Source organism: Curtobacterium sp. SGAir0471 (assembly GCF_005490985.1).
Classification (GTDB): Bacteria; Actinomycetota; Actinomycetes; order Actinomycetales; family Microbacteriaceae; genus Curtobacterium.
The window spans coordinates 3,254,098-3,309,250 of the sequence record NZ_CP027869.1; the positions used below are offsets into that span (position 1 = coordinate 3,254,098).

The 55,153-nt window shown below is 70.8% G+C and carries 64 protein-coding genes (2 of these 64 running past the window's edge); 14 read left to right on the forward strand and 50 right to left on the reverse strand.

Annotation, left to right across the window (positions count from 1 at the left end; genetic code table 11):
* From C1N91_RS15085 to C1N91_RS15105, 5 genes are all read right to left on the reverse strand, one after another.
* Nucleotides 1-181, reverse strand: the 5' portion of a protein-coding gene (locus tag C1N91_RS15085; protein WP_137768380.1) for a hypothetical protein. 5 nt of this gene lie to the left of the window's left edge; the window shows 181 of its 186 coding nt (coding positions 1-181); its start codon is at nt 179-181; its stop codon lies beyond the left edge, outside the window.
* A 374-nt stretch (nt 182-555) separates the two neighbouring features.
* Complete coding sequence (locus C1N91_RS15090; protein ID WP_137768381.1) at nt 556-1,380, reverse strand: ABC transporter ATP-binding protein; 825 nt, start codon at nt 1,378-1,380, stop codon at nt 556-558.
* Nucleotides 1,377-2,309 (reverse strand): ABC transporter ATP-binding protein, encoded by a 933-nt coding sequence (locus C1N91_RS15095; protein ID WP_058727583.1) that lies wholly within the window; start codon nt 2,307-2,309, stop codon nt 1,377-1,379. The genes C1N91_RS15090 and C1N91_RS15095 overlap by 4 nt, the downstream gene beginning before the upstream one ends.
* Nucleotides 2,302-3,288, reverse strand: coding sequence for a branched-chain amino acid ABC transporter permease (locus C1N91_RS15100; RefSeq protein ID WP_137768382.1), 987 nt, complete (start codon nt 3,286-3,288; stop codon nt 2,302-2,304). The genes C1N91_RS15095 and C1N91_RS15100 overlap by 8 nt, the downstream gene beginning before the upstream one ends.
* A 12-nt stretch (nt 3,289-3,300) precedes the next feature.
* Nucleotides 3,301-4,737 carry a branched-chain amino acid ABC transporter permease gene (locus tag C1N91_RS15105; protein WP_254678272.1) on the reverse strand — a complete coding sequence of 479 codons (1,437 nt, stop codon included), beginning with the start codon at nt 4,735-4,737 and terminating at the stop codon, nt 3,301-3,303.
* A 307-nt stretch (nt 4,738-5,044) separates the two neighbouring features.
* Between C1N91_RS15105 and guaB the strand changes: the two genes are divergently transcribed.
* Together guaB and C1N91_RS15115 are read left to right on the forward strand one after the other, a co-directional pair.
* Complete coding sequence (guaB, locus tag C1N91_RS15110; RefSeq protein ID WP_137768383.1) at nt 5,045-6,547, forward strand: IMP dehydrogenase; 1,503 nt, start codon at nt 5,045-5,047, stop codon at nt 6,545-6,547.
* A gap of 202 nt (nt 6,548-6,749) precedes the next feature.
* Nucleotides 6,750-7,631, forward strand: a complete 882-nt coding sequence (locus tag C1N91_RS15115; protein WP_137768384.1) for a hypothetical protein — start codon at nt 6,750-6,752, stop codon at nt 7,629-7,631.
* A 195-nt stretch (nt 7,632-7,826) separates the two neighbouring features.
* On the opposite strand, the gene C1N91_RS15120 is transcribed toward C1N91_RS15115, so the two are convergent.
* Entirely contained in the window at nt 7,827-8,645 is an 819-nt protein-coding gene (locus tag C1N91_RS15120) for an SDR family oxidoreductase (RefSeq protein WP_137768385.1), read from the reverse strand.
* 260 nt (nt 8,646-8,905) lie between these two features.
* Between C1N91_RS15120 and C1N91_RS15125 the strand changes: the two genes are divergently transcribed.
* On the forward strand, nt 8,906-10,240 hold the full coding sequence (locus C1N91_RS15125; RefSeq protein ID WP_137768386.1) for an ABC transporter substrate-binding protein: 1,335 nt from the start codon (nt 8,906-8,908) through the stop codon (nt 10,238-10,240).
* A 145-nt stretch (nt 10,241-10,385) separates the two neighbouring features.
* On the opposite strand, the gene rarD is transcribed toward C1N91_RS15125, so the two are convergent.
* Entirely contained in the window at nt 10,386-11,348 is a 963-nt protein-coding gene (gene rarD / locus C1N91_RS15130; RefSeq protein ID WP_137768387.1) for an EamA family transporter RarD, read from the reverse strand.
* Between the two features lie 202 nt (nt 11,349-11,550).
* Entirely contained in the window at nt 11,551-11,847 is a 297-nt protein-coding gene (gene groES, locus C1N91_RS15135; RefSeq protein WP_056121496.1) for a co-chaperone GroES, read from the reverse strand.
* Nucleotides 11,848-12,005: 158 nt separating this feature from the next.
* Between groES and C1N91_RS15140 the strand changes: the two genes are divergently transcribed.
* Entirely contained in the window at nt 12,006-13,208 is a 1,203-nt protein-coding gene (locus tag C1N91_RS15140) for a class I SAM-dependent methyltransferase (RefSeq protein WP_137768388.1), read from the forward strand.
* A 121-nt stretch (nt 13,209-13,329) separates the two neighbouring features.
* On the opposite strand, the gene C1N91_RS15145 is transcribed toward C1N91_RS15140, so the two are convergent.
* The 4 genes from C1N91_RS15145 to tsaB all read right to left on the reverse strand — a co-directional run bounded on the left by C1N91_RS15145 (nt 13,330) and on the right by tsaB (nt 16,517).
* Nucleotides 13,330-14,145: a DUF4190 domain-containing protein gene (locus C1N91_RS15145; protein ID WP_175416053.1), complete on the reverse strand. Its 816-nt coding sequence runs from the start codon at nt 14,143-14,145 to the stop codon at nt 13,330-13,332.
* A 164-nt stretch (nt 14,146-14,309) separates the two neighbouring features.
* Nucleotides 14,310-15,365: a tRNA (adenosine(37)-N6)-threonylcarbamoyltransferase complex transferase subunit TsaD gene (gene tsaD / locus C1N91_RS15150; protein ID WP_137768390.1), complete on the reverse strand. Its 1,056-nt coding sequence runs from the start codon at nt 15,363-15,365 to the stop codon at nt 14,310-14,312.
* A complete protein-coding gene (gene rimI, locus C1N91_RS15155) occupies nt 15,352-15,894 on the reverse strand; it encodes a ribosomal protein S18-alanine N-acetyltransferase (RefSeq protein ID WP_254678273.1) in 543 nt (180 codons plus the stop codon). The genes tsaD and rimI overlap by 14 nt, the downstream gene beginning before the upstream one ends.
* Nucleotides 15,891-16,517 (reverse strand): tRNA (adenosine(37)-N6)-threonylcarbamoyltransferase complex dimerization subunit type 1 TsaB, encoded by a 627-nt coding sequence (tsaB, locus tag C1N91_RS15160; RefSeq protein ID WP_137768391.1) that lies wholly within the window; start codon nt 16,515-16,517, stop codon nt 15,891-15,893. The genes rimI and tsaB overlap by 4 nt, the downstream gene beginning before the upstream one ends.
* Before the next feature lie 103 nt (nt 16,518-16,620).
* On the opposite strand from tsaB, the gene C1N91_RS15165 reads away from it, so the two are divergent.
* From C1N91_RS15165 to C1N91_RS15185, 5 genes are read left to right on the forward strand one after another with little or no spacing between them, the layout of a single operon-like run.
* Complete coding sequence (locus C1N91_RS15165; RefSeq protein WP_137768392.1) at nt 16,621-16,944, forward strand: hypothetical protein; 324 nt, start codon at nt 16,621-16,623, stop codon at nt 16,942-16,944.
* A gap of 45 nt (nt 16,945-16,989) precedes the next feature.
* Complete coding sequence (locus C1N91_RS15170; protein ID WP_137768393.1) at nt 16,990-17,586, forward strand: DUF5819 family protein; 597 nt, start codon at nt 16,990-16,992, stop codon at nt 17,584-17,586.
* Nucleotides 17,571-18,542: an HTTM domain-containing protein gene (locus C1N91_RS15175; RefSeq protein WP_175416054.1), complete on the forward strand. Its 972-nt coding sequence runs from the start codon at nt 17,571-17,573 to the stop codon at nt 18,540-18,542. The genes C1N91_RS15170 and C1N91_RS15175 overlap by 16 nt, the downstream gene beginning before the upstream one ends.
* Nucleotides 18,520-19,386, forward strand: coding sequence for a serine hydrolase domain-containing protein (locus C1N91_RS15180; RefSeq protein WP_137768395.1), 867 nt, complete (start codon nt 18,520-18,522; stop codon nt 19,384-19,386). Before C1N91_RS15175 ends, C1N91_RS15180 begins: the two co-directional genes overlap by 23 nt.
* Nucleotides 19,387-19,428: 42 nt before the next feature.
* Nucleotides 19,429-19,608: a hypothetical protein gene (locus C1N91_RS15185; RefSeq protein WP_137768396.1), complete on the forward strand. Its 180-nt coding sequence runs from the start codon at nt 19,429-19,431 to the stop codon at nt 19,606-19,608.
* A gap of 10 nt (nt 19,609-19,618) precedes the next feature.
* Here C1N91_RS15185 and tsaE read toward each other — a convergent pair whose 3' ends face one another.
* The 5 genes from tsaE to glmS are packed head-to-tail and all read right to left on the reverse strand — an operon-like array spanning nt 19,619 to nt 24,616.
* Nucleotides 19,619-20,131 carry a tRNA (adenosine(37)-N6)-threonylcarbamoyltransferase complex ATPase subunit type 1 TsaE gene (tsaE, locus tag C1N91_RS15190; protein WP_137768397.1) on the reverse strand — a complete coding sequence of 171 codons (513 nt, stop codon included), beginning with the start codon at nt 20,129-20,131 and terminating at the stop codon, nt 19,619-19,621.
* Complete coding sequence (alr, locus tag C1N91_RS15195) at nt 20,128-21,288, reverse strand: alanine racemase (protein WP_217496444.1); 1,161 nt, start codon at nt 21,286-21,288, stop codon at nt 20,128-20,130. Before alr (C1N91_RS15195) ends, tsaE begins: the two co-directional genes overlap by 4 nt.
* Entirely contained in the window at nt 21,285-22,388 is a 1,104-nt protein-coding gene (alr, locus tag C1N91_RS15200) for an alanine racemase (RefSeq protein WP_137768398.1), read from the reverse strand. The genes alr (C1N91_RS15195) and alr (C1N91_RS15200) overlap by 4 nt, the downstream gene beginning before the upstream one ends.
* The gene (locus C1N91_RS15205; protein ID WP_058749468.1) at nt 22,385-22,759 is read right to left on the reverse strand and encodes a holo-ACP synthase; all 375 of its coding nucleotides are present in this window, start codon (nt 22,757-22,759) and stop codon (nt 22,385-22,387) included. The genes alr (C1N91_RS15200) and C1N91_RS15205 overlap by 4 nt, the downstream gene beginning before the upstream one ends.
* Nucleotides 22,760-22,768: 9 nt before the next feature.
* Nucleotides 22,769-24,616, reverse strand: coding sequence for a glutamine--fructose-6-phosphate transaminase (isomerizing) (glmS, locus tag C1N91_RS15210; RefSeq protein ID WP_137768399.1), 1,848 nt, complete (start codon nt 24,614-24,616; stop codon nt 22,769-22,771).
* A 70-nt stretch (nt 24,617-24,686) separates the two neighbouring features.
* On the opposite strand from glmS, the gene C1N91_RS15215 reads away from it, so the two are divergent.
* Together C1N91_RS15215 and coaA are read left to right on the forward strand one after the other, a co-directional pair.
* Nucleotides 24,687-25,172, forward strand: a complete 486-nt coding sequence (locus C1N91_RS15215) for a glutathione peroxidase (protein WP_175416055.1) — start codon at nt 24,687-24,689, stop codon at nt 25,170-25,172.
* A 155-nt stretch (nt 25,173-25,327) separates the two neighbouring features.
* Nucleotides 25,328-26,272, forward strand: a complete 945-nt coding sequence (coaA, locus tag C1N91_RS15220; protein WP_137768401.1) for a type I pantothenate kinase — start codon at nt 25,328-25,330, stop codon at nt 26,270-26,272.
* Nucleotides 26,273-26,373: 101 nt separating this feature from the next.
* On the opposite strand, the gene glmM is transcribed toward coaA, so the two are convergent.
* From glmM to truA, 6 genes are all read right to left on the reverse strand, one after another.
* On the reverse strand, nt 26,374-27,750 hold the full coding sequence (glmM, locus tag C1N91_RS15225; RefSeq protein WP_137768402.1) for a phosphoglucosamine mutase: 1,377 nt from the start codon (nt 27,748-27,750) through the stop codon (nt 26,374-26,376).
* 22 nt (nt 27,751-27,772) lie between these two features.
* A complete protein-coding gene (gene rpsI / locus C1N91_RS15230) occupies nt 27,773-28,258 on the reverse strand; it encodes a 30S ribosomal protein S9 (RefSeq protein ID WP_058749472.1) in 486 nt (161 codons plus the stop codon).
* Nucleotides 28,259-28,294: 36 nt separating this feature from the next.
* Nucleotides 28,295-28,741 (reverse strand): 50S ribosomal protein L13, encoded by a 447-nt coding sequence (gene rplM / locus C1N91_RS15235; RefSeq protein WP_022904636.1) that lies wholly within the window; start codon nt 28,739-28,741, stop codon nt 28,295-28,297.
* Nucleotides 28,742-29,052: 311 nt separating this feature from the next.
* The gene (locus C1N91_RS15240; protein WP_137768403.1) at nt 29,053-31,851 is read right to left on the reverse strand and encodes an ExeM/NucH family extracellular endonuclease; all 2,799 of its coding nucleotides are present in this window, start codon (nt 31,849-31,851) and stop codon (nt 29,053-29,055) included.
* A 138-nt stretch (nt 31,852-31,989) separates the two neighbouring features.
* Nucleotides 31,990-32,736 (reverse strand): MBL fold metallo-hydrolase, encoded by a 747-nt coding sequence (locus C1N91_RS15245; RefSeq protein WP_137768404.1) that lies wholly within the window; start codon nt 32,734-32,736, stop codon nt 31,990-31,992.
* Nucleotides 32,733-33,665 carry a tRNA pseudouridine(38-40) synthase TruA gene (gene truA, locus C1N91_RS15250; protein ID WP_137768405.1) on the reverse strand — a complete coding sequence of 311 codons (933 nt, stop codon included), beginning with the start codon at nt 33,663-33,665 and terminating at the stop codon, nt 32,733-32,735. The genes C1N91_RS15245 and truA overlap by 4 nt, the downstream gene beginning before the upstream one ends.
* Before the next feature lie 156 nt (nt 33,666-33,821).
* Between truA and C1N91_RS15255 the strand changes: the two genes are divergently transcribed.
* Complete coding sequence (locus C1N91_RS15255; RefSeq protein WP_137768406.1) at nt 33,822-34,820, forward strand: ATP-binding cassette domain-containing protein; 999 nt, start codon at nt 33,822-33,824, stop codon at nt 34,818-34,820.
* Entirely contained in the window at nt 34,817-35,659 is an 843-nt protein-coding gene (locus tag C1N91_RS15260; RefSeq protein WP_137768407.1) for an ABC transporter permease, read from the forward strand. The genes C1N91_RS15255 and C1N91_RS15260 overlap by 4 nt, the downstream gene beginning before the upstream one ends.
* A gap of 35 nt (nt 35,660-35,694) precedes the next feature.
* Here the strand turns inward: C1N91_RS15260 and C1N91_RS15265 are convergent, their stop codons facing one another.
* The 8 genes from C1N91_RS15265 to infA all read right to left on the reverse strand — a co-directional run bounded on the left by C1N91_RS15265 (nt 35,695) and on the right by infA (nt 43,483).
* Nucleotides 35,695-38,946, reverse strand: a complete 3,252-nt coding sequence (locus C1N91_RS15265) for a BTAD domain-containing putative transcriptional regulator (protein WP_137768408.1) — start codon at nt 38,944-38,946, stop codon at nt 35,695-35,697.
* Between the two features lie 92 nt (nt 38,947-39,038).
* On the reverse strand, nt 39,039-40,151 hold the full coding sequence (locus C1N91_RS15270) for an FUSC family protein (RefSeq protein WP_137768409.1): 1,113 nt from the start codon (nt 40,149-40,151) through the stop codon (nt 39,039-39,041).
* A gap of 167 nt (nt 40,152-40,318) precedes the next feature.
* Nucleotides 40,319-40,876 carry a 50S ribosomal protein L17 gene (gene rplQ, locus C1N91_RS15275; protein ID WP_058728276.1) on the reverse strand — a complete coding sequence of 186 codons (558 nt, stop codon included), beginning with the start codon at nt 40,874-40,876 and terminating at the stop codon, nt 40,319-40,321.
* A gap of 66 nt (nt 40,877-40,942) precedes the next feature.
* Complete coding sequence (locus tag C1N91_RS15280) at nt 40,943-41,938, reverse strand: DNA-directed RNA polymerase subunit alpha (protein ID WP_137768410.1); 996 nt, start codon at nt 41,936-41,938, stop codon at nt 40,943-40,945.
* A gap of 205 nt (nt 41,939-42,143) precedes the next feature.
* Entirely contained in the window at nt 42,144-42,542 is a 399-nt protein-coding gene (rpsK, locus tag C1N91_RS15285; protein WP_017885507.1) for a 30S ribosomal protein S11, read from the reverse strand.
* A 9-nt stretch (nt 42,543-42,551) separates the two neighbouring features.
* Complete coding sequence (gene rpsM, locus C1N91_RS15290; RefSeq protein WP_058728274.1) at nt 42,552-42,926, reverse strand: 30S ribosomal protein S13; 375 nt, start codon at nt 42,924-42,926, stop codon at nt 42,552-42,554.
* Between the two features lie 148 nt (nt 42,927-43,074).
* Nucleotides 43,075-43,191 carry a 50S ribosomal protein L36 gene (gene rpmJ / locus C1N91_RS15295; RefSeq protein ID WP_022903266.1) on the reverse strand — a complete coding sequence of 39 codons (117 nt, stop codon included), beginning with the start codon at nt 43,189-43,191 and terminating at the stop codon, nt 43,075-43,077.
* 70 nt (nt 43,192-43,261) lie between these two features.
* Nucleotides 43,262-43,483, reverse strand: coding sequence for a translation initiation factor IF-1 (infA, locus tag C1N91_RS15300; protein ID WP_017885509.1), 222 nt, complete (start codon nt 43,481-43,483; stop codon nt 43,262-43,264).
* A 297-nt stretch (nt 43,484-43,780) separates the two neighbouring features.
* On the opposite strand from infA, the gene C1N91_RS15305 reads away from it, so the two are divergent.
* The gene (locus C1N91_RS15305; protein ID WP_137768411.1) at nt 43,781-45,058 is read left to right on the forward strand and encodes an LCP family protein; all 1,278 of its coding nucleotides are present in this window, start codon (nt 43,781-43,783) and stop codon (nt 45,056-45,058) included.
* Nucleotides 45,059-45,409: 351 nt separating this feature from the next.
* Here C1N91_RS15305 and map read toward each other — a convergent pair whose 3' ends face one another.
* The 19 genes from map to rplB all read right to left on the reverse strand — a co-directional run.
* A complete protein-coding gene (gene map / locus C1N91_RS15310; protein ID WP_302641179.1) occupies nt 45,410-46,240 on the reverse strand; it encodes a type I methionyl aminopeptidase in 831 nt (276 codons plus the stop codon).
* 8 nt (nt 46,241-46,248) lie between these two features.
* The gene (locus C1N91_RS15315; protein WP_137768412.1) at nt 46,249-46,839 is read right to left on the reverse strand and encodes an adenylate kinase; all 591 of its coding nucleotides are present in this window, start codon (nt 46,837-46,839) and stop codon (nt 46,249-46,251) included.
* On the reverse strand, nt 46,836-48,158 hold the full coding sequence (secY, locus tag C1N91_RS15320; RefSeq protein ID WP_111227404.1) for a preprotein translocase subunit SecY: 1,323 nt from the start codon (nt 48,156-48,158) through the stop codon (nt 46,836-46,838). The genes C1N91_RS15315 and secY overlap by 4 nt, the downstream gene beginning before the upstream one ends.
* Nucleotides 48,159-48,304: 146 nt before the next feature.
* A complete protein-coding gene (gene rplO, locus C1N91_RS15325) occupies nt 48,305-48,769 on the reverse strand; it encodes a 50S ribosomal protein L15 (protein ID WP_058728270.1) in 465 nt (154 codons plus the stop codon).
* Entirely contained in the window at nt 48,766-48,951 is a 186-nt protein-coding gene (gene rpmD / locus C1N91_RS15330; RefSeq protein ID WP_031273241.1) for a 50S ribosomal protein L30, read from the reverse strand. Before rpmD ends, rplO begins: the two co-directional genes overlap by 4 nt.
* Nucleotides 48,951-49,679 carry a 30S ribosomal protein S5 gene (gene rpsE, locus C1N91_RS15335; RefSeq protein WP_137768413.1) on the reverse strand — a complete coding sequence of 243 codons (729 nt, stop codon included), beginning with the start codon at nt 49,677-49,679 and terminating at the stop codon, nt 48,951-48,953. The genes rpmD and rpsE overlap by 1 nt, the downstream gene beginning before the upstream one ends.
* Complete coding sequence (rplR, locus tag C1N91_RS15340) at nt 49,676-50,047, reverse strand: 50S ribosomal protein L18 (protein ID WP_058725386.1); 372 nt, start codon at nt 50,045-50,047, stop codon at nt 49,676-49,678. The genes rpsE and rplR overlap by 4 nt, the downstream gene beginning before the upstream one ends.
* Before the next feature lie 2 nt (nt 50,048-50,049).
* Nucleotides 50,050-50,586, reverse strand: coding sequence for a 50S ribosomal protein L6 (gene rplF, locus C1N91_RS15345; RefSeq protein ID WP_058728269.1), 537 nt, complete (start codon nt 50,584-50,586; stop codon nt 50,050-50,052).
* A 6-nt stretch (nt 50,587-50,592) separates the two neighbouring features.
* Nucleotides 50,593-50,991: a 30S ribosomal protein S8 gene (rpsH, locus tag C1N91_RS15350; RefSeq protein ID WP_058725384.1), complete on the reverse strand. Its 399-nt coding sequence runs from the start codon at nt 50,989-50,991 to the stop codon at nt 50,593-50,595.
* A gap of 180 nt (nt 50,992-51,171) precedes the next feature.
* Nucleotides 51,172-51,762, reverse strand: coding sequence for a 50S ribosomal protein L5 (gene rplE / locus C1N91_RS15355; protein ID WP_058728268.1), 591 nt, complete (start codon nt 51,760-51,762; stop codon nt 51,172-51,174).
* Nucleotides 51,762-52,121: a 50S ribosomal protein L24 gene (gene rplX, locus C1N91_RS15360; RefSeq protein WP_058728267.1), complete on the reverse strand. Its 360-nt coding sequence runs from the start codon at nt 52,119-52,121 to the stop codon at nt 51,762-51,764. Before rplX ends, rplE begins: the two co-directional genes overlap by 1 nt.
* 3 nt (nt 52,122-52,124) lie before the next feature.
* Entirely contained in the window at nt 52,125-52,493 is a 369-nt protein-coding gene (rplN, locus tag C1N91_RS15365) for a 50S ribosomal protein L14 (protein WP_017885523.1), read from the reverse strand.
* 31 nt (nt 52,494-52,524) lie between these two features.
* On the reverse strand, nt 52,525-52,809 hold the full coding sequence (gene rpsQ, locus C1N91_RS15370; RefSeq protein WP_058728266.1) for a 30S ribosomal protein S17: 285 nt from the start codon (nt 52,807-52,809) through the stop codon (nt 52,525-52,527).
* Entirely contained in the window at nt 52,809-53,126 is a 318-nt protein-coding gene (rpmC, locus tag C1N91_RS17145) for a 50S ribosomal protein L29 (protein WP_058728265.1), read from the reverse strand. Before rpmC ends, rpsQ begins: the two co-directional genes overlap by 1 nt.
* Nucleotides 53,126-53,545, reverse strand: a complete 420-nt coding sequence (gene rplP, locus C1N91_RS15380; protein ID WP_022906346.1) for a 50S ribosomal protein L16 — start codon at nt 53,543-53,545, stop codon at nt 53,126-53,128. The genes rpmC and rplP overlap by 1 nt, the downstream gene beginning before the upstream one ends.
* A 2-nt stretch (nt 53,546-53,547) precedes the next feature.
* Complete coding sequence (gene rpsC, locus C1N91_RS15385) at nt 53,548-54,345, reverse strand: 30S ribosomal protein S3 (protein WP_022903280.1); 798 nt, start codon at nt 54,343-54,345, stop codon at nt 53,548-53,550.
* Nucleotides 54,345-54,737, reverse strand: coding sequence for a 50S ribosomal protein L22 (gene rplV, locus C1N91_RS15390; RefSeq protein ID WP_035809257.1), 393 nt, complete (start codon nt 54,735-54,737; stop codon nt 54,345-54,347). The genes rpsC and rplV overlap by 1 nt, the downstream gene beginning before the upstream one ends.
* A gap of 25 nt (nt 54,738-54,762) precedes the next feature.
* Complete coding sequence (gene rpsS, locus C1N91_RS15395) at nt 54,763-55,044, reverse strand: 30S ribosomal protein S19 (protein ID WP_017885529.1); 282 nt, start codon at nt 55,042-55,044, stop codon at nt 54,763-54,765.
* 12 nt (nt 55,045-55,056) lie between these two features.
* A protein-coding gene (gene rplB, locus C1N91_RS15400; protein ID WP_058728264.1) for a 50S ribosomal protein L2 crosses the window boundary here: on the reverse strand, nt 55,057-55,153 show its final stretch. 743 nt of this gene lie beyond the right edge of the window; the window shows 97 of its 840 coding nt (coding positions 744-840); its start codon lies off the right edge, out of view; it ends in the stop codon at nt 55,057-55,059.

The following is a 55,153-nucleotide window of genomic DNA, read 5'->3' on the forward strand; positions in this document are numbered from 1 at the left end:
GCCGGGGTCGCGCCCGTCGCTTCCGGAGCGCCCGCAGCACCAGGCCGAGCAGGAGCGCGAGCACGACGAGGACCCCGAGCAGAGCTGCCGCGACCTTCACCAGCAGTGCGGCACCGACGAAGAGCACGGCGAAGACGACCCAGACGAGGGCGTCGAGCACGAGGCGGCCGGGGGTGCGCACGTGCGTCACGCTAGCCGACGGGTGGTCAGCCGGGGTGCCGGGGGCGGGCGCGGCGGGGCGGGGGTGGGTCGCGCCTCCAGGCCGGGTGCGGGTGGGGCGCGGCGGGCGCGAGACGCCGGCGTCGCCGCGAGACGCACCGGACGACGCGAGACGCACCCGGATCCGGCGGTGTCCCGGGGTGATCACGGCGTCTCGGGCGGACGCCGGCGCCTCGGGCGGACGCCGGCGTCTCGGGGCGGCGACCAACGGCGCCCAACGGCTGCCCGCAGACCACCCGGCGTGAGGACGGGGCCGCGCGGCGCGTCCAGCAGCCTGCGCGGCCCCGTCGGGGTGCGGGTACCACCCCCACAGCAGTACCCGCGGGTCGGCCCCGCTCAGCGAGCGGAGTCGACGTCCTTGGCGAGCGTCCCCAGGTAGAGCTCGATGACCTTCGGGTCGTCGGCGAGCTCGCGCCCGGTGCCCGAGTACGCGTTCCTCCCCTGGTCGAGCACGTACCCACGATCGCAGATCTGCAGACAGCGTCGCGCGTTCTGCTCGACCATGATGATCGACACCCCGGCCTTGTTGATCCGGCGGGTGCGGATGAAGGTCTCGTCCTGGCGCACCGGCGACAGGCCCGCGGAGGGCTCGTCGAGCAGCAGCACCTTCGGGTCCATCATCAGCGCGCGGGCCATCGCGACCGACTGCCGCTCACCACCGGACAGGGAGCCCGCCCGCTGGGTGCGCCGCTGGCCGAGGACCGGGAACAGGTCGTAGATGACCTCGAGCCGCTCCGCGAACTTCTTCGGGCGCAGGTACAGGCCCATCTGCAGGTTCTCCTCGATCGAGAGCGAGGGGAACACGTTGTTCGTCTGCGGCACGAAGCCGACGCCGGCCTGCACGAGCTTGTTCGCCTTGAGGTTGGTGATGTCCTCGCCCTGCAGGGACACCGAGCCCTCGCGGATCGAGACGAGGCCGAACAGGGCCTTGAGGAGCGTCGACTTGCCGGCACCGTTCGGGCCGATGATGCCGATGAGCTCGCCCGGGTAGCAGTCGAGGTCGCAGCCGTTGAGGATGTTGACGCCCGGCAGGTACCCGGCGACGAGGTTCTTCGCGGTGAGGACGGGCTCGCCGCGGTCGACCGTCGCGGTCGCGCCGGTCGCGCCGGTCGCCGGACTGGAGGCGCGGCTCGCGTCCGCTGCGTTCGGTGCGTCGGTCATCGGGTCGCCTCCTGCTCGTCCTGCTTGCGGTGGTCGTCCGCCTTGTGGTGGTCGTCCGCCGCTTCTTCTTCCGCCACCTCTTCGGCCAGCTCCTCGTAGGTCTCCTCGGTGAGGAGCGAGTCGTCGCCCAGGTCGGTGTCGTGGTGCGCACCGAGGTACGCGTCGATGACGGCGCGGTCGTCCATCACCGTGTCCGCCGGCCCCTCGGCGACGACCTTGCCCTCGGCCATCACCACGACCCAGTCCGAGATGTGCCGGACCATGTGCATGTCGTGCTCGACGAAGAGGACGGTCATGCCGTCGTCGCGCAGGGACTGGATGTGCCCGAGCAGCGACTGGGTGAGCGCGGGGTTCACGCCGGCCATCGGCTCGTCGAGCATGATCATCGTCGGGTCGGACATGAGCGCTCGGGCCATCTCGAGGAGCTTGCGCTGACCGCCGGACAGCGAGCCGGCGTAGTCGTCCTTCTTCTCGAGGAGCTTGAAGCGCGCGAGCAGGTCCTCGGCCTTCGCGGTGATCTCGCGCTCGCGCTTCCGCCAGAGCGCCGGGACCAGGCCGACGAAGAAGTTCTCGCCCGGCTGGTCGCGGGCGCCGAGCAGCATGTTCTGCATCACGGTGAGGCGGCTCAGCGCCTTCGTGAGCTGGAACGTGCGCACCATGCCCTTGTTCGCGATGTGCGTCGCGCTCGTCTTCTGCAGCGTGTCGCCGTTGAAGCGGGTCGTCGCACCGGGGCTCGGCTTGTCGAACCCGGTGAGCAGGTTGAAGAACGTCGTCTTGCCGGCGCCGTTCGGGCCGATGAGCGCGGTGATGGTGCCGCGCTGCACCTCGAGGTGGTCGACGTCGACCGCGGTCATGCCGCCGAAGTGCCGGGTGACGCCGTCGACCGTCAGGATCGGGTCGGACTTCGTGTGGGTGTAGGTCTCAGACACTGAACGACAGCTCCTTCTTGTTGCCCAGGAGTCCCTGTGGCCGGAACACGATGAGGAGCATGAGCGCGACACCGACGAGCACGTAGGAGAACTGCTCCGCCTGCTGCGCGTTCATGATCGAGTCGGGGATGAAGTCCCCGGCCAGGGTGCGGACGAACAGCCGCACGACGAAGAACAGGATCGCCCCGAGCACCGGACCGAAGACGGTCGCAGCACCGCCGAGGATGAGCGCGGTCCAGATGAAGAAGGTCATCGAGCGGCCCATGGCGTCCGGCTGCACCGAACTCGGCAGCACGTAGATGACCCCGGCGAGCGCCCCGAGGGCACCACCGAACACGAGCGCCTGCATCTTGTACGAGTAGACGTTCTTGCCGAGGGAGCGGACGGCGTCCTCGTCCTCGCGGATCGCCTTCACGACGCGGCCCCACGGGCTGCGCATGAGCAGGAAGAGCACGAGGGTGAAGAGCGCCACGAGGCCCCACGCGGCGATGCGGATCCACCAGCCGTTGACCCCGTTGTTCGAGTACGTGAACCACAGGATGCTCGTGGTGCCGTCGGGCAGCGGGCTCAGCGCGTTGAACGGGTCGCGGTAGGCCGAGCCGGCGATGCCGTTCGAACCACCGGTGGTGTTCGTCAGCAGGCTGGAGCGTCCGACCATGCGGATGATCTCGGCACCGGAGATCGTCACGATCGCCAGGTAGTCCCCGCGCAACCGCAGGGTCGGGATGCCGAGGATGACGGCGAAGACGATGGCCACCGCCAGCGCGACGAGGACCGCCATGACGAAGGGCAGGCCGTTCGTGATCGAGATCGCGAAGCCGTAGGCACCGAGCAGCAGGAACGCCGCCTGGCCCATGTTGATCAGGCCGGTCAGACCGAAGTGCACGTTCAGGCCGATCGCGGCCAGGGCGAACGCCGCTGTGGTGGGGGCGAGCGCCTCCTGCGTCAGCGAGGACAGCAGGTTCAGGATGTAGTCCATGTCGGTGCTCCCTTAGCCGATGCGCTCGGCGCGACCGAAGATGCCCTGCGGCCGGAACAGCAGGATGAGGATGAGGATCACGAGGGCCGTGGCGTACTTGAAGTCACCCGGCAGCACGAGGTTCGTGAGCTCGACGACGATGCCGATGATCATCGAGCCGACGAGGGCGCCGTACGCGGTGCCGAGACCGCCGAGCGTGACGGACGCGAACATGAGCAGCAGCAGCTGGAGACCGGTCTGCCAGTTCACACCGTTGAGGACCAGGCCGAGCATCACGCCGGACAGGCCCGCGAGGCCGGCGGCGAGCGTCCACACGAACCGGATCACCCGGTCGACGTCGATGCCGGACGCCGCGGCGAGCGCCGGGTTGTCCGACACGGCGCGGGTGGCGCGGCCGAAGCGGGTCTTCGCGAGGAACAGGCCCGTGCCGACGAGCACCACGAGCGCGATGCCCATCGCGACGTAGGACTGCACGGTCAGCGTCAGGCCGGCGAAGGTCACCGTCTCGGGGTTGCCCTGCTGGATGCGGACGGTCGAGGCACCGAAGAAGTACTGGAAGGCGTACTGCGCGGCGATCGACAGGCCGATCGTGACGATCATCAGCTGGGTGAGGCTGATCCGGCGACGGCGGAGTGGCCGCCAGATCGCCGCGTCCTGCAGGTAGCCGGTGGCCGCGCAGAGCAGCGTGACGACGATGCCGGTGACCCAGATGTTCCAGCCGAGCTGGTTCGCGAACACGTAGGCGAGGAGACCACCGAGCGTCACCTGCTCGCCGTGCGAGAAGCTCGACAGGCCGGTGGTGCCGTAGATGAGCGAGAGGCCGACCGACGCCAGGGCGATGAGGAGCCCGAGCCGGATGCCCGAGGCGAGCTGCTGCCAGGCACGTGCGGCACTGACGCTGCTCGTGTCGTCGCTGGTCGTGGCGCCCTGCTGGTCGGACAGCTGGAAGATCTGGCCGACGTTGGCGTTGAGCGTGGCGTTCACCTTGCGGTCCGCATCGGCGGCGTTCGTCAGGTACTGCCCCTTCGGCAGCGAGTCCTGGTCGACGCTCACCGTGTACTGCCCGGCGGTCGTGACCGAGACGGACCAGCGGCCGGAGTCGTCGGTCGTCGCGGTCTGGGCGAAGCCGCCGGCGCCGACGACGTCGACGTCGACACCGCTGGCGGGCTTCCGCTCGGAGTCGAGGATGGTGCCCCGGATGCAGCCGTTCGTCGGGCTGACGACGCAGGGGCCGTCGGCGGTGGACGCGCTGCCGGTGCTCGGGCTGCTGCTGGCGGAGGGACTGCTCGTCGCCGCGTCGGCCGCGGGCGACACTGCCCAGTCGACCGCGAAGGTGGCGAGGAAAGCGAGGAAGAGTACTGCGGCGAGGACCAGGCGCTTGCGGCGGTCTGGTGCCCCACGGCGGAGCCGGCGCATGAGCGCTGACCCCGGCGGAGTGATGGAACCCACGGATGAGCCTCTCGTTCGGATAGTCGAGGACCATAGGGATTTTTTGTGTCCCCCGTGTTTCCAGCACGTCTCCTGCACAAATCGTGCTGCATTCGTGACCGACACCCCCTCGATCCGCATGGATCCGCCCGTCCGGCCGGTACAGGATTCTCAGGAAGCAGCTGCGACGTCGCGCACAGCTGCTTGTCAGGTCCGTCCGTCGGGGGAAGCAGGAATGCTCCGCGTGTCGCGCGCGTTACCATGGCCCATCGGGAACCCGACGACGCGCCCCGGTGCCACCACTTCACCTCGCCCACGAAGGGGACCCATGGACCAGCCGGATCCGTTCGGATTCATCGGACTCACGTACGACGACGTCATGCTCCTGCCCGGGCACACCGACGTCATCCCGAGCGAGGCGTCCACGACGTCCCGGCTCACCAAGCGCATCGACGTGCACGTCCCGCTGCTGTCGGCGGCGATGGACACCGTGACCGAGGCCCGCATGGCGATCGCCATGGCCCGTCAGGGCGGCATCGGCATCCTGCACCGCAACATGTCGATCGAGGACCAGGCCGCGTACGTCGACAAGGTCAAGCGGTCCGAGTCGGGCATGATCACGAACCCAGTCACGACGAGCCCGGATGCCACCGTGGCCGAGGTCGACGCCGTCTGCGGGCAGTTCCGCGTCTCCGGCCTGCCGGTCGTCGAGGCGGACGGCACGCTGGTCGGCATCATCACCAACCGAGACATGCGCTTCGTCGCCCCGTTCGAGATGGGTACGACGCTCGTCCGCGACGTCATGACGAAGGCGCCGCTCATCACCGCGGCCGAGGGCATCGACCCCGAGGACGCCGTCGCGATCTTCGCGCAGCACAAGATCGAGAAGCTCCCGCTGGTCGACGCCGCCGGCAAGCTCCGCGGCCTCATCACCGTCAAGGACTTCGACAAGAGCGAGAAGTACCCGGACGCCACGAAGGACGACGAGGGCCGCCTGCGGGTCGGTGCTGCGATCGGCTTCTTCGGCGACGCCTGGCAGCGCGCCGAGGCGCTGCGCGACGCGGGCGTGGACGTGCTCGTCGTCGACACCGCGAACGGCGAGAGCGAGGGTGTGCTCGACATGGTCCGCCGTCTCAAGGCCGACCCGTCCTTCGCCGGCATCGACGTCATCGGCGGCAACGTCGCGACCCGACAGGGTGCGCAGGCCCTCATCGACGCGGGCGTGGACGCGGTCAAGGTCGGCGTCGGCCCGGGCTCGATCTGCACCACCCGCGTGGTCGCCGGCGTCGGCGTCCCGCAGGTCACCGCCGTGTACGAGGCGTCGCTCGCCGCGCGCGAGGCCGGCGTGCCGGTCATCGCCGACGGCGGGCTGCAGTACTCGGGCGACATCGCGAAGGCCCTGGTCGCCGGTGCCGACACCGTCATGCTCGGCTCGCTCCTCGCGGGCACCGACGAGAGCCCGGGCGAGCTCGTCTTCGTCGGCGGGAAGCAGTACAAGGCGTACCGCGGGATGGGCTCCCTCGGCGCGCTGCAGACCCGCGGCGAGAAGACCTCGTACTCGAAGGACCGCTACTTCCAGGCGGACGTCCCCTCGGACGAGAAGCTCATCCCCGAGGGCATCGAGGGTCAGGTCCCCTACCGCGGCTCGGTCGCGAACGCCGTCTACCAGCTCGTCGGCGGTCTGCGGCAGTCGATGTTCTACGTCGGTGGTCGCACGGTGCCGGAGCTCAAGGCCCGCGGCAAGTTCGTCCGCATCACCGCGGCCGGGCTCAAGGAGTCGCACCCGCACGACATCAAGATGGTCGTCGAGGCCCCGAACTACCGCGGCTGACCCCGCCTCGTTCCCACCCCCGCGAGACGCCCCCGTCACATCGAGACGCCGCCGAATCCGGCGGCGTCTCGGTGCTCCGGGGGCGTTTCCCGTTGACGGGGGCGTCTCGCGACGCCCTCCACACCTGATGTCGGCCGGGAGGCGCTCCACAGCTCGGGCGGTCATCTCCCGTCCGCGGCGTGGTCGCGCGAGACTGCCGCGCATGTCAGCCACGCCGACTCCCGTCCTCGCCGCTCGTCCGGCGGACCTCCGCGATCCGGTCCGCCTGTTCCACGGGGTGGGGGTCGAGCGCGAGGCGTGGGACGCACTCGACGGGCCCGGGCGCCGTCGACTCGTGGTGCGCGCCCGCGTTGCAGCACTGCACCGTCCAGCGGTCGTCTCGCACCGGTCGGCCGGGGCACTGTGGGGCCTCCCCGAACTCGGGCGCTGGGACTGGCGCCTGCACGTGACCGATCCGGTCCTGTCGAAGACGCACGTCGGCCGAGGCGTCGTCCGGCACACCGGTGCACTGGCCGAGCGTGACGTCGCCGTCCTCGACACCGTTCCTGTCACATCGCTGCTCCGCACGGTGACCGACATCGCACACGTCGTGCCGCTGCCCCACGTCGTCATGGTGCTCGATCACGTGCTGCACAGCCACACCGTTGCGCTCCCCGAGCTCGAGCGTGCCTTCGCACCGCGCTCCGGTGGGCGGGGCTCGGGCGTCGCACGGCAGGCGCTCGAGATCGCCGACGGAGCTGCAGAGTCCGCGGGCGAGTCGCTCAGCAGGGTGACGATGCGGGACCTCAGGGTCGCCTCGCCTGTGCTGCAGCGGGAGTTCGTGACCGATGCCGGGCGCTTCCGGGTCGACTTCTGGTGGCCGTCCGAAGGCATCGTCGGGGAGTTCGACGGCCGGGTGAAGTACGACGATCCTTCGGCGCTCTGGTCCGAGAAGCGCCGCGAGGACGCACTGCGACGGGCGCCCGAGGTCAGGGGGTTCGCTCGGTGGGGCATGCGCGAAGCACTCGACCCGGCGCTCCTGGCACCCGTGCTGCTCGAAGCGGGCCTCCCGCTCGGACGAGGCTGGGACGGGCGGGCGCGATGACCGGGTGCCTGCCCCACCGGTTCATCGAGACGCCGGCGTCTCGAGGGGATCGCTGCACCTCGAGGCGCCGGCGTCTGCCCGATGCACCGCCGAACTGCCGAGACGCCGTTGGATTCGAGGGCGTCTCCACGCTTCCAGGGTGTCTGGACCCGACGCCGGCGTCTCGACCCAGTGTGGGCGGACGGGACGAGCGACCTACGCGCTGCGCCAGTCGTCGGACGTGATGTGGCTGCCGCCGTGGGGGCCCATCTGCAGCATGCCGCCGTCGACGGGGAGGGACACCCCGGTGATGTACGACGATGCCGGCGACGCGAGGAAGGCCACCGCGGCGGCGATCTCCCACGCGTTGCCCGGCCGCCCGAGCGGGACCCCGGGACGGGAGATCGTGTGCGGATCCTCGTCCTCGGCGCCCGTCATCCGGGTCGCGATCTCGCCCGGCGCGACCGCGTTCGCGGTGATGCCGTGCTCTGCGAGCTCGATCGCGATGGTCTTGAGGAGTCCGCCGAGCCCGTGCTTCGCGGCGTCGTACGCGCTCGATCCGTACCGGGGCTGGTGCTCGTGCACGCTCGTGATGCCGATGACCCGCCCGCCGGTCCCCTGTCGCACCATGTGCCGTGCGGCCGCCTGGATCGTGACGAACGCCCCGTCGAGGTCCGTTGCGACCGTGTGCCGCCACTGGTCGAGCGTGAGGTCGAGGAACGGCGCGTTGTCGCCCGTCCCGGCGTCGGCCACGATGACGTCGACGCCGCCGAGCCGTGTCACGAGCCGGTCGATCACTGCCGCGGCCTGGTCGAGCTGCGTCACGTCGATCTGCTCGACGAAGGCCCGCTGCCCGGCCTGCCTGACCTCGGCGGCGGTCTCCTCGGCGCGTTCCGGCTCGGACAGGTAGGTGATGCCGACGTCCATGCCGGCGGCGGCGAGCGCCACCGCGGTGGCCTTCCCGATGCCGGACTCGGCACCGGTGACGATCGAGCGGGTGGGACGGAAAGTGGTCGTGGAAGCAGCGTCGCTCATGGCCCGGACCGTACGCGCGAGGCCCGCATCGGCCGCCCGGAACCGCGCCTCCTGTACAGCGCACCGTCCGGACGGACTCCTCATCAGGGGTTCCCGTGCGCCTCCTCAGTTTCGTCACGGGTGTGTAACGAAACGTCCAGGTGTCGATCTCGGACACACACGCGAAACACTTCGGCCCTAGTTTTCTCGGCAACCCACGCGGAGGAGACCGCGCTCGACCCGATGCGGTTGGGCCTCCGCGCAGAGAAAGGGCTCCACGGATGACCAGAACCACCCGTGCCACCACGGCACTGGCAGTGGCGGGAGCGGCAGCGCTCCTCCTCGCCGCGTGTTCCACCAGCGGCAGCGCCGAATCCACCTCGTCCGCCTCCGCCGGCGGTGCGAAGAAGGACCCGGCGGCGAGCTGCAAGGCCCCCGACACCCCGGGTACCGACGCGCTGAAGATCGGCACGATCCTCCCGCTGACGGGCACCCTGTCGTACCTCAACCCGCCCGCCGAGGCCGGTGTCGGCCTCGCGGTCGAGGACATCAACTCGGCCGGCGGCGTGCTCGACAAGGACGTCAGCATCGACCCCGCGACCGACTCGGGTGACAGCAACGACATGACCGTGTCGAGCTCGGCCGCGACGAAGCTCGTCAACGCCAAGGTGCCGGTCGTCATCGGTGCGGAGTCGTCCAGCGTCACGCTGAACGTCATCGACCAGCTGACGAGCAACTGCATCGTGCAGATCTCGCCGGCGAACACCGCGACCGACCTGTCCGGGTACTCGTCGCACTACTTCCGGACCGCTCCGCCGGACTCGGTGCAGGGTTCGGCGCTCGGCCAGCTCATCACCGGTGACGGCAACGCCAAGGTCGCGTTCCTGGTCTTCAACGACACCTACGGCACGGGCCTCCGCGACACCGTGCAGAAGGCGGTCGAGGACTCGGGCGGCCAGGTCGTCTACGGGGGCAAGGGCAAGGGCCAGGAGTTCCCGCCCGGCCAGACGACGTTCTCGTCCGAGGTCACCGCTGCGCTCGCCGCGAAGCCGGACGCCATCGTGGTGCTCGCCTTCGACGAGACGAAGTCGATCATCCCGGAGCTCAAGTCGCAGAACGCCGACATGTCGAAGATCTACATGTCCGACGGCAACACGGCGGACTACTCGAAGGACTTCGACCCGGGCACCCTCGAGGGCGCGCAGGGCACGATCCCGGGCGCCAGCCCGAAGGACGAGCTGAAGCAGCGTCTGTCGGACTACTACCAGAAGACCGCGGGCAAGGGGCTCACCGACTACTCGTACGCCGCTGAGTCGTACGACGCCACGACCCTGGCCGCACTGGCTGCGGTGAAGGGCAAGGGCACCGACTCGGGCACCATCCAGGCCAACATGGCTGCGGTGTCCGGCGCGGACGGCGGCACCAAGTGCGAGACGTTCAAGGCGTGCAAGGACCTGCTCGACAAGGGTGAGTCCATCCAGTACACCGGCCCGTCCGGCATCGGTCCGTTCGACAGCAAGAACGACCCGTCGAGCGCCTACATCGGCATCTACAAGTTCGACGGCGACAACAAGCCCGTGTACCAGAGCGCCATCCAGGGCTCGGTCTCGAAGTAACACCACCGCGAAAGCGACAGTCCTCCGCCGATCTTCGGCGGGGGACTGTCGCTTTCGGCTTCCACTCCGCGGGCTGGACACACGAGCGGACTCATGCGGTGCCCGGCGCGAGCGGCAGCCGGACGGGAGGCGCGGCTCCCCTCCGTCACACCGGCTCGGCTGCCGTGGGCGCGAGCGTCCGGCGGCGCGCGGCCCGGGCCGCCACGAAACTGTCGACCGTCAGGACCACGAGCGCTGCCCAGACGATCCCGAAGCCGATCCACCGCGCGGGCGGCATCGCCTCGTGCTGCACGACCACCCCGACCAGCAGCTGCATCACCGGAGCCAGGTACTGCGTCAGTCCGAGCGTCGACAGCGACACCCGCCGCGCCGACGACGCGAAGAGCAGCAGCGGCACCGCGGTCGCCGGCCCGGTGAGCACGGTGACGAGGACGTGCGGCCAGCCCTCGCTCGTGAACGTCACCCCGCCGCCGAGACCGGTGACGCCGAGCACGACGAGCGCCCCGACCGCGATCGGCAGCAGCCAGACGGTCTCGATCGTCAGCCCGCTGAGCGCGTCGACGGTGCCGCCGACCCGCTTCTTCACCAGGCCGTAGAGGCCGAACGAGAACGCCAGTGCGAGCGAGATCCACGGCACCTGTCCGTAGCCGACCGCGATGACGACGACGGCGACGACGCTGATGCCGACGGCCGCCCACTGCGCCGCACGGAGGCGCTCGCGGAGCACGACGACGCCGAGTGCGATCGTCACGAGCGGGTTGATGAAGTAGCCGAGCGCGGCCTCGACCGTGTGGCTCGTCGTCGTCGCGGCGACGTACACGGTCCAGTTCACCAGGATGAGGACGGCCGCGAGCCCCATCACGAGCATCACCCGACGCTGGGCGAGCAGGGAGCGGGTGCGGAGCCACGACCGGGTGACGGCGATCGCCACGGCGCAGAAGACCAGCCCGAAGACGATCCGCCAGGCGACGATCTCGAACGCGCCGGCGGGCGCCATCGCCGCGAAGAGCAGGGGCATGAGCCCCCACAGGCCGTACGCGACGATCGCCTGCACGACACCGACGGAGGCCTCGCTGCGTGCCGGACGTGCCGCTGTCGGTTCACTCACGGAACCATCCTAGGAAGGGGCGCAGACGCTGCGGGCGGACAGCGCGCCTCCAGGCCGACCGACCAATGGGCCGACCGACCGATGGGGCGACTGACCGACGGGCCGCCCGACCGACCGACGGGCCGACCGACCGACGGGCCGACGCACGAACGCCCCGCCGGCTGCGAGCCGGACGGGGCGTTCGTGACGAGAGCTGCTGGTCTCAGTGCTCGATGACCGCGAGGACGTCGCGCGCCGAGAGGACGAGCAGGTCCTCACCGGAGTACTTGACCTCGGTGCCGCCGTACTTCGAGTAGATGACCTTGTCGCCGACGGCGACGTCGAGCGGCACGCGGTTGCCGTTGTCGTCGATGCGACCCGGGCCCACGGCGACGACCTCGCCCTCCTGGGGCTTCTCCTTCGCGGTGTCCGGGATGACGAGACCGGAAGCGGTGGTCTGCTCCGCCTCGACCTGGCGGATGACGATGCGATCCTCGAGCGGCTTGATGGTGACGGCCACGGTGACCTCTTCTTTCTCGGTACTGACTCGGTACAGATGGGAACCGGTTGGCACTACGCACAGGAGAGTGCCAACGCGAGTCTAGGGACAGTCTGGCACTCGGTCAATCCGAGTGCCAGCACGGTTCGGACTCCCCGGCGACCTGGGAGGATCGTCGGGTGGAAGCCGCCGACCTCGCCCAGCTGTTGACCCCCGAGGGGATGGCCCTGCTCGACCGTACCCCCGGCGTCTCGGACGGGGGCGAGATCGTCCGGGTGGTGTCCCGGCTGCGGGGCGAGGGGCACGATCCCGGCCTCGTCGCCGCCGTGCTCACCCAGGCGAAGCTCCGGCAGAAGGCACGTGCGAAGTTCGGGGACTTCGCCGCGCGCATGCTCTTCACCGAGGCCGGTCTCGAGCAGGCCACGCGGCTGCAGGTCGCCGCGCAGCACGCCGGCCGGTTCGCCGCGGCCGGCCTCACCCGGGTCGCCGACCTCGGCTCCGGCATCGGCGGCGACGCCATGGCGATGGCGGCGCTCGACCTCGACGTCACCGCGGTCGACCGCGACGAGGTGACCGCAGCGGTCGCGACGCACAACCTCGCGCTGTGGCAGAACGCGCGGGTCGAGCTCGGCGACGCAGCAGCGTTCGACCTGTCGCGCGTCGACGGCGTGTGGATGGACCCCGCGCGACGGACCGCCGGGCACGCGAACACGAAGCGCCTGGCCGACCCGGACGACTGGTCGCCGTCGCTCGACACCGTGTTCGCCGCGGCCACGACCACCCCGACCGGCGTCAAGCTCGGGCCGGGGATCGACCGCGACCTGATCCCGGACACGCTCGAGGCGCAGTGGGTCTCCGTCGACCGCGAGGTCGTCGAGCTCGTCCTCTGGTCCGGCCCCCTCGCGCGCGCTGGTGTGCGGCGCGCGGCGACGGTGATCGGCGCGCACGGCATCGCCGAGCTGAGCGGTCCCGCCGACGCCGAGGACGTCGAGGTCGGCCCCGTCCGCGCCTACCTGTACGAGCCGGACGGCGCGGTCATCCGCGCCCGGCTGATCGGCGACCTGGCCCGCTCGATCGACGGGCGCATGCTCTCCGAGGGCATCGCGTACGTCACCTCGGACCGGGCCGTGACGACGCCGTTCGCGCAGGGGTTCCGCGTGCTCGACACGATGCCGCTCGACGTGAAGCAGCTTGCCGCGCGCCTGGCCGCGGAGGACGTCGGCACGGTCGAGATCAAGAAGCGCGGGGTCGACGTGGACCCGGCGCAGTTCCGGAAGCGGTTGCGACTGCGGGGGCGGCGGTCGGTCACGCTCGTGCTCACCCGCCTGGAGGGACGGCACACCGCGCTCCTGTGCGAGCGGCTCACCGACGTGGCCGGGTAGGCCGCGGGGCGGCGCCCGCGGCCGGTTCCACGGGTGCGCGTCCGTCCGGTCTCGTCCGCGGAAGCGACAGGACCCCGCCGATGTCCGGCGGGGTCCTGTCGCTCTCGTGGAGCAGAGCGGGTCAGCGGATGAAGGCGCCCGAGTCGTAGTCGTACGGGTCGGAGTACCCGCCGCCGGAGTTGGCGATCAGCACGAAGAACACGATGATCCCGATCAGGGCGATGCCCGTCGCGACCCACCCGACGATGATGCCGGCGAGTGCCAGGCCGCGACCGGACTCCCCCGTCGCCTTCGTCTTGCCGAGCGCCAGGTGTCCGAGGATCGCCCCCGCCGGACCGGCGAGCACCGCGAAGAACGCGAAGACGAAGGTCAGCAGCGAGAGGCCGGCGACGCCGCTGAACACGATCGACAGGATCGCCATGGTGTTCGTCTTCGGGCGCTGGGCGTACGGCTGGTAGCCGGCGGTGGCGTACGGGGACGCGTACGGGTTGCTCCCCTGCTGCGGCGCGTAGGGGTTGTGCTGGGGGCCCGAGGCTGCGTACGGGTTCCCCGGCCGCGACTGCTGCTGCTGTGCGTACGGGTTGCCCGGCTGCTGCTGCGCGTACGGGTTCCCCTGCTGCGACTGCTGCGCGTAGGGATTGTGCTGCTGCTGGCCGTACGGGTTGCCCGGCTGCTGCTGCTGCGCGTACGGGTTGCCCGACGACTGCTGGGGCTGCGTGTACGGGTTCGCGGACTGCTGCCCCTGGCCGTACGGGGAGTCCTGCGACGGCTGCGCGTACGGGTTCCCGTTCGACGACCGCGCGGACGGCGAGCCCTGCTGGCTGTCCGACTGCGGCGTGCCCGACTGCTGGCCGTCCGGCTGCCGGTCCTGCTGCGGCCGACCGTCGTCGCCCCCGCTCGACTCGCCCGGCTTCGGCCACTGGTTCTGATCGGACACCGTCCACCCCTCCCGGCACCCGGTCGGTCGGTGCCTGCTGAGCATCCTCCCACACGGGCCGCGAACGGGTTCAGGCGCAGCCGTGCACGAGCCCGACCAGCGCCCGCACCGGCAGACCCGGGCCTGCACCGGCCCGACCGACGCCCGCGACCGGGACCCGCGGCTCAGACCTGGACGGTCGTCACCGGCAGTGTGGAGTCCGCCGCGATGCCGAGGTCGCTCGGCGCGTGCCCCTCGGCCACCAGACGCGCCCCGACCGCCGCGATCATGGCGCCGTTGTCGGTGCACAGGTCGAACGGCGGGATCCGCAGCGCGACCCCGGCGGCCGCGCAGCGTTCCTCGGCCACGGCACGCAGCCGGGCGTTCGCCACGACCCCGCCGCCGAGCAGCAGCCGGTCGACACCGGTGTCGCGGCAGGCGGCGAGCGCCTTCGTCAGGAGCACGTCGACGACGGCCTCGCGGAACGACGCCGCGACGTCGGCGACCGGGACCTCACGCCCTTCGTCGCGGCACTTCTCGACCCACCGCGCGACGGCGGTCTTCAGCCCCGAGAACGAGAAGTCGTACCGGTGCTGCGCCATGTCCTTCGGCAGCGTCAGACCCCGCGGGAACCGGATCGCGGTGGGGTCGCCGTCCGCCGCCGCCCGGTCGATCTGCGGCCCGCCCGGGTACGGCAGGCCGAGCAGCCGTGCGACCTTGTCGAACGCCTCGCCCGCGGCGTCGTCGATCGTCTCGCCGAGCAGTTCGACGTCGCCGACGAGGTCCCGCACGAGCAGCAGCGACGTGTGCCCACCGGAGACGAGCAGCGCCACGGTCGGCAGCTCGATCGCGCTGCCGTCGGCGCGCAGGACGTCGGCACCGACGTGCCCGACCAGGTGGTTCACGCCGTACAGGGGCTTGCCCGTCGCGACGGCGAGGGCCTTGGCCGCGCCGACGCCGACCATCAGGGCACCCGCGAGCCCCGGGCCGGCCGTGACGGCGACGGCGTCGAGCTCGTCGAGGGTGACGCCGGCACGGTCGAGCGCCTCGTGCAGGGTCGGCGTCATCGCCTCGAGGTGCGCCCGCGCGGCGACCTCGGGCACGACGCCGCCGTAGCGGGCGTGCTCGTCCATGCTCGACGCGATGACGTTCGCCAGCAGGGTGGTCCCACGGACGATCCCCACCCCGGTCTCGTCGCAGCTCGTCTCGATCCCGAGCACCAGGGGTTCAGTCGCGCTCACCGAGGGTCTCCTGTCCGATCGGCCCGACGGCGGAGGACGCACCGGGCGAGACGGGGAGCTCCGCCCGCATCACCCACGCGTCGACACCGTCGGGCTGGTAGTAGCGGGGGCGGACGGCGATCCGCTCGAACCCTGCCGCGGTGTACATCGCCTGCGCCACCGGGTTGTCCGCCCGGACCTCGAGGAACACCTCGTGCACGCCGCGCCGTCCGGTCTCGTCGAGGAGCTCGGTGAAGAGCACCTTCCCGATGCCCCTGCCCCGCTGCTCCGCGGCGACCGCGATGGTCTGCACGTCGGCGACGGGGTTGCCCGCGAGCGACGACAGTCCGGCGTACCCGACGACCGTCGGCGCCCCGCCCTCCGTCGTCTCCACGACCACGTAGTACCCGTGCGGGGACCACAGCTCCCCCGCCATCTGCGACGAGGACCACGCGTCGGTCGGGAAGGACGCCTGCTCGAGGAACATGACGTCGTCGAGGTCCTGCGGCACCGCGCGGCGCAGCCGCAGCCCCGACGGCAGTCCGGTCACCGGACGACCCGCTTGGGCGCGCCGGGCACGGTCACGTCGGGGTCGCGCAGGTAGAGGGGGGTGTCGTCGGCGAAGGGCGCGCCGGAGGCGAGCCGGTCCGCGGCGAGCGCCCCGAGCCTCCCGGCCGGGACCGTCGCGACGGTCGCGCGGGGCCAGTCGACGGCGTCCGGCCGGGAGGCACGGATCGCCTCGTCCAGGTCGGCCGGCTTCGCGAGTCCCGGACCCGCGACACGCGTGCGGGTCTGGTCGTACGCGCTCCAGTAGACCTCGCGACGGCGCGCGTCCGTCAGGACGACGAACGGTCCGTCCTGGGCCTGGTTGGCAGCGATGGCGTCGTGGCTGACGAGCGGCAGGAACGGGACGCCGCGGGCGGCGGCGAAGGTGCGGGCGGCGGCGATGCCGACGCGCAGGCCGGTGAACGGACCGGGCCCCATGCCGGCCACGACACCGGTGACGTCGGTGCCGGTGATGCCGGCCTCGGCGAGGACGTCGGCCAGGAACGGTCCGATCACCTCGGCGTGGCGGCGGGAGTCGTCGGTGCTGCGCTCGGCGACGGCACGGCCGGTGGCCGGGTCGACGACGGCGACGGAGGTACCGGCGGACGTGTCGATGGCGAGGAGCACCCGTCCATCGTAGGTCCGACCGCCCCGTCCGCGTCCCGACACCCCTTGCGTGCGGCCATTGATACTCGATACGTTGCGTGCCACCTATCTCCGAAGGAGGACCATGACCAACATGAAGGTGCTCAACGCGACGGCTACCGCCGCTCTGGTGACGGGTGCGGTGCTCGTCCCTGCGGTCAGCGCTGCTGCTCAGCCCGCTCCGACGACGCCGGCGATGGAGCGAGCCTCGACGACGACGACCGACTCAGCCCCGCACGATGAGCCTCGGGCGGCTGCGGGCGTCGCCAAGGCCCTGTACGCCGGCTTCAAGGCAGCGACTTCCCCTCGGGACGCCGCCAAGGTCCTCTCCTGGGCCAGCGTGCTCGGGCGGTCATCGGTACCGGGCGGATCGACCGCCGACCTCGAAGCCAGCTACTTCGATCGCTGATCAGGAGGTGGCGCTCTGCGCAGAGCGCCACCTCTCAGGAGGATCATGAAGGAACGACTCTGCTCCGCCGCGTCTGTTCTGGTGGTGTGCACCTATGCGGTGTTGGCCCTCGTCCTCGCTGGTCCCGTCACCCCGATCAGCTTCGCGCTCGCGCCCGTCGCACATCGGATCGAGCCCTGGTTCTCGCAGAGTTGGCAGCTCTTCGCGCCCGACCCGATCAGTGAGGAACGCGGCGTGCTCGCCAGGGTGATGTGCGGCCGACGAGCGACAGGCTTCGTCGACATTACGACCCCGGGAATCAGCAGATCGAACTCCCGCCGGTTGTTCCCGTCGCGCGAGAGCCGCGTCATCAGCAATCTCCTCGTGCAGCGCTTCATGGAGGATCCGGTCAGCGAGCGCCTTGCGGAGAAGAACATCGAGAGACCGCGCCAGTTGGACGACGAAGCGCAGCGAGCGCAGGACGAAGCCGAACAACTCCTCGCCCGGTACGCAGCGCAACGCATCGACTGCGCGAAGGGGTTTCACCCGACCGCTGTTCAGCTGCGCTACGTGTTCCACCGCTTCCCTGGATGGTCACGGCGAACCGCACCCGACAGCCCGGAGCACACGCGCGTGGAGGAGTCGCAATGGATCACGCTCTGACGTCGAACCTCGATCGCGTCGTCGGGTGGCTGAACGAACGACGACATGCTCCGACCGCGGTGAGTCTGCTCCGGGCGACGGTCGGACTCGTGTCCGTCGCCTACTACGCCACCTCGTGGGAAGACCGCCGCTTCCTGTTCGGACCTGACGGCCTGTACGGCACGGACATGATGCACGACCTCGTAGCTGCTCGAGGAGCCTTCAGCCTCTACCTCGTGAGCGGGTCGATGGTCTGGTTCGAGGTCGTGTTCCACGTCGGATGTCTGCTCGCCGTGCTGGTCATGCTCGGCATCGGTGGTCGTCTCACGCTCAGTCTGCACGGAGCCTTCATCTGGTCGTTGTACATGACGAACCCCACCCTCATGGACGGTGGAGACAACCTCGTCATCCTCGTGATCCCGTTCCTCCTGCTCACCAGGTGCTTCGATCGAGTCACGGTGAGGCCGTCCCGACGTCACAGGACCGACCGGACGAGCTCGACCATCGCGCACAACACCGGTGTGCTCCTGATCAGCGTGCAGCTCTGCATCGTCTGCCTCCTTGCCGGGCTCTACAAGGTGCAGGGTCAGTTGTGGCAGGACGGAACGGCTCTGTACTACATCCTTCGAGTACCGGAGTTCTTCTGGCCAGGAATCACGCCGCTCCTCTTCCATGCGGGATGGCTGCTCGTCATCGCCGCCTACGCGACGGTCCTCGCGTCCGTGTTCTTCCCCGCCCTCGTACTCTTTCGTGCCGGTCGACCGATCGCAGTCTCCCTGATGATCGTGTTCCACTGCGGGATAGCCCTGCTGATGAACCTGACGTCGTTCGCCCTCGTGATGATCGCCCTCGACCTGATCTTCGACGAGGCCCGCGCAGAGCGGATCGTCCTGAGCGCCTCATCCTCGCTCCGCACCGCGAAGCGCCTCGTCTGCCGCGAGGGAGGTTGGGGCCGTGTTCCGTCGCCCGAGCTCTGACAGCGGTACCTGGATCGCTGCGTGGGTCGACCGGAACGGCGTCCCCGAGATGGTGCGCGATCACGTCCCGCCGTACTCGCCGGACCACCTGGTCGAGTGGGGCAGCATCACCAAGGCGGTGACGGCCACGGCAGTGCGCACGGCGATCGCGAAGGGGGTCATCAGCGAGCACGACGAGGTCCTCCGGGTGGTCCCGCGCCTCACGGAAGCACGCTTCTCCGTGCTCGAGCTGCTCGAGCACCGTTCGGGCCTCCCGCGCATGGCGCGTCCGGTTCGCACCCTGTTCCAACGCGACCCGTACGCCGAACTGGTGGAGCGTCGGCTCGACCCGAAGACCGTCGTTCCGCTGCTCCGACAGGGCGACCGTCTCTACTCGAACCTCGGCTACGCCGTTCTCGGCGAAGTCCTCGACGAGGCTGTCGGGAGCTGGTGGGCGTGGGCCGTCGAGCACGTCCTACGCCCTGCGGGAGTCACGACCGCCACACTGGAACCACGACCGGCCGCTCGCGTCCTGCCGCGAGACAGGTCCGGCCGAACGCTCGACCCCTGGCCGGTCGGTGCCGGGCCGTACGCTGCTGCGGGCGGTGTCTGGTCGACGTTCGACGACCTGTGCAGGTTCCTCGGCAGTGCAGCATGCGAGTCCGCAACGCCGCCTGGATGGCAGTCGGTTCCCGGCGCAGACGTCATCAACGGCGCCACCCGCCACAGTCGGGCTTGCGCGATCCGTCGCTCGGGAGCCACACGCGTCCTGGTGACTCACGGCCTGCGTCTCGGTACCCGGCTGGAACGGAAGACCGTCGAACTCGCACGGGCCTCCTGTCCCCGGCTGTCTGCCGACGATTGACCTGTACGACGGCACCCGAGTGTTCACGAGGAGGAGCGTCGCATGCCCTGGACACCCCGGACTCCGGCGCACCGGGACCCCGAGCAGTGGCGTCGCCGGGGGCTGCTGCCGCCCGCGGAACTCGACGCACTCGTGCGTGCCCGGCTCGGCTGGCTGGCCGTCGAGGACCCGGCCTACGCCGACTTCTTCATCGACCCGATGGCGGCGCTGCCGGGCGGGTGACCCGGCGCGGTCAGAGGGCGACGTCCGCCCAGCGGTCACCGGTGGCGGTCACGACGACCCGCCGGGGTTCGTCGGGGACGTCGTCGGGGTCGAGGTCGTCGATCCCGGGGTCCGTCGCGTCGGCTCCGGTGGCGCGGACGATCTCGACGTCGAGCACGTCGTCCGCGATGCCGTCGACGAAGCCCCTCCCCCACTCGACGACCACGATCGAGGCGTCCCAGTCGAGGTCGAGGTCGTCGAGCTCCACGGGGTCGCTCAACCGGTAGGCGTCGACGTGCACGAGGTCCGGCCCGGCGGTCGTGGGGTGCGTCCGGGCGAGCACGAAGGTCGGGCTGGACACCTGCCCGCGCGCGCCGAGGGCGGCGCCGAGGCCGCGCGTGAGCGTCGTCTTGCCGGCGCCGAGCGGACCGGTCAGCACGACGAGGTCCCCCGCGCGGAGGACCGCGGCGAGCCGGGCGCCGAGCGCACCCATCTCGTCGGTCGTCGACACCGTCGTGTCGAGCAGCACCCGGGCGTCGGTCACGGCTGCTCCCGCAGGTAGTCGCCGACGCGGCCCTCGACCTGGTGCCCGACGACCTCGCGGGGCACCCTGGCGCCGATCCGGCACGTCACCTCTTCCCCGATCGTGCCGAGCGCCTCGCCCCACTCGAGCACGGTCATCTCGCCGTGCTCCCCCGTGCCGAACAGCACGACCTGGTCGCCGACGCGCACCTCGTCGTCGCCGACGTCGACCAGGAACTGGTCCATCGCGACACGTCCGGCGATCGGGTACCGCTTGCCGCCGATGGTGACCTCGACGCGCCCCTGCGCACGGCGGGGGACCCCGTCCGCGTACCCGACGGGCACGAGCGCGAGGGTGGTCTCCGACGCGGTGCGGTACGTGTAGTCGTAGGAGACGCCCGTGCCGACCGGCACCCGCTTCGTCTTCGCGACCGAGGCGGTGAGCGTCATCACCGGCTCGAGCCCGAGGTCGGCGGCGGAGACCCCCTCGGCTCCGGGGATCCCGAGCAGGTTCGCCCCCATCCGCACCATGTCCTTGCGGAACTCCTTGCGCTCCAGGCCGGCGAGCGACGCTGCGACGTGCTCCATCGGCAGGTCGAGTCCGAGGTCCTCCGCGGTCTCGACGGCCCGGTCGAACACAGCGACCGCGGCGCTGTCGTCCTCGTCCGACGACTCCGCCAGGTGCGTGTACGCGGCGACGACCTCGATCCGGCCGGCGCGCTGGGCGTCCACGGCGAGCGACACCAGCTCGGGCCAGGCGTCCGGCGTCGCGCCGTCGCGGTGCAGCCCCGAGTCGACGCCGAGGTGCACGCGTGCCGGGCGTTGGTCGACGGCGTCGACGACCCGCTGCAGCTCGGCGGCGTTCGAGACGCCGAGGTCGATCGCGGAGTCGATCGCGTCGCGGAAGTCGAGCGCGGGGTCGTGCTGCCAGGTGAACAGGCGGACGTCCTCGCCGACGCCGATCGCCCGGAGCCGCAGTGCCGCGGGGACGGTCAGGACGCCGATCCAGCGCACCCCGGCGTCGACGGCGGCGAGCGCGATCGGCTCGAGGCCGTGCCCGTAGGCGTCGGCCTTCATGATCGCCATGACCTCGACGGGCTGCATCCACCCACGGACGAGGTCGAGGTTCGACCGGTAGGCGTCGAGGTCGATCCGGGCCCGGCGCAGCGGCGCGTTCACGTCGTCCTCCGTTCCACGCTGCGGCCGACCCTGGCGACCACCTCGTAGTTGATGGTGTCGATGGCGGCCGCCCAGTCCTCGACTGCGGGGTCGCCCTCCGCCGGGTCGCCCCAGAGCACGACCTCGTCACCGACCCGGACGTCGGCGTCGCCGACGTCGATGTGCATGGCGTTCATGGCCACGCGGCCGACGACGGGGAACGTCCGGTCGCCGATCCGCACCGACACCCGGTTGCCCAGGTCGCGGTCGAAGCCGTCGGCGTACCCGAGTCCGATCACCGCGAGCCGGGTGTCGGTCGCGGCACGCCAGGTGTAGCCGTAGCTGACGCCCTCGCCCGCGGCGACGGGGACGGTCCGGAGCACCGCTGCGGTCACGCGCATCGCGGGGCGGAGCCCGAGGTCGGCCGAGGTGCGGTCCGCGAAGGGGCTGAGGCCGTAGAGCGCGAGCCCGACCCGAGCGGCGTCGTGCCGGGTCTCCGGGACGGCGATGCTGCCGGCGCTCGCGGCCAGGTGCACCACGTCGGGAACGATCCCGTTCGCGGCGAGACCGTCGAGCGCTCGCTGCAGGGCGGCGTCCTGGTCGAGGTCGTCGGCGCGGGACGCGTTGGACAGGTGGGACATGAGGCCCTCGACCCGGGTCCGGCCACCGGAGCGCACGATCCGTCCGGCCGTCGCGAAGAGCTCGGCCCACTCGGACTCGACCGCACCGTTCCGGCTCAACCCGGTGTCGACGCAGACGTGCACCGCGGGGACCTCGGAGTCGGCGGCGGCGGCGAGCTGCGAGACGCTCGACACCGCCGGTGTCACGTCGTACTGCGCGGCGCGACGGAAGTCCTCGTCGGGGGCGTGCAGCCACGCCAGGATCCGGACGCCCTCGTCGATGCCGGCGCGCCGGAGGGCGATGCCCTCGTCGACGTCGGCGACCCCGAGCCACTCGGCGCCGGCGTCCACGAACGCCCGTGCGGCGTCGACGGCTCCGTGTCCGTACGCGTTCGCCTTGACGACCGCGATGACGCCGGCCGGTGCGACCCGCTCGGACACCGTGGCGTAGTTCGCGATGAGGGCCTCGCGGTCGACCGTGATCCCCGTGAACGCGCTCATGCGTCCCCTCCTTCGATGACGACGAACGCCGTCGCGATCCCGCCGTCGTGCGACAGCGACAGGTGGACGTTCGTCACGCCGCGGTCGGACGCCACGCGACGAGCGCCCTCGTGCAGGGTGAGTGACGGGTTCCGCTGGTCGTCCGCGACGACCTCGAGCTCCTGCCAGCTCAGCCCGGCACTCGAGCCGAACGCCTTGATGAGTGCTTCCTTCGCCGCGAACCGGGCTGCGAGCGACGACACCGGTCGGGGCTCCCCGTCCCGCAGCTGCTCAGCCGGGGTGAACAGCCGCGTCCGGAGCGCCGGGGTGCGCTCGAGCACACCCCGGAACCGCTCCGTGTCGACGACGTCGACCCCGATGCCGATGATCACGACGCGGACCTACTCGACGGTGACCGACTTCGCGAGGTTGCGCGGCTGGTCCACGTCGAGGCCCTTGGCCGCGGCGAGCTCCATGCCGAACATGTGCAGCGGCGCGACGGCCAGCAGCGGCTCGAACAGCGGCGTCGCGAGCGGGATGCGCAGGACCTCGTCCGCGAAGGGCAGCACCGCGGCGTCGCCCTCCTCCGCGATGGCGATCACCCGGGCGCCGCGGGCGCGGATCTCCTGGATGTTCGAGACGACCTTCGGGTGCAGCGATCGGGGGTCGCGCGGCGACGGCACGATGACGAAGACGATCTGCCCCGGCTCGATCAGGGCGATCGGGCCGTGCTTGAGCTCACCGGCCGCGAACCCCTCGGCGTGGATGTAGGCGAGCTCCTTGAGCTTGAGCGCACCCTCGAGCGCGATCGGGTACCCGACGTGACGACCGAGGAACAGCACGCTCCGGGTGTCGGCCATCCACTTCGCGAGCTCCGCGACCCCGGACGCGTCGTCGATGGTCTGCTGCAGCTTCGGGGCGAGGCCCTCGAGCTCGGCGACCTGCTCCGCGATCTGCTCGGCGGTCAGCGTGCCCTTGAGCGTCGCCAGGTGCAGCCCGAGCAGGTACAGCGCGACGCCCTGGGCGATGAACGCCTTGGTCGACGCAACCGCGACCTCGGGTCCGGCGTGCGTGTAGATCACCGCGTCGGACTCGCGCGGGATCGTTGCGCCCTGGGTGTTGCAGATGGACAGCACCTGGGCGCCCTGCTCGCGGGCGTACTTGACCGCCATGAGCGTGTCCATGGTCTCGCCCGACTGGCTGATCGACACCACGAGCGTGCGGTCGTCGAGCACCGGGTCGCGGTAGCGGAACTCGTGCGCGAGCTCGACCTCGACGGGCACGCGGGCCCACTGCTCGATCGCGTACTTGCCGAGGATGCCGGCGTACGCCGCGGTCCCGCAGGCGATGACAATGACGCGGTCGACCTGCTGCAGCCGCTCGGCGATCGGGTCGAGGTCGGTCAGCGTCACGGCACCGTCGTGCACGCGACCGAGGATCGTCTTCGCGACGGCCTCGGGCTCCTCGCTGATCTCCTTCGCCATGAACGAGCTCCAGCCGCCCTTGTCCGCGGCGGAGGCGTCCCAGCTAACCTCGAACTCCTCCGGGGACGCCGGGGAGCCGTCGAAGTGCACGACCTCGACACCGTCGGGACGGATCGTGGCGATCTCGTCCTGGCCGATCGCCAGGGCGCGCTGCGTGTACGCGACGAACGCGGCGACGTCGGAGCCCATGAAGTTCTCGCCCTCACCCAGGCCCACCACGAGCGGTGAGTTCCGACGTGCACCGACGACGACGCCGGGCTGGTCGGCGTGCACGACGAGGAGCGTGAACGCGCCCTCGAGCCGCTGCACCACCTGCTGCATGGCGGCGGTCAGGTCGCCCGTCTCGCGGAACGCCCGGCCGACCAGGTGCGCGGCGACCTCGGAGTCGGTCTCGCTCGCGAACACGACGCCCTCGGCGAGGAGCTCCTGCTTCAGCTCGGAGAAGTTCTCGATGATGCCGTTGTGGATGAGCGCGAGCTTGCCGCCGTCCGCCAGGTGCGGGTGGGCGTTGCCGTCGGTCGGGCCGCCGTGGGTCGCCCAGCGGGTGTGCCCGATGCCCGTGGCACCGTCCGCGATCGGGTGCGACTCGAGCTCCTCGACCAGGGCCTGCAGCTTGCCGGCCTTCTTCGCCGAGACGAGGTCACCCGGCCGGTCGACGACCGCGATGCCCGCCGAGTCGTAGCCGCGGTACTCGAGACGACGGAGCCCGCCGAGGAGGACCTCCTGGCTGCTCTTGCTGCCGACGTAGCCCACGATTCCACACATGCGCTCGATCCTACGGTCTGGCTGACCGCCCACCCTGCGAAGCACCGGCGGCGGGGATAACGTTCTGGTCGTGGGACGCTTCGACGACATCGAGATCACCACGTTGCACGGGGAGCACACCACCTTCGGGCAGTTCTCCGACAAGGCCGTCCTCGTCGTGAACGTCGCGTCCCGATGCGGGCTCGCGCCCCAGTACGAGCAGCTCGAGGCCTTGCAGAAGACCTACGCCGAGCGCGGCTTCACTGTGCTCGGCTTCCCGAGCAACCAGTTCCTGCAGGAACTCGGCTCGTCCGAGGCCATCGACGAGTACTGCTCCACCACGTGGGGCGTGACGTTCCCGATGTCCGAGAAGGTCAAGGTGAACGGCAAGGGCGCCCACCCGCTGTACCAGGCCCTCAAGGAGACGCCGGACGCGTCCGGCAAGGCCGGCCGGGTCAGCTGGAACTTCGAGAAGTTCCTCGTCGCCCCCGACGGGACCGTCACGCGCTTCCGTCCGACGACGAAGCCGGACGCCCCCGAGGTCGTCGCCGCCATCGAGGCGGCGCTCCCCGCCTGACCGGTGGCGTGCCTGACGGCGGCCCGCCCGACCGTCGGTCCAGCCGACCGGCGGCCGCGTCGCGCGGACAGGCACGGGACCCCGGACGGGAGGCGCGGTGCACGTGCGCCGGTCCGCCCGCGTCCGCCGCGCCTCCCGTCTGTACGCTCGTCCCCATGCCGATCACGGAAGCCACCGTCGCGCACCCGACCCCGTTCGTGGAGATCCCGCGCGACGAGTGGTCGCAGCTCGCGCCGAAGGAGCACCTGTCGCTGACCGAGACCGAGATCGTGCAGCTGCGCGGCCTGGGCGACCGGCTCGACATGCAGGAGGTGCAGGAGGTCTACCTGCCGCTGTCCCGCCTGCTGACGCTCTACGCGGCCGGTGCCCGCAACCTGCACGCGGAGACGAGCCGGTTCCTCGGCGAGCGGGCCGGACGGACGCCCTTCGTGATCGGCGTGGCCGGATCGGTGGCGGTCGGCAAGTCGACCGTCGCGCGGCTGCTGCGGGAGCTCACGAAGCGGTGGCCGGACACCCCGCGGGTCGAGCTCGTGACGACCGACGGGTTCCTGTACCCGAACGCCGAGCTGGAGCGCCGCGGGATCATGGACCGCAAGGGGTTCCCGGAGTCGTACGACCGTCGGGCGCTGCTGCGGTTCGTCAGCCAGGTGAAGAGCGGGGCGGCCGAGGTGCGCGCGCCGTTCTACTCGCACCTGGTCTACGACATCGTGCCCGACGCCGAGATCGTGGTGCGGCAGCCGGACGTCCTCATCGTCGAGGGACTGAACGTGCTCGCGCCGCCGGTGCACGGGCGGCTCGCGCTGTCGGACCTGTTCGACTTCACGATCTACGTCGACGCGAAGACGAAGGACATCGAGTCCTGGTACGTCGACCGCTTCCTGGCGCTCCAGGAGGAGGCGTTCTCGAGCCCGGACTCGTTCTTCCACCGCTTCGCCTCGCTGTCGCGGGAGGACGCGGTGCGGACGGCGACCGAGGTCTGGCGGGCGATCAACGAGCCGAACCTGCTCGAGAACGTGCTGCCGACGCGCTCCCGGGCGACGCTCGTGCTCAAGAAGGGCGCGAACCACAAGGTCAACTCGGTGCTGCTCCGCAAGATCTGACGCGGGGGCGAGCGGGACCCGCGGAACCAGGTTCCGGGCACAGCACCGCGGAAGAGCACAGTGTCGTGTCCGGAACCTGGTTCCGGAGCGGGATGGAGGTCCTACGCGGCCTCGTCGATCGACAGCCGGTCGCGGACGACGTCGGCGAGCTCCTCGGCGACGCGCTCGGCATCGGCCTGCGAGGCAGCCTCGACCATGACCCGGACCACCGGCTCGGTGCCCGACGACCGCAGCAGCACCCGCCCGGAGTCACCGAGCGACGACGTCGCCGCGGCGATCGCGTCCTGCACGCCCTGGTCGTCCAGACCCTGCCGGTCGACACCGCGCACGTTCAGGAGCACCTGCGGGAAGACGGTCATGCACGACGCGAGCTCCTGCAGGCTCTTGCCGGTGCGGGCCATCTCGGCCACCAGGTGCAGCCCGGTCAGGACACCGTCACCCGTGGTCGCGAACTCGTTGAAGATGACGTGGCCGGACTGCTCACCACCGAGGGAGAAGCCACCCTCGACCATCTTCTCGAGCACGTAGCGGTCGCCGACGGCGGTCTGCACGACCTCGATCCCGGCGTCCGCCATGGCGCGCGTGAGACCGAGGTTCGACATCACGGTGGCGACGAGCGTGTCCGAGGCAAGGCGCCCACGCTCCTTGAGCGACAGCGCGAGGATCGCCATGATCTGGTCGCCGTCGATCGCGTTGCCGGCGGCGTCCACCGCGAGGCACCGGTCGGCGTCACCGTCGTGCGCGATGCCCACGTCGGCGCCGTGCTCGAGGACGGCTCGTGCGAGGTTGTCGATGTGCGTGGACCCGACACCGTCGTTGATGTTCATGCCGTCCGGGTCCGCGCCGATGAGCGTGACCCGGGCACCGGCGTTGACGAACACCTCGGGCGAGACGCCCGCGGCGGCACCGTTCGCGCAGTCGAGCACGACGTGGATCCCGTCGAGCCGGTGCGGCAGCGTGCCGAGCAGGTGCACCACGTAACGGTCCTCGGCGTCGGCGAACCGGGTGATCCGACCGACCTCGGCGCCGGTCGGCGTCGGCGCGGACTGGTCGTGCATGGCCGCTTCGATGCGGTCCTCGACCTCGTCCGGGAGCTTGCGGCCGCCCGTCGCGAAGAACTTGATCCCGTTGTCGGGTGCGGGGTTGTGCGACGCGGAGATCATCACGCCGAAGTCTGCGTCGATGTCCGCGACGAGGAACGCCGCAGCGGGGGTGGGGATGACCCCGGCGTCGAGCACGTCGACGCCGGCGGAGGCGAGACCGGCCGCGACCGCGGCACCCAGGAACTCACCGGAGACGCGCGGGTCGCGCGCCAGGACCGCGCGGGGGCGCGGTCGGCCGGACGCCCGGCGGGCGTCAGCATGGTGTCCGTGCGTGAGCACGGCCGCGCTGGCCTGGGCGAGACCCAGTGCCAGCGCGGCCGTCAGCTCGCCGTTGGCGAGTCCACGAACACCGTCGGTACCGAACAGACGCGGCATTGCGATCGGGTTCGTCGCGCGACTAGCGCTTCGAGAACTGCGACGCCTTGCGGGCCTTCTTGAGACCGGCCTTCTTGCGCTCGATGACGCGGGCGTCACGGGTGAGGAAGCCGGCCTTCTTGAGGGTGGCGCGGTTGTTCTCGCGGTCGATCTCGTTCAGCGCACGGGCGATCGCGAGGCGGAGCGCACCGGCCTGACCCGAGGGGCCACCACCGGTGATGCGGGCGGTGACGTCGTAGGCGCCGAGGAGCTCGAGCACCTTGAACGGGTCGTTGATGAGCTGCTGGTGCAGCTTGTTCGGGAAGTAGTCCTCGAGCGTGCGGCCGTTGACCGTGAACGAGCCGCCACCGGGGACGAGGCGCACGCGGGCGATGGCCTCCTTGCGGCGCCCGACGGCACCGCCCGAGACGTTGAGGATCTGGCGGGGAGCGGTCTCCGAGGACGCCGGGGCGCTCTCGGTGGTGAAGCTCTCCGGGGTCTGGTCGAGGGAGTCAGCGATCTGAGCCATGAGTGTTATCAGTCCTTGAAGTCGTCGTGGCCGTCGTTACTGCGCGACCTGGTCGAAGGTGTACGCCTTGGGCTGCTGCGCGGCGTGCGGGTGCTCCGCGCCGGCGTAGACCTTCAGCTTCTTGAGCTGCTCACGACCGAGGGTGTTCTTCGGCAGCATGCCGCGGATCGCCTTCTCGACGGCGCGGGTCGGGTGCTTCTCGAGCATCTCCGGGTAGGAGGTCGCCGTGAGGCCGCCCGGGTAGCCCGAGTGACGGTAGTAGACCTTCTTGGCGAGCTTGGAGCCGGTGAGGGCGACCTTGTCCGCGTTGATGATGATGACGTAGTCACCCATGTCCATGTGCTGGGCGAAGGTGGCCTTGTGCTTGCCGCGCAGGAGCGCCGCAGCGTGCGTGGCGAGACGGCCGAGGACGACGTCGGTCGCGTCGATGACGATCCAGTCGTGCTGGACGTCTGCCGGCTTCGGGGAGAACGTACGAGTCACAGGTGTGCTGCTTTCGTGTCGAGGTGAGGAGTCCGTGAATCCCGCTCCGGTGGGTGTTCCGCGGGCGATGCTCGTGGAACTGCCCGGTGGAGGGCTCATCTGACTGTCCGGCGCACGGGGCGCGCAGACCAAGGTGAGAGCCTACCCGACGCGGCTCGCCTTGTCGAACGCGCCCGGTCGCGGCCGGGAGGCACGGGGCGCGCCCGCCACGCGCCTCCCGTCCGTCCGCGATCGCCGAGGCGCGCGCGGAACGCGACATCGCACCCGTCGATCGACGGGTGCGATGTCGCTCATCCGGTGTCGGCCCGAGATCAGTCCGTGCGTGCCGCCCGCCGGTGTCGCGCCACGACCAGGCCGGTGCCGGTCGCCAGCAGGAGCAGCGCCGCGGCGAGTCCGCCGGTCAGCTCGGCGCCGGTGAACGCCAGTCGGCCGTCACGGTCCGCCGCGGCGATCGGCGTCGCTCCCGGCGTGACGGTGGTCTGTCCGGCGCCGGCACCGGCGGTCGGGGCCGGAGACGGGACCGGCGCCGTCGTCCCACCGTCGCCCGGAGCCGGCGTCTCGCCGTCACCCGGCGTCTCGTCGGCCGCCGTGTCGAAGCCGACCAGGATCGGGTCGTGGTCGCTCGCGCGGTACACGTCGTCGCGGTACAGGTCCGTGACGTTGTAGTCGTAGCGGCTGTACTCCAGGCCCACCGACTCGGTCGAGTTGATGTTCCAGATGTCCACACCGGTGACCGTCGCCAGTGCGGCCGGGGACGCCAGCACGTGGTCCAGGGAACCGCTCAGGCCGCTGAAGACGTACGAGTACTCGGACGAGTCCTCCGCCGGCCCGAGGTCGGTGTAGCCCGCGTCGCGCAGGACGACCATCGGGTCCTCCTCGCTGTACGCGTTGAAGTCGCCGAGCATGAACACCTTGTCCGTGCCGTACTTCTGCTGCTCGGTCGTCGAGAACGCGGCGAGCGCCGTCGCCTGGCGCACACGGTCGGCGTTCGACGCGCCCTGGCCGTCGCCCTGGTCGGCGTTCTCACCCGAGCCGGAGCCCTTCGACTTGAAGTGGTTCGCGATGACGAGGAAGTCGTCGTCCGCGGTGCCGCCGACCGGGCGGAAGGCGTCGGCCACGGGCTGACGGGCGTTCACGAAGGCCGGGTCGTCCAGGATGGTGGACTCGCCGACGGGCGCGACGCGGTCCTTCTTGTAGATGAGCGCGAGGCGGATGACGTCCTCGGTCGCGGGCAGCGCCGACGGGGACGGCACGTACGCCCAGGTGTCCTGACCCGCGGCGGCGTTCAGCGCGGCGACGAGGGTGCCGACGGCGGCGTCGCGGTCCTTGCCGAAGCGTGCGGAGTTCTCGATCTCCTCGAGCGAGACGACGTCGGCGCCGAGGGCGTTGATCGCCTTCACGATCTTCACCTGCTGACGGGCGAGGTCGTCGGCGTTCGCGGCACCGCGGGCGTCGCAGCCGCCGCGGACGGTCACGGGGTCGCCGTCGCGGTCGGTGTAGTACGTGCAGCCGGTGAGCTGGTCACCGGTGGTCGGGAAGTAGTTCAGGACGTTGAAGCCGGCGAGCTTCAGGTCACCGCCGACCTCCTCGGGCGCCGCGGTGCGGACGTCCGAGAACGATGCGGGCAGGTCGGCAACCGGGGTCGCGCCCGTGATCGGCGCGGTCGGCTGGAACTTCCACGCGTCGTTCCGGTAGTCGAGGACGACCGGCTTCGTGAAGGTCGTGGCGGCGCCGACCGTGACCGGGCCCTGGGTGAGCCAGGACACCGGGATCGACTGGTTCGCGGCGCTGAGGAAGTTGGTGCTCGCGCCGTCGTCGAGCACGACCTTGCGCGCGGCGTTGTCGGCTGCGACCGCGGCGGCCTCCGGGCTCCCCGGGCGGGCGACCTCGGTCGGCTGGATCAGGCGCTCCGTGCCGGCGGCCAGGGTGATCTCGCCGTACTGGTTGGTCGTGTAGTTGTCGGCGACCGTGTAGTCACCCTGCGGCGCGATGAGCATGCTCTCGAGCGACTCGCGCTGTGCGTCCGTGCGCGGCAGGGTCAGCGTTGCCGGGACCGGCTGCACGACGCCCGAGGCGGGGAGGCGCACGACGTCGGCGGTCGATGCGACCTCGAGTTCGGTGAGGCCGTTGAACTCGGCCACCGACCCGGTGAGGCGCACGGCGTCGCCGACCGAGACGCTGCCCGCGGTCGCGGCCGAGTACACGAACACGGCGTCCGACGCGGTGTGTGCGGCGAGGTCGACCGCGCCGCCGGTGCCGGCGGTCTGGACCGTGTAGCCGTTCAGGCCGCCCGTGGCGTAGACCGCGGTGACGACGCCCTCGGTGACGACGCGCCTCCCGACGTACGGCGACGCCGTGCCGGTGCCCTGCAGCTGCGCGATGGTGACCTGCTCGGCCGGGGTGGTCGGCGTACCCGGGTCGGTCGGCTCGGGGTCGGTCGGCGTGCTGCTGCCGGTGTCACCCGCGGCGTTCGTCGGCGTCAGGGTCGTGGTGACCGAGAAGTCGGTGCCGTTGACGTCGGTGTCCGTCGTGCCGGCCCGGGTCAGGCCGTTCGGCTCGCTGTTCCCGCCGGTCACCGTGCGGACGGTGCCCTCGTACGTGTTCGACGCGCCGTAGCCGAGCAGGTCGACGACGCCGGGCGTCCCGGTCGCGACCGGACCCGCGGGGAGCGCCAGCGCCCCGGTGCCGCTCGAGAGCGCGAGGGTGCCGGTGGTGCCGGACGGGTTGAGGGAGGCGGTGTCGTCCGCGGTCGGCAGGGCGGCGCCGACGGCGTTCGCGCCGCCGTTGCCCGCCATCGACACGAGGAAGGTGCCGTTCGCGGGCACCGTGCCCTCGAGGGCGCTCACCGAGAAGTTCCCGGTGCTGCCGGCGGCGCGGTACTGGAGCGACCAGCCGGCGAGCGACACCGGCGTCGCGGTCGGGTTCGCGATCTCGACGAACTTCTCCTTGTAGAAGGCGTTCGCGCTGCCGCCCTTGAGGTACGCCTCGGAGATGACGAGGCCGGTACCCGCGGGGTTCGCGAGAGCGGTGGAGACGGAGACGAGTGGGGCGGCGACGAGCGTCGCCGCCACCGTGGCGCACAGCACGGTGCGCCGCAGGAGGTTGGGCATGCTGACCTTCGGCAGGAGGAGGGGGACCTCGTCACGCTAGTCACCTGATGAGTCGCTCAGGTTTCCGACAGGTGAACGATGTTCCCCCCGCACGAGGGACACCGACCGGCGGCACCTTCCCTCGGCCCGCGACCGGTGTCAGCCCGTGACCGGCACCCACCCGCTGCCGACACGGTGCACGGCGGGTCCGTGCCCCGGCAGCACGATCTCCGGGATCGGCAGCGCCCGTGCGGACTCGAGGGCCGTCGCCTGGTCGGCGGTGAAGAACGGCGTGATCATCCGCGGGCGTGGTTGCCACGACCCCGGCAGGGTGTCGTGGTGCGAGATCACTGCATCGCCGGTGACGATCGCGTTCGCAGCCGGCAGCAGGTACGCGGTCGACCCGGCCGTGTGCCCGACGGCGGGGAACGGCGTCGTCGCCCGCCCCGCGAAGTCCTGCGCGGTGAAGGCCCGGGCGGTCGGGACGGTCACCGGACGCAGGGCGTCGGAGCCGATCGCGCGCGCCAGCCAGCGCAGGGTCCGGGGCGCGGCCAGCCGTCCGCCGATCTCCGCCGGCCGGACCTGCTGCCGCTCGGGACCGCGGACGTTGTCGAGCTCGTCGGCGTGCGCCAGGACCTGCACGTGCGGGTGCCGCTCGAGGATCCCCGGGATGCCACCGACGTGGTCGACGTGCCCGTGCGTGACGTAGATGCGCCGCAGGTCGTCGAGGTCGTGCCCGGCCCAGCGCACGGTGTCGAGGACGAGCCCGGCGTCGGCGGGGTACCCGGCGTCGATCAGCGCGACGCCGTCCTCCTCGGCGAGCACCACCCAGTTCGACACCGGCCCCTCGACGAACACGACCCCGGGGGCGACGGAGACGACGGACCGGGGCCTGCGGGAGCTCATCCCCCGACGCTACCGGCGCCCGGCTCGTCGTCCGTGCGGCGTGCGCGTGTCTGCGCTGCACGCGTCGCGAGCTCGTCGTCCCCCGGGTACCCGACCTCGGTGAGCGTGAGCCCGACCGCCGGCGCGACCTTGAACGCGCTGGTGCGCTGCTGTGCGACGCGCAGCTCCTCGAGGCGGTCCGGCCCGATGCGGCCCTCACCGACGGCGATGGTCGCCCCCACCATCGCCCGCACCATCGAGTGGCAGAACGCGTCGGCCTGGAGGCGCGCCACCAGCACGCCGTCCGGCTCGCGGTCCCAGCGGAACTCCTGCAGCGTCCGGATCGTGGTCGCGCCCTCGCGCGGCTTGCAGAAGGTCGCGAAGTCGTGCAGCCCGAGCAACGTCAGCGCACCGCGCTCCATCGCCGCCGGGTCCAGGCGCGTCGGGTGCCAGAGCGTGTGCCCCCGTCGACGTGGGTCGCGGGGGGCGTCGGCGTCCGCCACCCGGTACTCGTACCGCCGCCAGAGCGGGGAGAACCGGGCGTCGAACCCGTCCGGCGCGACCGACGCCCGCGTCACGACGACGTCCCCGGCGGCACCGGCCAGACCGTTGACGCGCTTGACGAGCCCGTCGAGCGAGGTCCGCGGAGGCCCGTCCGGCGACGACCGCCGCGGTCTCGTGAGCGCGCCCCACTGCTCGGGCGTGAGGTCGAGGTGGGCGACCTGTCCGGTGGCGTGCACCCCGGCGTCGGTCCGTCCGGCGACCGTGAGCAGCGGCGGCTCACCCCAGCGGGTGAAGACCGTCGCGAGCGCGGACTCGAGCGCACCCTGCACGGTCCGCAGCCCGGGCTGCCGGGCCCAACCGGAGAACGCCGCGCCGTCGTAGGCGACGTCCAGCCGCAGCCGCACCGCGCCGCTCGCGCCGGCGTCCGAGTCGTCCGTCCCTGCCACGGGAGCGAGCGTACCGGGGCCGGGGCGGGCCTCCCGTCCGCACCGACCGTCCGGTCCCCCGCTGACGGCGGCCGCCCGCCGGTGTCAGCGCCGCGTCAGTGCCGCGTGAGCGGTCGGCGGGAGCATCGGTCCCGACATCGACGAAAGGACCTTGCGATGACCACCACACCACTCGCCGTCGAGGCGACCGGCCTCGTCAAGACGTTCGGCAGCAACCGTGCCGTGGACGGTGTCGACCTCCGCGTCGAGGCCGGCACGGTCTACGGCGTGCTCGGCCCGAACGGCGCCGGCAAGACGACCACCATCTCGATGCTCGCGACCCTGCTGCGGCCGGACGGCGGCGAGGCCCGCGTCTTCGGGCACGACGTCCGGCGCGAGCCGCAGACCGTCCGCTCCCTGATCGGGGTGACCGGGCAGTACGCGAGCGTCGACGAGACGCTCAGCGCCACCGAGAACCTCGTCATCTTCGCGCGGCTGCTCGGGCTGTCCCGCGGCGACGCGAAGCGCAAGGCGCGCGAGCTGCTGGAGCGCTTCGGCCTGACCGAGGCCGCGTCCCGCCCGCTCAAGGCGTTCTCCGGCGGGATGCGCCGCCGGCTCGACCTGGCGGCGAGCCTCATCGCGCAGCCGCCGCTGATCTTCCTCGACGAGCCCACCACGGGGCTCGACCCGCGGACCCGTGCGCAGATGTGGGACACGATCCGCGAGCTCGTCGCGACCGGGTCGACCGTCCTGCTCACGACGCAGTACCTCGACGAGGCCGACCAGCTCGCCGACCGCATCGCCGTCATCGACCACGGCCGCGTGGTCGCCGAGGGCACCGCGGACGACCTCAAGTCGTCGGTGGGCACCGCCTCGCTGCAGCTCCGCCTGGCGGACGCGGCGCCGGACGTCCTCGCCACGGCGACGTCGCTCGTGGAGCGCGTCCTCGGCGTCCCCGCCGTCGTCAGCCCGGAGGGCGCGCGGCTCACCGCCCCGATGACCGCGCCCGACCGCGTCACGGACCTGCTCGTCTCGTTCCGCGACGCTGGGGTCTCGCTCGCCGAGATGAGCGTGCAGAAGCCGACCCTCGACGAGGTCTTCCTCACCATCACCGGTGCACCGGCCGACGCCGACACCGCCACGACCGACCGCGCGCTCGAAGGGAGCCTCGCATGACCGCCACCACCCTCACCCCGACCACCACGCCGTCCTCGGCGCCGCGCGACACCCCGCGTCCCTGGGTCGGCGGCACCGGCCTCGCCGCCACGGTCCGCCAGTCGTTCACGATGGCGTACCGCGGGCTCGTCAAGATCCGGCGGACGCCCGAGCAGCTGTTCGACGTGACGCTCATGCCGATCGTCTTCACCGTGATGTTCACGTACATCTTCGGCGGTGCGATCTCCGGCGACGTCGGCAGCTACCTGCCCGTGATCATCCCCGGCATCCTCGTGCAGACGGCGATCACCTCGTCGATCGTCACCGGGGTCCAGCTCCGCGAGGACATGGACAAGGGCGTCTTCGACCGATTCCGGTCGCTCCCCATCGCCCGGATCGCCCCGCTCGCCGGCGCGCTGCTCGCCGACACCGTCCGCTACGCGATCGCCACGACGATCACGTTCGTGGTGGGCATCGTCATGGGCCTGCGCCCCGCGGGTGGCCTCGGTGCCGTCCTGCTGGCGGCGCTGCTCGTCATCGTCGTGGCGTGGGCGATCAGCTGGGTCTTCGCGTACTTCGGCGTGATCGCCCGGACGGCGTCGAGCGTCTCCGGCATCGCGAACCTCGTGCTCTTCCCGCTGACCTTCCTGTCGAACGCGTTCGTCCCGACGGACACGCTGCCGAGCTGGCTCCGCTGGTTCACCGAGGTCAACCCGGTCTCGCACCTCATCACCGCGGTGCGCGACCTGGTCAACCACGGGGCGGTCGGCGGCGACCTCTGGCTCAGCCTGCTCGGTGCCGCGGTCGTGGTGGCGGTCTTCGCGCCGCTGACCGTCCGCGCCTACATGCGGAAGGCCTGACGGCCCGCGGACCCGGCCGGGCCCCCGTGCCCGGCTCAGGCGGGCAGGCGCGCGTCCTCGAGCACTCCCCGCACCCACGAGACGGCCTCGGCCCGGTCCCTGCCGGCCGCGGCCGTCTCGGCGTCGGCGAGCGCCCGCTCCCCCACGACCTCGGCGAGCAGCGGTCGGAGCCGGGCGTGGGCGAGGACCGCGAAGTCCTGCCGTGACCCGACCCGGGTGAGCGTGCCCCAGCACGCGACCGCCGCGTCCGGACGTCCGGTGCGGACGTAGGCGATCGCGAGTCCGGCGAGCGCCGTGCCGATGACCGGGACGTCCCGGCGGACCTGCCGCAGGCGCAGCTGCACCAGCGTGCCGACCCGCACCCGTCGAGCGACCGCCAGCTCCGCCGCGGGCAACGACGTGTGCGCCCGCTCCGCCCCGACCGCGGCGGCCGGGAGGCTCGTGGCCGCGTCCTCGACCCGACGCACCGCCGCCTCGTCCACCGCCGCGATCCGTGCGGCCCCCGCCATGAGCGCCCAGTGCGTAGCGGCACCACGCCCCGGCTGCACGACGTCCCAGGCCTCGGTGTACCCGGCCGCCGCGGCCTCGAGGTCCCCCTCCCACCGCGCGCACTCGGCGCTGATGGCGACCGCCAGGACCGCGATGAGCCCGCGGTCCTCGAAGCCCCCGCGCCCGCCCGCCGGCCGGTGCCGCAGGTCCGCGGCGATCGACCGGGCGCGCTCGACGTCGCCGGTCGCCGCGGACGCCAGGCCCACCGTCCAGCCGATCTCGTACAGGTCGTCGTCGGCGCCGAAGCGCTCCAGGTGCTCGCGCGCGGTGACCGCCTCGACCAGGGCCTCGCGGTACCGCCCGGACTGTGCGAGCAACTGCGTGAGCGTGACCGCGACGGTGCCGGTGGTCCAGGCCTCGCCCGTCGCCTCCGCCAGTTCCTTCGCCCGGCGCGCGTACCGCAGGGCCGCGATGGGCTCGCCGGCGTTCTCGGCCAGCGGGGCGCTCAGCATCGTGCCGAGGCAGGCCACCGCGGGCTCCGGGTCCTCGCGGAGGCGCGCGAGCTCGGCGAAGCCCTGCTCGGGTCGCGCGACCGAGAGCAGGAGCGAGGCGAGCGCATCGACGACCGGGTCCTCGGCACGACCGGTCTTGTGCAGGGTCCGCAGGCCCGTGATCGCCCGCGCCGTCGTGCGGAGGTCCGAGAACGCCGACGTGGCCCCGGCCATCACGAGCCCGACGACCGCGGCGGTCCGGTCCTCCGGCCGCGGGACGCCCGACCGGAGTGCGGCGACCACGTCGGGCGCCGTCGCGACGACCTCGCGGTGCAGGCCGCGCAGGGTCCAGTACCCGCCGAGGGCGGCGAAGACGCGCGTGACCGTCGGGACGTCGTCGGCGCGCAGTGCCCAGCGGAGCAGGGTGACGAGGGTGTCGGCCTCGCGCCGGACCTCCGTGAAGGCGACGAGCTGCGCCGGGCCCCGCAGCGCGAACAGGTTGCGTGCCGCCGACAGCTCCCGACCCCAGGCGGTCATCGCTGTGCGGACGGCATCGGTGGTGCCCCGTTCGGCCAGGCGTGCGGCCCCGAACTCGCGCACGGTCTCGAGCAGCCGGTAGCGGACCGGCTCCCCCTCGGCCTCGACGAGCTGCACGAGCGACTGCTCGACGAGCTCGGCCAGGTCGTCGAGCGCGTCCCACCGCCGTCCGGGCTCCGCCACCGCCTCGACGGCGTCGACCGCGACTCCGTCCGGGAACAGCGCGAGCCTGGTCAGCAGGTCCTGGGCACCCTCGTCGAGGAGTCGCCAGCTCCACTCGATCACCGCGAGCAGCGTGCGGTGCCGCTCGGGCGCGCTGCGGTCGCCGCCGCGCAGCAGGGCGAAGCGGTCGTCCAGACGTCGTTCGACCTCGTCGACGGCCATCCCGCGGATCCGGGCGGCGGCCAGCTCGATGGCGAGCGGCGACCCGTCGAGCCGGGTGCAGATCCGACGGACGGCGTCGACCGGCAGCACGGCCCCGGGTCGGGCGGCGCGGGCACGCTCGGTGAACAGGCGGACCGCGGCCCCGTCGGCCTCGACCGGCAGCGGACCGAGGGGCGCGACGACCTCGCCCCCGATCGCGAGGGGTGCCCGGGAGGTCGTGAGCACCCGCAGTCCGGGCACGGCGGCGAGCAGGTCGGCCGTGCAGCGGGCCACGGCCTGCAGCAGGTGCTCGCAGTTGTCGAGCACGAGCACGGTCGGACCGTCGTCGAGGGCGCGGACCACCCGCGCCCACAGGTCGGTGACGACCGCGTCCTGGAGCATGCGGGCCGTCCGGACCTCGGCGATCCCGAGCAGCGCGCCGAGGGCGGGGAGCAGGTCCTCGCCGTCGCCGATCGGTGCGAGCTCGCAGACGACGACGCCCGTGGTCGGGGGCAGCTGGGCGGCGACGGCCTGCGCGAGCCGGGTCTTGCCGAGCCCGCCCGGACCGAGCACGGTGACCAGGCGGTGCTCGTCGAGCAGCGCGGCGACGTGGGCGACGTCGTCCCCACGGCCGACGAGCTCGTTCGGCGCGACCCGGAGACCGGTGCGCCGGACGGGGTGGTCCTCCGCGGCCGAGGATCGTCTGAGGAGTTCCGCGTTCAGCCGGACGAGCTCCGCGGACGGGTCGGCGCCGAGGCCGTCCGCGAGCCGTTCCCGGTGTGTCGCGAACACCGCGAGTGCCTCGGCGGTGCGCCCGTCCGCGTCGAGCGCCCGCATCGCTCCGGCCGCAGCGGTGTCGTCGAACGGTGCGGCCTCGACCTCGGTGAGCCAGGTGGTCGCGGCGGCGGCCGGGTCACCGTCCGCGAGCTGCAGGGTCGCGAGCCGCCGACGCAGCGCGTGCTCCGCCGCTGCGGCGCGGTCTGACAGCGCGGTGCCGAGGTCCCCCTCGACGTCGGCGCCCGGCGCTCCCCGCCACCGGTCGAGCGCGGCGCGGACGACCTCGGCGTCGGCGTCGGTCTCGTGCACGGTCTGCTCCACGGCCACCAGGTCGATGCCGGCCGGATCGCCGCCGAGGGCGTACCCGGTGCTGGTCGACACGACGAGCCCGTCCGCCGTCGTCCGGCGAAGTCGGGACACCAGGGTCTGCAGGGCCGCGCGTGCACCCCGCGGCCGGTCCTCGCCCCAGAGCTCGTCGATCAGCGAGTCCGTGCCGAGCGTGTGTCCGTGCGCGAGCACGAGGGCGGTCAGGAACGACCGGGCCAGGGCGCCGGGGACCGCCAGCGGGGCACCGTCCGGCCCCGCGACCGTCACCGGTCCGAGGACGGCGACACGGGACGCGACGGACACCCTCGGATCCTACTGACGGCCGGCGCCGGACCGCGACGGCGGTGCGGTCCGCGACGGCGATGTGGTCCGCGACGGCGCTGCGATCCGCGGCATCAGCCGCGTCGGCCGGACGGACCGGTCTCGGTGTCCACGTCGGCGGTCGCCCGCTTCTCGGACTCGAGCACACCGCGCAACGCCACGATCGCGCTCGAGGTCACCGTGACCTGCGACGGATCGGCGTCGCTGGCGTCGAGCGCCCGCTCGAGATCGGCGATCGCCTCGTCCGCGCCGTCCTCCGCGCAGTCGCCGCGGACCACGCAGGCGACCCGGCGGAGGGCCGCGGCGAACGGCTCCGCGAACGCCGGGTCCGGGCGGCCGAGGTTCTCCGCCACCGGTCCGGAGCGTGCGACGAGCTCCGTGAGGTCGGTCGTGTACCAGGCGACGCGCTCGAGCGCCCGGAAGCGCGCACCGTCCGTCTGCAGCCGGGCCCGCGACCCGCGGAGCACACTGCGCGGGTTCATCCGCCGGGCCTCCTGCGCCGTCGCGACACGGTCCCGCACGTCGGCGATCGCCTTGTCCAGCCGCTCCTGCTGGCGGTCCCAGGCCCCGGTGTCCGGCTCGCCCTCGTCGAGCACGTCCGCCAGGTCGTCGAGCTGCTGCGCGAGCACGCCGTTCACCTGGTCGATGCGCCGCTCGGCGTCCCAGAAGTGCAGCGGCGGCACCACGGCGAAGTTCACCGCGAGCCCGATCGCGATCCCGATGCCCATCTGCACGACGTAGGCGAACGAGTAGCCCTCGGCGTTGCCGCCACCGACGAGCAGCACGAAGAGCGCCGCCATCGGCACCCACGAGTAGCCCTCGCCGAGGATCCGGAACCCGGACACGAGCACGCCGAGCCCCACCACGAGTGCGACGGCGATGACGCCGGGATCGCCGACGAGCATCGTGAAGCCGGCGATCAGGATCCCGAGCGTGATGCCGACGAGCGTCTGGACGCCGGCGCGGATCCCCGCGAAGACCGTGGTGCGCATCGCGACGATCGCGCCGAGGGGTGCGTAGTACGGGTACTCCGCGGCGACACCCGGAGCGTACTTCGCCAGCGTCCATGCGATCACGGCGGCGAGTGCCGCCTTGCCGGCGAGCAGCAGCCGCGGCTGGGTCCCGGAGTCCCGACTCCACCGCCACAGACGGCGCCCGGCGCCGGTGATCCGCTCTGCTCTCGCCATGTCGCGATCACCGTACGGCGGTGACGCTGGGAGGGGACGCGGGTGCGTGCCGGACGGGAGGCCCGTGGCGACCCCGCCCCGCGCCTCCCGTCCGGCGACAGGGACCCGCGGGGACGACGGAACCCCCGCGACGAGCGTCGCGGGGGTTCCGTGCGGTGGTGCTGGACCTACTTGGCGTCGTCCGACTTGGCCTCGGCGTCGGCCTCGACCTCGGCGGCAGCCGGGGTCTCGGTCTCGGCCTCGACCGGAGCGGACTCCTCGGTCGTCTCCGTGGACTCGACCGGAGTCTCCTCGGCCGGGGTCTCCTCGGCCGGAGCGGCAGCGGCCGGGGCCGCGGAGCGCTTCACCGGGGCCGGCGTGCTGGACACCGGCTCGAGGACGAGCTCGATCGAGGCGAGCGGCGCGTTGTCACCCTTGCGGAAGCCGAGCTTCGTGATGCGGGTGTAGCCGCCCTGACGGTCCTCGACCTGCGGGGCGATCTCCGTGAACAGCGTGTGCACGACGGACTTGTCACGCAGCTGCGCGATGACCCGACGACGAGCGTGCAGGTCGCCACGCTTCGCGAACGTGATGAGACGCTCGGCGACGGGACGGAGGCGCTTGGCCTTCGTCTCGGTGGTCGTGATGCGACCGTGCGTGAAGAGGGCGTTGGCGAGGTTGCTCAGGAGCAGGCGCTCGTGGGCGGGGCCGCCACCGAGGCGGGGGCCCTTGCTGGGCTTCGGCATGTCAGTTCTCCAGTGGTGATGGTGGTGCGCACCGACTCATCGGCGCGCGTGCGCGTCAGCGCGAGGTCAGTTGTTGGACTCGTCCTCGTCGTACCCGCTGTAGAAGTGGGCGCCGTCGAATCCGGGGACGGTGTCCTTGAGGGACAGGCCGAGCTCGGTGAGCTTGTCCTTGACCTCGTCCACCGACTTCTGACCGAAGTTGCGGATGTTCATGAGCTGCGTCTCCGACAGGGCGACGAGCTCGGACACCGTGTTGATGCCCTCCCGCTTGAGGCAGTTGTAGCTGCGGACCGACAGGTCCAGGTCCTCGATCGGGGTCTGCAGCTCGTTCGAGAGCACCGCGTCGACCGGCGCGGGGCCGATCTCGATGCCCTCGGCCGCCGTGTTCAGCTCGCGGGCGAGACCGAACAGCTCGACCAGCGTGCGGCCGGCCGACGCGATGGCGTCGCGCGGCGAGATCGCCGGCTTCGTCTCGACGTCGACGACCAGGCGGTCGAAGTCCGTGCGCTCACCGGCACGCGTCGCCTCGACGCGGTAGGTGACCTTGAGGACCGGCGAGTAGATCGAGTCGATCGGGATCTGCCCGGCCTCGCTGAACTCGGAGCGGTTCTGCGTCGCCGAGACGTAGCCACGGCCACGCTCGATCGTCAGCTCGAGCTCGAAGCGCGCGGTGTCGTTCAGGGTCGCGATGACGAGGTCCGGGTTGTGGATCTCGACGCCGGCCGGGGCGGAGATGTCCGCCGCGGTGACCTGACCGGCACCCTGCTTGCGCAGGTACGCGGTGATCGGCTCGTCGTGCTCGCTGGAGACGACGAGGCTCTTGATGTTGAGGATGATCTCGGTGACGTCTTCCTTGACACCGGGGACGGTGCTGAACTCGTGGAGGACGCCGTCGATGCGGATGCTGGTGACAGCCGCGCCGGGGATCGAGGAGAGGAGCGTGCGGCGCAGCGAGTTGCCGAGGGTGTAACCGAAGCCCGGCTCGAGCGGCTCGATGACGAAGCGCGAGCGGTACTCGGAGATCGACTCCTCGGTCAGGGTGGGGCGCTGTGCAATGAGCACTGTGGGATTCCTTTCGGCGGAGTGTCCGCTATATGACACTCGGCGGTACGACGGGGCCGACCGGGCCCCGACGGGTCTGTTGAGTTGTGATCACGCGCAGCGCGGAACCGGCGAGGTCCCACGTGCGCGATCGAACGACCAGGAATGGCCGGCCCCGCTCGCCCCGGTCAGGGGACGAGCGGGGAACGGCCGGTTGCTCCTCGCGTCAGACGCGGCGACGCTTCGGCGGGCGGCAGCCGTTGTGCGCCTGCGGGGTGACGTCGTTGATCGAACCGACCTCGAGGCCAGCGGCCTGGAGCGAACGGATCGCGGTCTCGCGGCCCGAGCCCGGACCCTTGACGAAGACGTCGACCTTCTTGACGCCGTGCTCCTGCGCCTGACGCGCAGCGGACTCGGCGGCGAGCTGCGCCGCGAACGGCGTCGACTTGCGCGAACCCTTGAAGCCCACGGCACCCGAGGACGCCCAGCTGAGGACGGCACCCGACGGGTCGGTGATGCTGACGATGGTGTTGTTGAACGTGCTCTTGATGTGGGCCTGGCCCACGGCGACGTTCTTCTTCTCCTTGCGACGCGGCTTGCGCGCGGCAGTCTTGGGGGTAGCCATGATGATCTCCTATCGGGCCTTCTTCTTGCCTGCCACGGTGCGCTTCGGTCCCTTGCGGGTACGCGCGTTGGTCTTGGTGCGCTGACCACGCACCGGGAGACCACGACGGTGGCGGAGACCCTCGTAGCTACCGATCTCGACCTTGCGGCGGATGTCGGCGGCGACCTCGCGGCGGAGGTCACCCTCCACCTTGAAGTTGCCCTCGATGAAGTCACGGAGGGCGACGAGCTGGTCGTCGGTCAGGTCCTTGACGCGGATGTCACCGGAGATACCGGTCTCGGCGAGTGCCTGGACCGCGCGGGTACGGCCGACGCCGTAGATGTACGTGAGTGCGATCTCCACGCGCTTCTCGCGCGGGATGTCGACGCCTGCTAGACGTGCCATGTGCTGGCTGCTCCTGTTTTCGGTGGAGGTGTGGCGCAGTACCGGTGCCCGGGCCTCCGCCCCGAGGTGTCCCCCCGCCGACGACCGAGGTCGCGACGGGGTTCTGGTACTGCGTGTTCAGTGTTGAGTTGTGGGTCCTGCTGGGAGCTCAGCCCTGGCGCTGCTTGTGGCGCGGGTTGCTCTTGCAGATCACCATGACGCGGCCCTTGCGGCGGATGACACGGCAGTGCTCGCAGATGGGCTTGACGCTGGGGTTGACCTTCATGATTGCTTCCTGTTGCTCGCTGGCTTCGTGCCCGGCGGGTTCGCCGAGCCGTTCCTTTCCAGCTCGCGGATCACTTGTAGCGGTAGACGATCCGGCCGCGGGTCAGGTCGTACGGGCTCAGCTCCACGATCACGCGGTCCTCGGGGAGGATGCGGATGTAGTGCTGGCGCATCTTCCCGGAGATGTGCGCGAGGACCTTGTGTCCGTTGGTCAGCTCAACGCGGAACATCGCGTTGGGCAGAGCTTCGAGCACCGAGCCCTCGATCTCGATGACGCCGTCTTTCTTGGCCATAGCCTCACTGTCGCTTGGTTGGATTATCGGTGTGATCCCCGAGCCGGTCTGCGGGTCGGGCGCCACGCCGAAGGGCATGACACACCAAAGATCAATCTTATGGGATCAGGCGCCGATTGCCAAGTGCTGGGCGGTCCTGCCCCGCCTGAGGTCCCTCCGTCTGGGGCTGTCGGGGACCCGGCTGAACGGTCCAGAGTGGATCTTCGGTCGGTTCCCGGCTGCGCGCCGGGCCAACCGCCGTAGCCTGGCGAGCGCTGACCGCCCGGCACCTGCGCCGGAGAACCGATCGGAGACCACGTGCCTGATGCACCCCGCCGCCCCCTCGCCCGCCACGGGCGGCTGCCGCGCCGTCGCGGTTGGGGGACGCTCCTGGGGTTCGTCGCCGCCGCGGTCGCCGTCGTCCTGGTGAGCGGGACCAGCGTCGCCGCCATCGCCGGCGCGCAGCTCGCCAGCGCCCCGCACACGGTCGAGCTCAGCACCGACGACCAGAACACCGCGAAGACCGCCGACATCACCGCGATGAAGGGCGGCGCCAACATCCTGCTCCTGGGCAGCGACACCCGGGTGGGCCAGTTCGACTCCGACGAGAACGTCGAGGGCGCCCGGAACGACGTCACGATCCTCGTGCACATCTCCCAGGACCACCAGCAGCTCACGGCGGTCAGCTTCCCCCGCGACCTGAAGGTCCCGATCCCCGCGTGCACGAACCCGGAGACGGGGACCTCGTACCCGGCGGCGAGCAGCGAACTCATCAACGAGTCGCTCGGGCACGGCGGGATCTCCTGCGCGGTGGACACGGTGGAGAACCTGACCGGGCTCACCATCCCCTACGCCGGCCTCATCACGTTCGACGGCGTCATCGAGATGTCCAACGCGCTGGGCGGTGTCGACGTCTGCGTCGCCAAGCCCATCGACGACTCGTACACCGGCCTGCAGCTCTCCGCCGGGCAGCACACGCTCGAGGGGCAGGACGCGCTGGCCTTCCTGCGGAGCCGGCACGGTGTCGGCGACGGCAGCGACCTCGCCCGCATCAGCTCGCAGCAGGTGTTCCTGTCGGCGCTGCTCCGGAAGGTGACCTCGGACGGCACCCTGTCGAACCCGGTCACCCTGTACAAGCTGGCCGGGGCCGCGCTGTCGAACATGACGCTGTCGGACGGCCTCGCGCAGACCCGCACCCTCGTGGGGCTCGCCTCCACGCTCCGCGGCATGAGCACCTCGGACATGCTGTTCGTGCAGTACCCGGTGGTCGACGACCCGTCCGACACCGCGCACGTGCTCGTCGACGAGGCAGCCGCCCACGAGCTCAACGTCGTGCTGCAGCAGGACCGCAAGACCTCGCTCAGCGACTCGACCACGGGCCGGGCGTCGGAGGAGTCGCCGACGGCCGGCAGCACGCCGGGGAGCGACGCGTCGCCGAGCCAGGCGCCGGCTGCCGGCGGCGACGCGGCGGGCGGCACCCCGTCCGGCGCCGCGTCCGGTGCGTCCGGCACTGCAGGGACGCCGTCGGCGACGCCGCTGCCCTCGAGCATCTCGGGGCAGTCCGCGTCCGAGCAGACCTGCACCGTCGGCAACTGAGCCCGTCGGGGCGGCCGTCCGCGCGCCGTCGCGCAGCAGCGCCACGGTGCTGGACGATCCGGTCGTGCACGACACGGTGGCGCTCGACACGGCAGAGCTCGACACGGCGCTCGACGATCCATCCGTGGAGTGACGCCGTCGCGCGGAGCCGTGACGGCTGCCGGCCCCGGCACGTCGCGACGGGTGCCGGGGGCGCGGAGCCGTGACGGCTGCCGGCGTCAGCACGTCGGGACGGGTGTCGACGTGCTGAGGTGGGACGAGCCTCCCGGCGGGACGGGCGACGCACCCACACACGGGGCGACGGGCCCGCACGGGCCCGTCGGGACCGCACGACCGGCGAGGCGGGTGGTCCTACGGGACGGGGACCGGCGTGACGCCGAGCGGCACGAGACCGGAGGCACCGCCGTCGGAGGCGGTGAGCACCCAGATGCCGTCGGCGTGCACGGCGACCGAGTGCTCCCAGTGCGCGGCATCGGAGCCGTCGAGCGTCCGGATGGTCCAGTCGTCGTCGTCCGTCGAGCTGTCGATCGTCCCGGCGGTGACCATCGGCTCGATCGCGACGACCAGACCGGGCTTGACCGCCGGACCGGCGCCGCGGACGCGGTGGTTGAAGACGGGCGGGTCCTCGTGCATGGACCGACCGATCCCGTGTCCCGTGAAGTCCTCGACGATGCCCCAGGCACCGGTCTCGTCGATGGCGTCCTCGATGACGGCGCCGACCTCGTTGAGGGTGCGGGCGTGCGCGAGCGCGGCGACGCCGTGCCAGAGCGCGCGCTCGGTGGTGTCGCAGAGCGTCTGTCGAGCCTCGGTCAGCGTGGCCTCCCCGCCGGGCAGCACGGTCGTGAACGCGCTGTCACCGTTCCACCCGTCGACCTCGGCACCGGCGTCGATCGAGACGATGTCGCCGGGCGCGAGCACGCGATCACCGGGGATCCCGTGGACGATCTCGTCGTTCACCGAGACGCACAGCGTGTGCCGGTACCCGGGCACGAGCTGGAAGTTCGGCACGCCGCCGCCGTCGCGGATCGTCCGCTCCGCGATCGCGTCGAGCTCACCCGTGGTGACACCCGGACGGATCGCGGCACGGACCGCGGTGAGCGCCGACTCCGTGAGCAGCCCGGGACGGACCATCGCGCGGAGCTCCTCCGGCGACTTGTAGATCGAGGGCTTGCGGCGCCGCACGAGCGGGTTCAGACGCCCGCGGTGAGGCCGCGCGACGACAGCGCCGCCTGGATGCGGTCACCGACCTCGTCGATGCCGCCGAGCCCGTCGACGTCGACCACGAGGCCGCGCTCGGCGTAGGCGGCCACGATCGGGGCCGTCTGCTCCGAGTAGACCTCCTGGCGACGACGGATCGTCTCCTCGTTGTCGTCGCTGCGGCCCTGCTCCTCGGCACGCTTGAGCAGCCGCGCCACGAGCGCGTCCTGGTCGGCGACCAGCTGCACGACGGCGTCGATCCCGCTGCCCTGCTCGGCGAGGAGCGCATCGAGGTACTCGACCTGGCCGACCGTGCGGGGGTACCCGTCGAGCAGGAAACCCTGCGCGGCGTCGGGCTCGGCGAGCCGCGACTTGACGAGCTCGTTCGTCAGCTCGTCGGGCACGTAGTTGCCCGCGTCCATGATCGCCTTCGCCTGCACGCCCAGCGGGGTGCCCTCGGAGACGTTCTTGCGGAAGATGTCACCCGTCGAGATCGCCGGGACGCCGAAGCCCTCGGCGATCCGACCGGCCTGGGTGCCCTTCCCGGCTCCGGGAGGTCCGACGATGATGAGGCGTGCGCTCAACGGAGAAGCCCTTCGTAGTGACGTTGCTGCAGCTGCGAGTCGATCTGCTTCACGGTCTCGAGACCGACACCCACGATGATGAGGATGCTCGCGCCGCCGAACGGGAAGTTCTGGTTCGCGCCGAACAGCGCCAGTGCTGCCAGCGGGATGAGCGCGATGAGACCGAGGTAGAGCGAGCCGGGCAACGTCACCCGGGTCAGGACGTAGTCGAGGTACTCGGCCGTCGGACGACCGGCCCGGATGCCCGGGATGAAGCCGCCGTACTTCTTCATGTTGTCGGCGACCTCTTCGGGGTTGAAGGTGATCGCGACGTAGAAGTACGTGAAGCCGACGATGAGCAGGAAGTACAGGACCATGTAGAACCAGTTGTCACCCGAGGTCAGGTTGTTCTGGATCCAGGTCACCCACGCCGCCGGCTCGGAGCCGTCGGAGGGCTGGTTGAACTGCGCGACCAGGGCCGGCAGGTACAGCAGCGACGAGGCGAAGATGACGGGCACGACGCCGGCCATGTTCACCTTGATCGGGATGTAGGTGTTGTTGCCGCCGTAGGTGCGACGACCGACCATGCGCTTGGCGTACTGGACGGGGATCCGCCGCTGCGACTGCTCGACGAACACGACGGCCATCATGATGACCAGGCCGACCAGGATGACGAACAGGAACAGCTCGAAGGACTGCGACTGCTCGATGGCCCACAGCGCCGACGGGAACTGCGCCGCGATCGACGTGAAGATGAGCAGCGACATGCCGTTGCCGATGCCGCGCTCGGTGACGAGCTCGCCCATCCACATGATGAGACCGGTACCGGCGGTCAGCGTGACGACCATGAGCATGATCGCGTACCAGCTGTCGTTCGAGATGATCGACGAGCAGGAGGCCGAGGCGTTCGTGCCGAAGAGGGCGCCGGAGCGCGCGACCGTGATGAGCGTCGTGGACTGCAGGACACCGAGCGCGATGGTGAGGTAGCGCGTGTACTGCGTCAGCTTCGCCTGGCCGGACTGGCCCTCCTTGTAGAGGGCGTCGAAGTGCGGGATGACCACGCGGAGCAGCTGCACGATGATCGACGACGTGATGTACGGCATGATGCCGAGCGCGAAGACCGACAGCTTCAGCAGCGCACCGCCGGAGAAGAGGTTGATCAGGTCGTAGAGGCCGCCGGAGGACGACGCGCTGGCGAGGCAGCTCTGCACGGCGGCGTAGTCGACGAACGGCGCGGGGATGTACGACCCGAGACGGAACAGCGCGATGATCGCGAGGGTGAAGCCGATCTTCTTGCGAAGATCTGGGGTGCGCATGATGCGCGCGACCGCTCTGAACACGAGGACTCCGAACTTCTGGGACCGGCGACCCGATCGGGGTCATCACGGTGTCGATCGGCAGCGCCGACCTGGCCGACGGACGTCGACCACTGTCAAGGAAACCGTAACGGCGGCCCGTGCGCAAACGCACGGGCCGCCGACGGGGGTTACTGGGAGACGGTTCCGCCAGCAGCCACGATCTTCTCGGCGGCGGACGCCGAGACCTTGTCGACCGAGACCGTGAGCTTCACGCTGATGTCACCCTGACCGAGAACCTTGACCTTCTCGTTCTTGCGGACGGCGCCCTTGGCGACCAGGTCCGCGACGGTGACGTCGCCACCGTTCGGGTAGAGCTCCGCGATCTTGTCCAGGTTCACGACCTGGTACTCGACGCGGAACGGGTTCTTGAACCCGCGGAGCTTCGGGGTGCGCATGTGCAGCGGCATCTGCCCACCCTCGAAGCCGACCTTGACCTGGTACCGAGCCTTCTGACCCTTGGTACCACGGCCGGCGGTCTTGCCCTTCGAGCCCTCACCGCGACCCACGCGGGTGCGGTCCTTCTTGGCGCCCGCAGCGGGGCGGAGGTGGTGCAGCTTCAGCACCTGCACGCGCTCGTTCTTCTCGTCGCTCATGCGTCGACCTCCTCGACCTTCACGAGGTGCGCCACCGTCGCGATGTACCCACGGTTCTGGGCGTTGTCCTCACGCAGGACCGTACGGCCGATGCGCTTGAGGCCCAGGCTGCGCAGGGTGTCGCGCTGGTACTGCTTCTCGCTGATAACGGACTTCGTCTGCGTGATCTTCAGCATCGCCATCAGGCACCTGCCTTCTCGGTCGCGGCACGCAGGGCCGCAGCCTCGGCGTGGAGCAGACGAGCCGGGACGACCCGGTCGACGTCGAGGCCACGACGGCTCGCGACCGCGCGGGGCTCCTCGAGCTGCTGCAGCGCCTCGACGGTCGCGTGCACGATGTTGATGGTGTTCGACGAGCCGAGCGACTTGCTCAGGACGTCGTGGATGCCGGCGCACTCGAGCACGGCGCGGACCGGACCACCGGCGATGACACCGGTACCGGCAGCGGCCGGGCGGAGCAGGACGACACCGGCAGCGGCCTCACCCTGCACCGGGTGCGGGATGGTGTTGCCGACGCGCGGGACGCGGAAGAAGTTCTTCTTCGCCTCCTCGACGCCCTTCGAGATCGCGGTCGGGACTTCCTTCGCCTTGCCGTAGCCGACACCGACGAGGCCGTTGCCGTCACCCACGACGACGAGCGCCGTGAAGCTGAAGCGACGACCACCCTTGACGACCTTCGACACGCGGTTGATGGTCACCACGCGCTCGAGGAACTGGCTGTCGCCACCGCGGTTGTTGCGGTCACGACCCTGCTGACGGTCACGTCCACCGCCACGACGGCCGCGCTGGTCGGCGTTGTCGCGGTTGTTCGACGCGGAACCCGCGGCGGTCTCGACCGGACGCTCGGCGACGGCAGCTGCGTCCGTGGCCTTGGTCTCGGGCGCTTCGTTGTTGTTCGCGATGTCGCTCACAGGTTCAGCCCTCCTTCACGGGCACCATCGGCGATCGCGGCGACGCGACCGGCGTACTTGCTACCACCGCGGTCGAAGACCACGGCCTCGACGCCGGCGGCCTTCGCACGCTCGGCGAGGAGCTCGCCGACGCGACGGGCCTTGGCCGTCTTGTCGCCGTCGAACGAACGGAGGTCGGCCTCCATCGTCGACGCGCTGGCCAGGGTGTGGCCCTTCGCGTCGTCGATGACCTGGACGAACACGTGACGCGACGACCGGGTGACAGCGAGACGCGGACGCGCCTCGGTGCCGGTGATCTTCTTGCGGAGACGGTTGTGACGGCGCGCCTTGGCGGCCGACTTGCTCTTTCCTCGGATACCGAGAGCCATGATCACTTACCTGACTTTCCGGCCTTGCGGCGCACGACCTCGCCTGCGTAGCGGACACCCTTGCCCTTGTAGGGCTCGGGCTTGCGCAGCTTGCGGATGTTGGCAGCCACCTCGCCGACGGCCTGCTTGTCGATGCCCGACACGGTGAGCTTGTTGTTGCCCTCGACGGCGAAGCTGATGCCCGCCGGCGGCTCGACCGTGATGGGGTGGGAGTAGCCGAGCGCGAACTCGACGTTGCTGCCCTTGGCCTGCACGCGGTAACCGGTGCCGACGACCTCGAGGCCCTTGGAGTAGCCCTGGGTCACGCCGACGATGTTGTTCGCGATGAGGGTGCGGGTCAGGCCGTGCAGGGCACGGGACTCACGCTCGTCGTCCGGGCGGGTGACGAGGACCTGGTTCTCCTCGACCTTGGCCTGGATGGGCTCGGCGACGGTGAGCGCGAGCTCACCCTTCGGGCCCTTGACCGCAACGGTCTGGCCGTCGACGGAGACGGTCACGCCGGCGGGGATGTCGATGGGAAGACGTCCGATACGAGACATTGTCGGTCACCACACGTAGGCGAGGACTTCCCCACCCACGCCCTTCTGCTCGGCTTCACGGTCGGTGAGCAGTCCCGACGAGGTCGAGAGGATCGCCACGCCGAGGCCACCGAGGACCTGGGGGATCTCCGTCGACTTCGCGTAGACCCGGAGACCGGGCTTCGAGACGCGCTTGATGCCGGCGATCGAACGCTCGCGCTCGGGGCCGTACTTGAGGTCGATCGTCAGGGTCTGCCCGACGCGGGCGTCCTCGATCTTCCACTCGCTGATGTAACCCTCGCGCTTGAGGATCTCGGCGATGTTCTTCTTCAGCTTGGAGCTGGGCAGCGAGACGGCGTCGTGGTGCGCCGAGTTCGCGTTCCGCAATCTGGTCAGCATGTCTGCGACCGGATCGGTCATCGTCATGATGGTCGTCCATTCTTCGCCTGGTTTCGACACCCGTTCCACGAATGCCGACCTGAGCGATCGGGGTGGTCTCCGAGCGGTTCCCGGAGACCTGGAGGTCGTCAGCTCACGCCGACGACCGGTGTTCGTGCGTGCGGGCCGGAGGACTCACATCCTCCGGCCCGCAGCGCCCGGACTATCTTAGACCGTCTGGTCGGCCGAACGGAACGGGAAGCCGAGCTGGCGGAGCAGCGCGCGGCCCTCGTCGTCCGTCTTCGCGGTGGTCACGACGGTGATGTCGAAGCCACGCACGCGGTCGATGCGGTCCTGGTCGATCTCGTGGAACATCGACTGCTCCGTGAGACCGAACGTGTAGTTGCCGTTCCCGTCGAACTGCTTGTCGCTGAGACCGCGGAAGTCGCGGATGCGGGGCAGTGCGAGGGTGACGAGGCGGTCGATGAACTCCCACGCGCGGTCACCGCGGAGGGTGACGTGCGCGCCGATGGCCTGGCCCTCGCGCAGCTTGAACTGCGCGATGGACTTGCGGGCCTTCGTCACGACCGGCTTCTGACCGGTGATCGCGGTGAGGTCCTTGACGGCCCCGTCGATCACCTTCGAGTCACGAGCGGCCTCACCGACACCGGTGTTCACGACGACCTTGACCAGGCCGGGGACCTGGTTGACGTTCGCGTACCCGAACTGCTCGGTGAGGGCAGCCTTGATCTCGTTCTTGTACTTCTGCTTGAGGCGCGGCTCGACCTTGGTCTCCGGCGCGGCAGTCGTGTCGGTCATCAGAGCTTCTCACCCGACTTCTTGGCGTAGCGGACGCGGACGGTCTTCTTCACGCCGTCCTTCTCCACCTCTTCGGTACGGAAACCGACGCGGGTCGGCTTCTTGGTCTTCGGGTCGACGATGGCGACGTTCGACACGTGGATCGGAGCCTCGTGCTGCTCGATGCCACCGGTCTTCGACCCGCGCTGCGTCTGGCCGACGCGGACGTGCTTCGTGACGAAGTTCACGCCCTCGACGACGACACGGTTCTTGTCCGTGAGGACCTCGATGACCTTGCCCTGCTTGCCACGGTCGCCGCCACGCTCCTGCTTGGCGCCCGTGATGACCTGGACGAGGTCACCCTTCTTGATGTTCGCCATGGCTTACAGCACCTCCGGCGCGAGCGAGATGATCTTCATGAACTTCTTGTCACGGAGCTCACGACCGACCGGACCGAAGATGCGCGTACCGCGCGGGTCGCCGTCGGCCTTGAGGATCACTGCCGCGTTCTCGTCGAACTTGATGTAGGAGCCGTCCTGACGACGGGTCTCCTTCTTGGTGCGAACGATGACCGCCTTGACGACGTCACCCTTCTTCACGTTGCCGCCGGGGATGGCGTCCTTCACCGTGGCGACGATGACGTCACCGAGACCGGCGTAGCGACGACCCGAGCCGCCGAGCACGCGGATGGTCAAGATCTCCTTGGCACCCGTGTTGTCGGCGACCTTCAGGCGGGATTCCTGCTGAATCACTGCTGTCTCCTATTCCGAAGCAGGCCAGGGCCTACTTGGCCTTCTCGAGGATCTCGACCAGGCGCCAGCGCTTGGAGGCGCTGAGGGGACGGGTCTCGCTGATCACGACGAGGTCGCCGACACCCGCGGTGCCGAGCTCGTCGTGGGCCTTCACCTTGGACGTGCGGCGGATGATCTTGCCGTAGAGCGCGTGCTTCACGCGGTCCTCGACCTCGACCACGATGGTCTTGTCCATCTTGTCGCTCGTCACGTAGCCGCGACGCGTCTTGCGGTAGCCGCGGGTCGAGGCGGCGGAGTTCTTCTCTTCGTTCGCCATCAGTTCTCCTCGGCGGTAGCGGCCTCGGTCGACTCGGCCGGCTTGTCAGCCTTCTTCGTCTTCTTGGCCTTGGTGGCGGTCTCGACGGGCGCGGGGGTGGCACGGATGCCGAGCTCGCGCTCGCGGAGGACGGTGTAGATGCGTGCGATGTCGCGCTTGACGGCACGGAGACGACCGTGGCTCTCCAGCTGGCCGGTGGCCGACTGGAAGCGGAGGTTGAAGAGTTCCTCCTTGGCCTTCTTCAGCTCGTCAGCGAGACGCTCGTTCTCGAACGTGTCGAGCTCCGTGGGACGGAGCTCCTTGGAACCGATCGCCATTACGCGTCGCCCTCCTCGCGCTTGATGATGCGTGCCTTGAGGGGCAGCTTGTGGATTGCACGGGTCAGCGCCTCGCGGGCGATGTCCTCGTTGACGCCGGAGAGCTCGAAGAGCACACGGCCCGGCTTGACGTTGGCGACCCACCACTCGGGCGAGCCCTTACCGGAACCCATGCGGGTCTCAGCCGGCTTCTTGGTCAGCGGACGGTCCGGGTAGATGTTGATCCACACCTTGCCGCCACGCTTGATGTGACGCGTCATGGCGATACGAGCGGACTCGATCTGCCGGTTGGTCACGTACGCCGGGGTGAGGGCCTGGATGCCGTAGTCGCCGAAGCTGACCTTGGTACCACCGGTGGCCTGACCCGAGCGCTTCGGGTGGTGCTGCTTGCGGTGCTTGACTCGACGGGGAATAAGCATGGTTACGCCTCAACTCCTGCGCCGGCCGGCGCGTCCTGCGGGGCCTGCTGCTGACGGCCGCCACGGTCGCCGCCACGACGGTCGCCGCGCTCGCCACGGGGGCCGCCACGACGCTCCGGGCGCGACGAACGCTGGTTCGCCTGCTCGCGAGCGAGCTCCTTGTTCGTGATGTCGCCCTTGTAGATCCAGACCTTCACGCCGATGCGACCGAAGGTGGTGCGCGCCTCGTAGAAGCCGTAGTCGATGTTCGCGCGGAGCGTGTGCAGGGGCACACGGCCCTCGCGGTAGAACTCCGAGCGCGACATCTCGGCGCCGCCGAGACGACCCGACACCTGGATGCGGACACCCTTGGCGCCGGCGCGCTGTGCACCCTGCAGGCCCTTGCGCATGGCGCGACGGAACGCGACACGAGCGGAGAGCTGCTCGGCGATGCCCTGCGCGACGAGCTGGGCCTCGGTCTCGGGGTTCTTGACCTCGAGGATGTTGAGCTGGATCTGCTTCTTGGTGAGCTTCTCCAGCTCGCCACGGACGCGCTCCGCCTCGGCGCCACGGCGACCGATGACGATGCCCGGACGCGCGGTGTGGATGTCCACGCGGACGCGGTCACGGGTGCGCTCGAGCTCGATGCGGGCGACACCGGCGCGGTCGAGGGTCTTCTTCAGGTACTCGCGCACCTTGATGTCCTCGGCCACGTAGTCGGCGTAGCGCTGACCGGCCTTCGTGCTGTCGGTGAACCAGTGCGAGACGTGGTCCGTCGTGATCCCGAGACGGAAGCCGTACGGGTTGACCTTCTGGCCCATTACTTGCTCGCCTTCTTGCTCGTCGCGGCGACCTCGGCCTCGTCCGGCGTCGCGAGGACGACCGTGATGTGGCTGGTGCGCTTGTTGATGCGGAAGGCCCGGCCCTGGGCACGCGGCTGGAACCGCTTCAGGGTCGTGCCCTCGTCGACGAAGACGCGGCTCACGTAGAGGTCGCGCTCGTCGAGGAAGCTGTTCGTCGAGTCCGCCTTGACACGTGCGTTGGCGATCGCCGAGGCGACCAGCTTGTACACGGGCTCCGAAGCACCCTGGGGGGCGAACTTCAGGATGGCGAGGGCCTCGTGGGCCTGCTTGCCGCGGATCAGCTCGATGACGCGACGGGCCTTCTGAGGCGTGACGCGGATGTGTCGCACGCGTGCGATCGACTCCACCATTTCGTTCCTCCTCTTCGTCCCCGCGTTAGCGGCGACGGCCCTTCTTGTCGTCCTTCACGTGACCACGGAAGGTGCGGGTCGGCGCGAACTCGCCGAGCTTGTGACCGACCATCGACTCGGTGACGAACACCGGGATGTGCTTGCGGCCGTCGTGCACGGCGATCGTGTGCCCGAGCATGTTCGGGACGATCATCGAGCGACGCGACCAGGTGCGGATCACGTTCTTGGTGTTGGCCTCGTTCTGCGTGACGACCTTGCGGAGCAGGTGCTCGTCGACGAAGGGGCCCTTCTTCAGACTGCGTGGCATCTTTGCGAACTCCTACTTGCGCTTCTTGCCGGCGTTACGGCGTCGGACGATGAGCTTGTCGCTCGGCTTGTTCGGCTTGCGCGTACGACCCTCGGCCTGGCCCCAGGGG

Coding starts and splice junctions, on each gene's coding strand:
- rpsH (WP_058725384.1), bottom strand. CDS start 50,991: ATGACGATGACCGATCCGGTCGCAGACATGCTGACCAGATTGCGGAAC.
- C1N91_RS15260 (WP_137768407.1), top strand. CDS start 34,817: ATGACCGCCACCACCCTCACCCCGACCACCACGCCGTCCTCGGCGCCG.
- rplR (WP_058725386.1), bottom strand. CDS start 50,047: ATGGCTCTCGGTATCCGAGGAAAGAGCAAGTCGGCCGCCAAGGCGCGC.
- rpmD (WP_031273241.1), bottom strand. CDS start 48,951: ATGGCGATGCTGAAGATCACGCAGACGAAGTCCGTTATCAGCGAGAAG.
- C1N91_RS15115 (WP_137768384.1), top strand. CDS start 6,750: ATGTCAGCCACGCCGACTCCCGTCCTCGCCGCTCGTCCGGCGGACCTC.
- C1N91_RS15245 (WP_137768404.1), bottom strand. CDS start 32,736: ATGAGCTCCCGCAGGCCCCGGTCCGTCGTCTCCGTCGCCCCCGGGGTC.
- rplQ (WP_058728276.1), bottom strand. CDS start 40,876: ATGCCGAAGCCCAGCAAGGGCCCCCGCCTCGGTGGCGGCCCCGCCCAC.
- C1N91_RS15185 (WP_137768396.1), top strand. CDS start 19,429: ATGCCCTGGACACCCCGGACTCCGGCGCACCGGGACCCCGAGCAGTGG.
- rpsI (WP_058749472.1), bottom strand. CDS start 28,258: ATGGCTCAGATCGCTGACTCCCTCGACCAGACCCCGGAGAGCTTCACC.
- C1N91_RS15175 (WP_175416054.1), top strand. CDS start 17,571: ATGGATCACGCTCTGACGTCGAACCTCGATCGCGTCGTCGGGTGGCTG.
- rplP (WP_022906346.1), bottom strand. CDS start 53,545: ATGCTTATTCCCCGTCGAGTCAAGCACCGCAAGCAGCACCACCCGAAG.
- C1N91_RS15090 (WP_137768381.1), bottom strand. CDS start 1,380: ATGACCGACGCACCGAACGCAGCGGACGCGAGCCGCGCCTCCAGTCCG.
- C1N91_RS15255 (WP_137768406.1), top strand. CDS start 33,822: ATGACCACCACACCACTCGCCGTCGAGGCGACCGGCCTCGTCAAGACG.
- C1N91_RS15165 (WP_137768392.1), top strand. CDS start 16,621: ATGACCAACATGAAGGTGCTCAACGCGACGGCTACCGCCGCTCTGGTG.
- rplE (WP_058728268.1), bottom strand. CDS start 51,762: ATGACCGACACGACTGCCGCGCCGGAGACCAAGGTCGAGCCGCGCCTC.
- rpmJ (WP_022903266.1), bottom strand. CDS start 43,191: ATGAAGGTCAACCCCAGCGTCAAGCCCATCTGCGAGCACTGCCGTGTC.
- coaA (WP_137768401.1), top strand. CDS start 25,328: ATGCCGATCACGGAAGCCACCGTCGCGCACCCGACCCCGTTCGTGGAG.
- C1N91_RS15120 (WP_137768385.1), bottom strand. CDS start 8,645: ATGAGCGACGCTGCTTCCACGACCACTTTCCGTCCCACCCGCTCGATC.
- C1N91_RS15270 (WP_137768409.1), bottom strand. CDS start 40,151: ATGGCGAGAGCAGAGCGGATCACCGGCGCCGGGCGCCGTCTGTGGCGG.
- alr (WP_137768398.1), bottom strand. CDS start 22,388: ATGAGCGCGTTCACGGGGATCACGGTCGACCGCGAGGCCCTCATCGCG.
- rpmC (WP_058728265.1), bottom strand. CDS start 53,126: ATGGCGATCGGTTCCAAGGAGCTCCGTCCCACGGAGCTCGACACGTTC.
- rpsQ (WP_058728266.1), bottom strand. CDS start 52,809: ATGGCGAACGAAGAGAAGAACTCCGCCGCCTCGACCCGCGGCTACCGC.
- rpsC (WP_022903280.1), bottom strand. CDS start 54,345: ATGGGCCAGAAGGTCAACCCGTACGGCTTCCGTCTCGGGATCACGACG.
- glmS (WP_137768399.1), bottom strand. CDS start 24,616: ATGTGTGGAATCGTGGGCTACGTCGGCAGCAAGAGCAGCCAGGAGGTC.
- guaB (WP_137768383.1), top strand. CDS start 5,045: ATGGACCAGCCGGATCCGTTCGGATTCATCGGACTCACGTACGACGAC.
- C1N91_RS15240 (WP_137768403.1), bottom strand. CDS start 31,851: ATGCCCAACCTCCTGCGGCGCACCGTGCTGTGCGCCACGGTGGCGGCG.
- C1N91_RS15170 (WP_137768393.1), top strand. CDS start 16,990: ATGAAGGAACGACTCTGCTCCGCCGCGTCTGTTCTGGTGGTGTGCACC.
- rplV (WP_035809257.1), bottom strand. CDS start 54,737: ATGGTGGAGTCGATCGCACGCGTGCGACACATCCGCGTCACGCCTCAG.
- rpsM (WP_058728274.1), bottom strand. CDS start 42,926: ATGGCACGTCTAGCAGGCGTCGACATCCCGCGCGAGAAGCGCGTGGAG.
- rplX (WP_058728267.1), bottom strand. CDS start 52,121: ATGGCGAACATCAAGAAGGGTGACCTCGTCCAGGTCATCACGGGCGCC.
- rplO (WP_058728270.1), bottom strand. CDS start 48,769: ATGAGCGACGAGAAGAACGAGCGCGTGCAGGTGCTGAAGCTGCACCAC.
- glmM (WP_137768402.1), bottom strand. CDS start 27,750: ATGCCGCGTCTGTTCGGTACCGACGGTGTTCGTGGACTCGCCAACGGC.
- infA (WP_017885509.1), bottom strand. CDS start 43,483: ATGGCCAAGAAAGACGGCGTCATCGAGATCGAGGGCTCGGTGCTCGAA.
- C1N91_RS15125 (WP_137768386.1), top strand. CDS start 8,906: ATGACCAGAACCACCCGTGCCACCACGGCACTGGCAGTGGCGGGAGCG.
- rpsS (WP_017885529.1), bottom strand. CDS start 55,044: ATGCCACGCAGTCTGAAGAAGGGCCCCTTCGTCGACGAGCACCTGCTC.
- C1N91_RS15100 (WP_137768382.1), bottom strand. CDS start 3,288: ATGGACTACATCCTGAACCTGCTGTCCTCGCTGACGCAGGAGGCGCTC.
- rpsK (WP_017885507.1), bottom strand. CDS start 42,542: ATGGCTACCCCCAAGACTGCCGCGCGCAAGCCGCGTCGCAAGGAGAAG.
- rplF (WP_058728269.1), bottom strand. CDS start 50,586: ATGTCTCGTATCGGACGTCTTCCCATCGACATCCCCGCCGGCGTGACC.